Source organism: Nitratidesulfovibrio vulgaris str. Hildenborough, from assembly GCF_000195755.1.
In the GTDB taxonomy this organism is placed as follows: domain Bacteria; phylum Desulfobacterota; class Desulfovibrionia; order Desulfovibrionales; family Desulfovibrionaceae; genus Nitratidesulfovibrio; species Nitratidesulfovibrio vulgaris.
Map to the genome: position 1 here is coordinate 3,491,817 of NC_002937.3, position 57,289 is coordinate 3,549,105.

General features: G+C 64.4%; 51 protein-coding genes and 1 riboswitch (2 of these 52 only partly in view). Of the genes, 21 read left to right on the forward strand and 30 right to left on the reverse strand.

Annotated elements, in window-relative coordinates:
* A protein-coding gene (locus DVU_RS15580) for a peptidase U32 family protein (protein ID WP_010940570.1) crosses the window boundary here: on the reverse strand, positions 1-900 show its 5' portion. Its footprint begins 1,077 nt before the window's first position; only the first 900 of its 1,977 coding nucleotides appear in the window; it begins with the start codon at positions 898-900; its stop codon lies beyond the left edge, outside the window.
* A 380-nt stretch (positions 901-1,280) separates the two neighbouring features.
* On the opposite strand from DVU_RS15580, the gene DVU_RS15585 reads away from it, so the two are divergent.
* The 3 genes from DVU_RS15585 (at position 1,281) to pruA (ending at position 6,500) form a co-directional block, all read left to right on the forward strand.
* The gene (locus DVU_RS15585) at positions 1,281-2,099 is read left to right on the forward strand and encodes a dihydroorotate dehydrogenase electron transfer subunit (RefSeq protein ID WP_010940571.1); all 819 of its coding nucleotides are present in this window, start codon (positions 1,281-1,283) and stop codon (positions 2,097-2,099) included.
* A gap of 8 nt (positions 2,100-2,107) precedes the next feature.
* Positions 2,108-3,031, forward strand: a complete 924-nt coding sequence (locus DVU_RS15590; RefSeq protein WP_010940572.1) for a dihydroorotate dehydrogenase — start codon at positions 2,108-2,110, stop codon at positions 3,029-3,031.
* Between the two features lie 448 nt (positions 3,032-3,479).
* Complete coding sequence (gene pruA, locus DVU_RS15595) at positions 3,480-6,500, forward strand: L-glutamate gamma-semialdehyde dehydrogenase (RefSeq protein WP_010940575.1); 3,021 nt, start codon at positions 3,480-3,482, stop codon at positions 6,498-6,500.
* Between the two features lie 258 nt (positions 6,501-6,758).
* On the opposite strand, the gene DVU_RS15600 is transcribed toward pruA, so the two are convergent.
* On the reverse strand, positions 6,759-7,175 hold the full coding sequence (locus DVU_RS15600) for a hypothetical protein (RefSeq protein WP_014524645.1): 417 nt from the start codon (positions 7,173-7,175) through the stop codon (positions 6,759-6,761).
* Between the two features lie 233 nt (positions 7,176-7,408).
* Here DVU_RS15600 and DVU_RS15605 point away from each other — a divergent pair, with 233 nt between their 5' ends.
* The 3 genes from DVU_RS15605 to DVU_RS15615 all read left to right on the forward strand — a co-directional run bounded on the left by DVU_RS15605 (position 7,409) and on the right by DVU_RS15615 (position 10,215).
* Complete coding sequence (locus DVU_RS15605; RefSeq protein WP_010940578.1) at positions 7,409-7,867, forward strand: DUF2318 domain-containing protein; 459 nt, start codon at positions 7,409-7,411, stop codon at positions 7,865-7,867.
* Entirely contained in the window at positions 7,864-9,330 is a 1,467-nt protein-coding gene (locus tag DVU_RS15610; RefSeq protein ID WP_010940579.1) for an ABC transporter permease, read from the forward strand. The genes DVU_RS15605 and DVU_RS15610 overlap by 4 nt, the downstream gene beginning before the upstream one ends.
* Positions 9,331-9,504: 174 nt before the next feature.
* Positions 9,505-10,215: an ABC transporter ATP-binding protein gene (locus DVU_RS15615; protein ID WP_014524646.1), complete on the forward strand. Its 711-nt coding sequence runs from the start codon at positions 9,505-9,507 to the stop codon at positions 10,213-10,215.
* Positions 10,216-10,606: 391 nt separating this feature from the next.
* Here DVU_RS15615 and DVU_RS15620 read toward each other — a convergent pair whose 3' ends face one another.
* Both DVU_RS15620 and DVU_RS15625 read right to left on the reverse strand, forming a co-directional pair.
* On the reverse strand, positions 10,607-10,939 hold the full coding sequence (locus DVU_RS15620; RefSeq protein WP_014524647.1) for an SMR family transporter: 333 nt from the start codon (positions 10,937-10,939) through the stop codon (positions 10,607-10,609).
* Positions 10,936-11,319 carry a DMT family transporter gene (locus tag DVU_RS15625; RefSeq protein WP_010940583.1) on the reverse strand — a complete coding sequence of 128 codons (384 nt, stop codon included), beginning with the start codon at positions 11,317-11,319 and terminating at the stop codon, positions 10,936-10,938. The genes DVU_RS15620 and DVU_RS15625 overlap by 4 nt, the downstream gene beginning before the upstream one ends.
* Before the next feature lie 828 nt (positions 11,320-12,147).
* On the opposite strand from DVU_RS15625, the gene DVU_RS15635 reads away from it, so the two are divergent.
* The 3 genes from DVU_RS15635 to DVU_RS15645 are packed head-to-tail and all read left to right on the forward strand — an operon-like array spanning position 12,148 to position 15,148.
* On the forward strand, positions 12,148-12,423 hold the full coding sequence (locus DVU_RS15635) for a hypothetical protein (protein ID WP_010940586.1): 276 nt from the start codon (positions 12,148-12,150) through the stop codon (positions 12,421-12,423).
* Positions 12,424-12,434: 11 nt separating this feature from the next.
* Entirely contained in the window at positions 12,435-14,693 is a 2,259-nt protein-coding gene (locus DVU_RS15640) for a heavy metal translocating P-type ATPase (RefSeq protein ID WP_014524648.1), read from the forward strand.
* A complete protein-coding gene (locus DVU_RS15645; RefSeq protein ID WP_010940589.1) occupies positions 14,690-15,148 on the forward strand; it encodes an HMA2 domain-containing protein in 459 nt (152 codons plus the stop codon). The genes DVU_RS15640 and DVU_RS15645 overlap by 4 nt, the downstream gene beginning before the upstream one ends.
* Positions 15,149-15,440: 292 nt before the next feature.
* On the opposite strand, the gene DVU_RS15650 is transcribed toward DVU_RS15645, so the two are convergent.
* The 7 genes from DVU_RS15650 to DVU_RS15680 all read right to left on the reverse strand — a co-directional run bounded on the left by DVU_RS15650 (position 15,441) and on the right by DVU_RS15680 (position 24,213).
* Positions 15,441-16,790 (reverse strand): sigma-54-dependent transcriptional regulator, encoded by a 1,350-nt coding sequence (locus tag DVU_RS15650; RefSeq protein WP_010940590.1) that lies wholly within the window; start codon positions 16,788-16,790, stop codon positions 15,441-15,443.
* Entirely contained in the window at positions 16,787-18,568 is a 1,782-nt protein-coding gene (locus DVU_RS15655) for a sensor histidine kinase (RefSeq protein WP_010940591.1), read from the reverse strand. Before DVU_RS15655 ends, DVU_RS15650 begins: the two co-directional genes overlap by 4 nt.
* Positions 18,565-19,704 (reverse strand): universal stress protein, encoded by a 1,140-nt coding sequence (locus DVU_RS15660; RefSeq protein ID WP_010940592.1) that lies wholly within the window; start codon positions 19,702-19,704, stop codon positions 18,565-18,567. The genes DVU_RS15655 and DVU_RS15660 overlap by 4 nt, the downstream gene beginning before the upstream one ends.
* Positions 19,705-19,785: 81 nt before the next feature.
* A complete protein-coding gene (gene kdpC / locus DVU_RS15665) occupies positions 19,786-20,343 on the reverse strand; it encodes a potassium-transporting ATPase subunit KdpC (RefSeq protein WP_010940593.1) in 558 nt (185 codons plus the stop codon).
* Positions 20,344-20,352: 9 nt separating this feature from the next.
* A complete protein-coding gene (gene kdpB, locus DVU_RS15670) occupies positions 20,353-22,389 on the reverse strand; it encodes a potassium-transporting ATPase subunit KdpB (protein WP_010940594.1) in 2,037 nt (678 codons plus the stop codon).
* 16 nt (positions 22,390-22,405) lie between these two features.
* Entirely contained in the window at positions 22,406-24,115 is a 1,710-nt protein-coding gene (gene kdpA / locus DVU_RS15675) for a potassium-transporting ATPase subunit KdpA (RefSeq protein WP_010940595.1), read from the reverse strand.
* 8 nt (positions 24,116-24,123) lie between these two features.
* Complete coding sequence (locus tag DVU_RS15680) at positions 24,124-24,213, reverse strand: potassium-transporting ATPase subunit F (protein WP_010940596.1); 90 nt, start codon at positions 24,211-24,213, stop codon at positions 24,124-24,126.
* A gap of 542 nt (positions 24,214-24,755) precedes the next feature.
* Here DVU_RS15680 and DVU_RS15685 point away from each other — a divergent pair.
* The 3 genes from DVU_RS15685 to DVU_RS15695 are packed head-to-tail and all read left to right on the forward strand — an operon-like array spanning position 24,756 to position 26,769.
* Positions 24,756-25,172, forward strand: coding sequence for a TadE/TadG family type IV pilus assembly protein (locus DVU_RS15685; protein ID WP_010940599.1), 417 nt, complete (start codon positions 24,756-24,758; stop codon positions 25,170-25,172).
* Positions 25,169-25,588 carry a TadE/TadG family type IV pilus assembly protein gene (locus tag DVU_RS15690; RefSeq protein WP_010940600.1) on the forward strand — a complete coding sequence of 140 codons (420 nt, stop codon included), beginning with the start codon at positions 25,169-25,171 and terminating at the stop codon, positions 25,586-25,588. The genes DVU_RS15685 and DVU_RS15690 overlap by 4 nt, the downstream gene beginning before the upstream one ends.
* Before the next feature lie 11 nt (positions 25,589-25,599).
* Positions 25,600-26,769 (forward strand): TadG family pilus assembly protein, encoded by a 1,170-nt coding sequence (locus DVU_RS15695; RefSeq protein WP_010940601.1) that lies wholly within the window; start codon positions 25,600-25,602, stop codon positions 26,767-26,769.
* Between the two features lie 77 nt (positions 26,770-26,846).
* Here DVU_RS15695 and DVU_RS15700 read toward each other — a convergent pair whose 3' ends face one another.
* The 6 genes from DVU_RS15700 to queA form a co-directional block, all read right to left on the reverse strand.
* Positions 26,847-27,137 (reverse strand): sll1863 family stress response protein, encoded by a 291-nt coding sequence (locus DVU_RS15700; RefSeq protein ID WP_010940657.1) that lies wholly within the window; start codon positions 27,135-27,137, stop codon positions 26,847-26,849.
* Positions 27,138-27,449: 312 nt separating this feature from the next.
* Positions 27,450-27,998: a 2-oxoacid:acceptor oxidoreductase family protein gene (locus tag DVU_RS15705; protein ID WP_010940603.1), complete on the reverse strand. Its 549-nt coding sequence runs from the start codon at positions 27,996-27,998 to the stop codon at positions 27,450-27,452.
* Positions 27,998-28,780, reverse strand: a complete 783-nt coding sequence (locus DVU_RS15710) for a thiamine pyrophosphate-dependent enzyme (RefSeq protein WP_010940604.1) — start codon at positions 28,778-28,780, stop codon at positions 27,998-28,000. Before DVU_RS15710 ends, DVU_RS15705 begins: the two co-directional genes overlap by 1 nt.
* Positions 28,780-29,853, reverse strand: a complete 1,074-nt coding sequence (locus tag DVU_RS15715) for a 3-methyl-2-oxobutanoate dehydrogenase subunit VorB (RefSeq protein ID WP_010940605.1) — start codon at positions 29,851-29,853, stop codon at positions 28,780-28,782. The genes DVU_RS15710 and DVU_RS15715 overlap by 1 nt, the downstream gene beginning before the upstream one ends.
* Positions 29,854-29,856: 3 nt before the next feature.
* Entirely contained in the window at positions 29,857-30,090 is a 234-nt protein-coding gene (locus tag DVU_RS15720; protein WP_010940606.1) for a 4Fe-4S binding protein, read from the reverse strand.
* A 363-nt stretch (positions 30,091-30,453) separates the two neighbouring features.
* Entirely contained in the window at positions 30,454-31,569 is a 1,116-nt protein-coding gene (queA, locus tag DVU_RS15725) for a tRNA preQ1(34) S-adenosylmethionine ribosyltransferase-isomerase QueA (protein ID WP_010940607.1), read from the reverse strand.
* 112 nt (positions 31,570-31,681) lie between these two features.
* On the opposite strand from queA, the gene DVU_RS15730 reads away from it, so the two are divergent.
* The 6 genes from DVU_RS15730 to DVU_RS15755 all read left to right on the forward strand — a co-directional run bounded on the left by DVU_RS15730 (position 31,682) and on the right by DVU_RS15755 (position 38,169).
* Positions 31,682-32,251, forward strand: a complete 570-nt coding sequence (locus tag DVU_RS15730; RefSeq protein WP_010940608.1) for a lipoprotein — start codon at positions 31,682-31,684, stop codon at positions 32,249-32,251.
* Positions 32,251-33,465, forward strand: a complete 1,215-nt coding sequence (gene coaBC / locus DVU_RS15735; protein WP_010940609.1) for a bifunctional phosphopantothenoylcysteine decarboxylase/phosphopantothenate--cysteine ligase CoaBC — start codon at positions 32,251-32,253, stop codon at positions 33,463-33,465. The genes DVU_RS15730 and coaBC overlap by 1 nt, the downstream gene beginning before the upstream one ends.
* On the forward strand, positions 33,447-34,364 hold the full coding sequence (locus DVU_RS15740; RefSeq protein WP_010940671.1) for a hypothetical protein: 918 nt from the start codon (positions 33,447-33,449) through the stop codon (positions 34,362-34,364). The genes coaBC and DVU_RS15740 overlap by 19 nt, the downstream gene beginning before the upstream one ends.
* A gap of 468 nt (positions 34,365-34,832) precedes the next feature.
* Complete coding sequence (locus DVU_RS15745; protein ID WP_010940610.1) at positions 34,833-35,588, forward strand: slipin family protein; 756 nt, start codon at positions 34,833-34,835, stop codon at positions 35,586-35,588.
* Positions 35,589-35,635: 47 nt separating this feature from the next.
* The gene (locus tag DVU_RS15750; protein WP_010940611.1) at positions 35,636-36,643 is read left to right on the forward strand and encodes an NAD-dependent epimerase; all 1,008 of its coding nucleotides are present in this window, start codon (positions 35,636-35,638) and stop codon (positions 36,641-36,643) included.
* Between the two features lie 737 nt (positions 36,644-37,380).
* Positions 37,381-38,169 carry a ParA family protein gene (locus DVU_RS15755; RefSeq protein WP_011791341.1) on the forward strand — a complete coding sequence of 263 codons (789 nt, stop codon included), beginning with the start codon at positions 37,381-37,383 and terminating at the stop codon, positions 38,167-38,169.
* A 4-nt stretch (positions 38,170-38,173) separates the two neighbouring features.
* Here the strand turns inward: DVU_RS15755 and DVU_RS15760 are convergent, their stop codons facing one another.
* The gene (locus DVU_RS15760; RefSeq protein WP_010940614.1) at positions 38,174-38,593 is read right to left on the reverse strand and encodes a hypothetical protein; all 420 of its coding nucleotides are present in this window, start codon (positions 38,591-38,593) and stop codon (positions 38,174-38,176) included.
* Positions 38,594-38,669: 76 nt separating this feature from the next.
* Between DVU_RS15760 and DVU_RS15765 the strand changes: the two genes are divergently transcribed.
* From DVU_RS15765 to DVU_RS15775, 3 genes are all read left to right on the forward strand, one after another.
* On the forward strand, positions 38,670-39,584 hold the full coding sequence (locus DVU_RS15765; protein ID WP_010940615.1) for a ParB/RepB/Spo0J family partition protein: 915 nt from the start codon (positions 38,670-38,672) through the stop codon (positions 39,582-39,584).
* Positions 39,585-39,594: 10 nt separating this feature from the next.
* Entirely contained in the window at positions 39,595-40,620 is a 1,026-nt protein-coding gene (locus DVU_RS15770) for a bifunctional heptose 7-phosphate kinase/heptose 1-phosphate adenyltransferase (protein ID WP_010940616.1), read from the forward strand.
* A gap of 81 nt (positions 40,621-40,701) precedes the next feature.
* Positions 40,702-41,082: a DnaJ family domain-containing protein gene (locus tag DVU_RS15775; protein WP_010940617.1), complete on the forward strand. Its 381-nt coding sequence runs from the start codon at positions 40,702-40,704 to the stop codon at positions 41,080-41,082.
* Between the two features lie 96 nt (positions 41,083-41,178).
* On the opposite strand, the gene DVU_RS15780 is transcribed toward DVU_RS15775, so the two are convergent.
* The 12 genes from DVU_RS15780 to DVU_RS15835 form a co-directional block, all read right to left on the reverse strand.
* Positions 41,179-42,702, reverse strand: a complete 1,524-nt coding sequence (locus DVU_RS15780; RefSeq protein WP_010940618.1) for a transcription antitermination factor NusB — start codon at positions 42,700-42,702, stop codon at positions 41,179-41,181.
* Between the two features lie 231 nt (positions 42,703-42,933).
* Positions 42,934-43,857, reverse strand: a complete 924-nt coding sequence (locus DVU_RS15785; protein ID WP_010940619.1) for a DUF116 domain-containing protein — start codon at positions 43,855-43,857, stop codon at positions 42,934-42,936.
* Positions 43,858-43,977: 120 nt separating this feature from the next.
* Entirely contained in the window at positions 43,978-44,970 is a 993-nt protein-coding gene (gene fmt, locus DVU_RS15790; protein ID WP_010940620.1) for a methionyl-tRNA formyltransferase, read from the reverse strand.
* Positions 44,943-45,458, reverse strand: coding sequence for a peptide deformylase (def, locus tag DVU_RS15795; protein ID WP_010940621.1), 516 nt, complete (start codon positions 45,456-45,458; stop codon positions 44,943-44,945). The genes fmt and def overlap by 28 nt, the downstream gene beginning before the upstream one ends.
* A 302-nt stretch (positions 45,459-45,760) precedes the next feature.
* Positions 45,761-47,593: an aspartate--tRNA ligase gene (gene aspS, locus DVU_RS15800; protein WP_010940622.1), complete on the reverse strand. Its 1,833-nt coding sequence runs from the start codon at positions 47,591-47,593 to the stop codon at positions 45,761-45,763.
* 18 nt (positions 47,594-47,611) lie between these two features.
* Complete coding sequence (gene hisS, locus DVU_RS15805) at positions 47,612-48,865, reverse strand: histidine--tRNA ligase (protein ID WP_010940623.1); 1,254 nt, start codon at positions 48,863-48,865, stop codon at positions 47,612-47,614.
* Between the two features lie 120 nt (positions 48,866-48,985).
* A complete protein-coding gene (locus DVU_RS15810; protein WP_010940624.1) occupies positions 48,986-49,774 on the reverse strand; it encodes a class I SAM-dependent methyltransferase in 789 nt (262 codons plus the stop codon).
* A 506-nt stretch (positions 49,775-50,280) separates the two neighbouring features.
* The gene (gene metE, locus DVU_RS15815) at positions 50,281-52,638 is read right to left on the reverse strand and encodes a 5-methyltetrahydropteroyltriglutamate--homocysteine S-methyltransferase (RefSeq protein ID WP_010940626.1); all 2,358 of its coding nucleotides are present in this window, start codon (positions 52,636-52,638) and stop codon (positions 50,281-50,283) included.
* A 97-nt stretch (positions 52,639-52,735) separates the two neighbouring features.
* Positions 52,736-52,959: riboswitch (cobalamin riboswitch) on the reverse strand.
* A 215-nt stretch (positions 52,960-53,174) separates the two neighbouring features.
* On the reverse strand, positions 53,175-54,839 hold the full coding sequence (ilvD, locus tag DVU_RS15820) for a dihydroxy-acid dehydratase (RefSeq protein ID WP_010940628.1): 1,665 nt from the start codon (positions 54,837-54,839) through the stop codon (positions 53,175-53,177).
* A 31-nt stretch (positions 54,840-54,870) separates the two neighbouring features.
* Positions 54,871-55,746 carry a cell division protein FtsX gene (locus DVU_RS15825; RefSeq protein WP_014524174.1) on the reverse strand — a complete coding sequence of 292 codons (876 nt, stop codon included), beginning with the start codon at positions 55,744-55,746 and terminating at the stop codon, positions 54,871-54,873.
* Positions 55,746-56,462: a cell division ATP-binding protein FtsE gene (gene ftsE, locus DVU_RS15830; protein WP_010940630.1), complete on the reverse strand. Its 717-nt coding sequence runs from the start codon at positions 56,460-56,462 to the stop codon at positions 55,746-55,748. The genes DVU_RS15825 and ftsE overlap by 1 nt, the downstream gene beginning before the upstream one ends.
* Positions 56,463-56,661: 199 nt before the next feature.
* A protein-coding gene (locus DVU_RS15835) for a phosphoethanolamine transferase (protein ID WP_010940631.1) crosses the window boundary here: on the reverse strand, positions 56,662-57,289 show its 3' portion. It continues 947 nt past the right edge of the window; the window shows 628 of its 1,575 coding nt (coding positions 948-1,575); the start codon falls outside the window, past its right edge; it ends in the stop codon at positions 56,662-56,664.

Genomic DNA, 57,289 nt, shown 5'->3' on the forward strand with positions numbered 1-57,289 from the left:
GAAGGCGGTGGGGCCCTTCGAGCGTTGCGGCAGGAACCCGGCATGGGTTCCCGGACGGCCCAGCGCCATCTTCAGGATGCGTTCGGCATCCTTCCGCACCTGCGGGTCGTCGGGGTTGTCACGCAACATGCGGTAGGCGGTGACCACATGGAAGACGTAATGCGGCCCCTTCTTGCGGCCTTCTATCTTCCACGAAGAGAGATTGGGCACGTCGAGCAACGTCTTGGACAGCACGTCCAGCGACAGGTCGAGGCATGAGAAGTAGCGGCCCTCGCGCCCCTTCTGGCGGTAGACGCGGCGGCACGGCTGCACGCAGCGCCCGCGCAGGCCGCTCTTGCCGCCCATGTAGCTCGACCAGTAGCAGCGGCCCGAGACGCAGTAGCACAGCGCCCCGTGCACGAAGAGTTCGAGGTCGAGCCCTTCGGGGCAGGCTTCGCCCATGCTCCGCACCTCGTCGATGTTCAGTTCGCGCGGCAGGATGACGCGGTCGGCCCCGAAGGCCTTGGCGGCGCGCAGCCCGTCGGCGTGGGTGACGTTGGCGAGGGTGGAGAAGTGCAACTCACCCTTGAACCCCGCCTGACGCGCCACCTCGGCCACACCGAGGTCTTGCAGGATGAGGGCGTCGGGCATCACGTCGCGGGCGAGGCGGGCGATGAGGCGTCCGGCGGCGTCGGGGTCGCCGGGCTTGAGCATGGTGTTGAGCGCCACGTAGACACGGCGGTCGTGGGTATGGGCCAGTTCGACGAGGCGCGAGAGCTCGGTGAGGCCGAAGTTGTCGGCCTGCATACGGGCGGAGAAGTGCTTGAGACCGAGATATACGGCGTCGGCGCCTGCGGCGATGGCGGCGAGAAAGGCGGAGGTGTCGCCCGCGGGGGCGAGGATCTCTGGCTTGCGATGCATGGCGGAATGGTCCGGGGTGGCGGCAAGGGGCCGCGTTCGGGTGGCGTCGCGCCGGACGGCGCGCCGATGACATATAAATATAGCTCGCGCCGGGAGCAAGCGCAAACACCACGCCACAACGCTCCGGCGGACGATGCGGCACCACCGGGAACCGCCGGAACGGGGGAAATCGCCCCGTGCTACGGGATTGACCGCAAAGCGCCGTGGCACTACATACTTGGACAGGCGATATATGTTCGCGCCATGGCACTGACGGCTGCCCCCGACGTCACATCGCAAGAATGACTTCGGGGTGCATGTCCGTGCCCCTGCCGCACCGTATACGCAGTCCATCATCACAGAATGCGGCCCGCAGACACCTGCCCGCCAAGGAAAGCAACATGCACACCTCCGCCTGCACCGAACTCAAGGTGCTCGACCTCGTGCCCTTCGGCCTCACTTCGGGCGAGGCGCGCTTCTATGCCCTGCGCCTCGAACGGCCAGACTGGGGCACATGGGCCCCCGGCCAGTTTGTCATGCTGCGCCCCGCAGGATGGGCCCTCGACATGCTATGGGCACGTCCCTTCTCCATCTGCCGCGTCAGCCGCCGAGACCTCGTCATCTTCTTTCAGGTCGTCGGGCGGGGTACGCGCCGCCTCGCCGAATTGCATGCCGGAGACACCGTGCACGTGTGGGGACCGCTGGGCAACAGCTTCGCCGTCGAACCCGACACCCCCACGCTGCTGCTTGCCGGCGGCATCGGCATCGCCCCGTTCATCGGCTACGTCCACGAACACCCCAAGCCGTGGAACGTATGGATGGACTTCGGGCACCGCATGCCGCTGGGCTGCTACCCCTTCGACAGCATCAGCGACCGCATCATGGCCGATACGCACATGGAGGAATGCCCCGAAGACCTTCAGAAGTTCATCGACCTTCTGGGCTCCCGCATGGCCGAATTCGCCGAGAAACAGGGGCTGGTCCTCGCCTGCGGACCGACGCCCTTCCTGAAGACGGTGCGCGACCTCGCCCTGCATCACGGCGTACGGACGCAACTGTCGCTCGAGACGCGCATGGCCTGCGGCGTGGGCGCGTGCCTCGGCTGCGTGTGCCGTACCACCGAGAAGTGGCCCGACCCGGCCAAGGCCGAAGGGCGTGTGCAGACCTGCACCAGCGGCCCCATCTTCTGGGCCGACCAGATAACCTTCGACGAGGCGTAGGAGCGCGTATGGACCTCTCCGTCACCATCCCCGGCGGGTTGCACCCCCTCGCCCTGCGAAACCCCGTTCTCACGGCCTCCGGCACCTTCGGCTATGGTGTCGAGTTCGAACCCTACGGCGACCTCACCGCCCTCGGCGGCATCGTGGTCAAGGGCCTCTCGCTGAAGCCGCGCCTCGGCAACCCCATGCCCCGCGTGGCAGAGACCCCCTGTGGCATGCTCAACGCCGTGGGCCTGCAGAATGACGGGGTGGAGTGCTTCATCAACGAGAAGCTGCCCCGTCTGCCGTGGCGCGAACTGCCCGTCATCGCCAACATCTACGCCTGCGACCCCGGCAAATTCGGCGAACTGGCAGCCGTACTGGCAGCCGAAGAGGGCGTGGCCGCCCTCGAGGTCAACATCTCGTGCCCCAACGTGAAAGAGGGCGGCATCCTCTTCGGGCAGGACGCCCGTCAGGCCGCCCGCGTCACCGAGGCGGTGAAGATGCGCGCCGGGGCCAAGCCCGTCATCGTCAAGCTTTCGCCCAACGTCACCGACATCGTGACCATGGCGCGCGCCGTGGAGGATGCCGGGGCCGACATGCTGTCGTGCATCAACACGCTGTCGGGCATGGGCGTAGACATCCGCACCCGCAGGCCGCTGCTGGCCAACGTCATCGGGGGCCTCTCGGGGCCCGCCATCAAGCCCGTGGCGCTGCGCTGCGTCTGGCAGGTCTCGCGGGCCGTCTCCATTCCGGTCATCGGCATCGGGGGCATCGCCTCCGCCGAAGACGTGCTGGAGTTCATCCTCGTCGGCGCCCACGCCGTGCAGGTGGGTACGGCCAACTTCATGCGGCCCGACTTCGCCTTCCGGCTGGTGGATGAGCTGAACGAGTTGTGCGACCGCATGGGCATTACCGACTGGGACGCCTTCAGGGGTTCACTCAAAGCCTGATCAGTTGTCCACGGGATGGCGGCAGCCATCTTGTGGAATGTCTGCAACCCCAAGGGGTGGAAGCGGCATACACCGCTTTCGCCCCTTTTGCATTGATGATGCGACTCGGCGATGCACCGCCACGGCGACTGCGGACATGTGCGCACCCTGAAATAAAATGTGGCGCACCATCAAATGGCAGCGTCACACCCTCTCCATGCTCTCCACCACGACATCATCGACGTGCCCCTTGCGGACTGCATCCACACACCCGGCATACAGGGCCCTGACCATGCTTTTCTCACGCAGCACCGTCACATATCGAAGCTCCCTCTTGATTTGCCACGGCGTAGCGTCTACAACCTTTGCAATCATGTAAAATAGCGACCTTCCACCTCAGGCAGGTCACAGGAGCCACGCAGAGACCACGTCACACGCACACGACAGCAGCACCCCGCAGGAGGAACGCATGGATCAGCAACATCTCGACGGCAAGGTCGTCGAGCGCGGCAAAGAGTTCTTCAGAAGCATCAGCGGCGAGGCCCCCTCCATCTTCAACAAGGGATGGTGGACCGGTAAGGTCATGGACTGGGCCATGCAGAACGAGGACTTCAAGGTGCAGCTGTTCCGCTTCGTGGACGTGCTGCCCTACCTCAACACCTCCGAATCACTCCTGCGGCACATCCGCGAGTACTTCGCCACAGAAGACGCCGACATCCCCCCCGTACTCAAGTGGGGCGCGGGCAAGGCGGGCATCGGCGGGGCACTCACCGCCAAGCTCATGGGCATGACCATCCGCTCCAACATCGAGGGCATGGCGCGCCAGTTCATCATCGGCGACAACAGCAAGGAAGCCGTGAAGGGCCTTGCGAAGCTTCGCAAGGACGGCTTCACCTTCACTGTCGACCTTCTCGGTGAAGCCACCGTCAGCGAAGAGGAATCAGAAGCCTACGCGCAGGGCTACCACGAAGTGGTCGACGCCATCGCCCGTGAGCAGGAGAAATGGAAGGCGCTGCCCGGCAACGGCCCGGTGGAGGGCTTCGACTGGGGTGCCACACCCAAGGTCAACGTCTCCATCAAGCCTTCGGCCCTCTACTCGCAGGCCAAGCCCGTCGACGTGGAAGGCTCGGTGCGCGGCATCCTCTCGCGCCTTGTGCCCATCTACCGCAAGGTGGTGGCCATGGGCGGCTTCCTGTGCATCGACATGGAGCAGCTCAAATACAAGGAGATGACGCTGGAGCTTTTCAAGCGCCTGCGTTCCGACCCCGAATTCCGTCACTACCCGCATCTTTCCATCGTGTTGCAGGCCTACCTGCGCGATACCGAGAAGGACCTTGATGACCTGCTGCACTGGGCACGCAGCGAGAAGCTGCCCATCGGCATCCGCCTCGTGAAGGGCGCGTACTGGGACTACGAGACCGTCATCGCCAAGCAGAACGGCTGGGAGATTCCGGTCTGGACCGACAAGCCCGAGTCGGACATCGCCTACGAGAAGCTGGCGCACCGCATCCTCGAGAACAGCGACATCGTGTACTTCGCCTGCGCGTCGCACAACGTGCGCACCATCGCCGCCGTCATGGAGACGGCCCTCGCGCTGAACGTGCCCGAACACCGCTACGAGTTTCAGGTGCTCTACGGCATGGCAGAACCCGTGCGCAAGGGCCTCAAGAACGTGGCGGGGCGCGTGCGCCTGTACTGCCCCTACGGTGAACTCATCCCCGGCATGGCCTACCTCGTGCGCCGTCTGCTGGAGAACACCGCCAACGAGTCGTTCCTGCGGCAAAGCTTCGCCGAAGGGGCCGCCCTCGAGCGTCTTCTGGAGAACCCGCAGAAGACCCTGCACCGCCTGCTTGCCGCACGGCCCGAACCCCGCGCCGTCGAACCGGGGCCCGGCGGTCTGCCGCCCTTCACCAACGACGCCATGATCGACTTCACCGTGCCCGACAACCGCAAGGCCTTCGTCGAGGCATTGGCCGACGTGCGCTCGCGCTTCGGGCAGACGGTGCCGCTGTACATCGGCGGGCGCGACGTGACCACCGCAGACCTCATCCCCACCACCAACCCGGCGAAGCCCGCAGAGGTGGTCGCCTCCATATGTCAGGCCGGACGGCCGGAAATCGACGACGCCATCGCCGCCGCGAAGAAGGCGGCACTCACATGGCGCGACACGTCGCCCGCCGACAGGGCCGCCTACCTGCGTCGTGCCGCCGACATCTGCCGCAAGCGCATCTGGGAACTTTCGGCATGGCAGGTCGTCGAGGTGGGCAAGCAGTGGGACCAGGCCTACCATGACGTGACCGAAGGCATCGACTTCCTCGAATACTATGCGCGTGAGATGCTGCGCCTTGGCGCACCCCGGCGCATGGGGCGCGCGCCCGGCGAGCACAACCACCTGTTCTATCAGCCCAAGGGCATCGCGGCGGTCATCGCCCCGTGGAACTTCCCGTTCGCCATCGCCATCGGCATGGCTTCGGCAGCCATCGTCACGGGCAACCCCGTCATCTTCAAGCCCTCGTCCATCTCGTCGCGCATCGGTTACAACCTTGCCGAGGTCTTCCGCGAGGCGGGGCTTCCCGAGGGCGTGTTCAACTACTGCCCCGGCCGCAGTTCCATCATGGGCGACTACCTCGTCGAACACCCCGACATCAGCCTCATCTGCTTCACGGGCTCCATGGAAGTGGGCCTGCGCATTCAGGAGAAGGCCGCGAAGGTGCAGCCCGGGCAGCGGCAGTGCAAACGCGTCATCGCCGAGATGGGCGGCAAGAACGCCACCATCATCGACGACGACGCCGACCTCGACGAGGCCGTGTTGCAGGTGCTGTACTCCGCCTTCGGCTTTCAGGGGCAGAAGTGCTCGGCCTGCTCACGGGTCATCGTTCTCGACGCCATCTACGACCGCTTCATCGAACGGCTGGTGAAGGCCGCCTCGTCCATCCACATCGGCCCATCCGAAGACCCGTCCAACTACATGGGCCCTGTGGCTGACGCCACCTTGCAGAAGAACGTCAGCGACTACATCCGCATCGCCGAAGAAGAGGGCAGGGTGCTGCTCAAGCGCACCGACCTTCCCGCGGAAGGCTGCTACGTGCCACTTACCATCGTCGGCGACATCCGGCCCGAACATCGCATCGCGCAGGAGGAGATTTTCGGCCCTGTGCTTGCCGTCATGCGCGCCGCGACCTTCGATGAGGCCCTCTCCATCGCCAACGGTACGCGCTTCGCCCTGACGGGTGCCGTCTTCTCGCGCAGCCCCGAACACCTCGACAAGGCACGCCGCGAATTCCGCGTGGGCAACCTCTACCTCAACAAGGGCTCCACCGGGGCGCTTGTCGAGCGTCAGCCCTTCGGCGGCTTCGCCATGTCCGGCGTGGGCTCCAAGACGGGCGGGCCCGACTACCTGTTGCAGTTCATGGACCCGCGCGTGGTGACGGAGAACACCATGCGTCGCGGTTTCACCCCCATCGACGAGGACGACGACTGGATCGTCTAGAGGGCGGGTGACGAGGGCAGTGCACGGCCTCGACGAGGTTATACGCACGGCCCACGCCAGACAGACCACAATGAAGGGCGACCTTCCACTGGGGAGGTCGCCCTTTCATTGCGCAACGCAACGCGGCGCGATGCATCAGAAGGATGGTACCGGACGACCGGGTGCCGCCACCTGCTGCCAGACATGGGGTCTCCCGGCACGTTCCGCACAGGCTGACCGGCAGCGTGAGTCACTGCCAGACAACCGCGATGCCGGACATTACGCGCCGGAGGATTCTCCTCCAGCGGTAGGCACTGTGCCCCCGCCCGAAGCCACGTGGTCAGCCCCGGACGCTGCGTGACCCTCTTCACGTGTCGCCCCCCTTGCAGACAACCCTCGCGGCGAGACATCACTACCGCAGTACCGACACAGGACCGCTTCCGGGAGGATGGCTTCGGCGCAGTAGGGACAAGGGAAGCGAACACGTTCCGCCGCAAGGTTGGCCACCATCTCGCGCACCACAAGGTCGGGAAGTCCCAGCACGAACATCGCGCCGATGAAATTGACCAGCGGGCACCACGCGAGGAACCCCCACCAGAAACCCCGGTAGCCCTTGCGCCGTGCCAGCACGTGGATGACCACCCCGTTTATTGCGTACATGATCAGCAGATAGAAAAGCAAAGCCGCCAGTTCCATGTTCGATTCCTCCATAGTTCACGCTGAACTACCATACATCGCGCCAAGATATAAGACATGCGATTAATAATGGCATGTCAGCGATTGCTCTCACGCCGCACTGGACATATCTGGACTAGTGCAGTCCGGCATACATCCAGAAGAGTCGAGACCGACCCTTCCGGCTGGATGCGCATGTCCATTCGCACTCCTCCACCTCGACCGTCAGGGCATCATCCATACAAGGAGCCTCCATGGTACGTTTCATGGCACTCACCGCGGCGTTTCTGCTGACCTTCGTCACCACGGCCCATGCCTTTCTCGGCTTCGGGGGCAAATACGAACGTGTCCGCGCCGAAGACGGCATCGTCTCCGTCTCCGCGACCGACGCCTCTACGGGCAAGGCGACGTTCTACAGGTATGAGGCCAAGGGCGGGGAGGTCCGCTTCTTTCTGGTGAAAAGCCCCGACGGGCGGCTGCGTGCCGCACTCGACGCCTGTGACGTGTGCTTCCATGCGGGCAAGGGGTACGAACAGAAGGGCGACCGCATGCGATGCGTCAACTGCGGCATGGAATTCCACGCCAACCGTATCGGGGACGTGAAGGGCGGCTGCAACCCTCATCCGCTTCCCTTCGCGGTTGAAGGCGACACCGTACGCATCGCCGCGGCAGACCTCGAGGCGGGCACCCGCTACTTCCCGGCAGGCCGATGAACCTTCTCACCATTCCGGTACGCTGCCTGCGTACCCGCTGGTTGCGGACGCTGACGCTCTTTGCCGTGTTCACGCTGGGGGTGTCGTCCATCGTCGCCCTGCATGAAGTCTCCAAGGTGGTGGGAGACAGTTTCGAACGAAAACTCACCAGCTTCGGGGCGAACATCCTCGTGGCACCGCACCGCGAGACGCTCAACGTGAGTTACGGCGGCTTCTCCCTCGGTGACGTGCTTCTCGACACGGGCAGGATGCCCCTGACCGGGACACTCGAACGCATCGGTTCGATACCGCTGAAGGCCAACCTCGCCGCGGTAGCCCCCAAATTGCTCGCCACGGGTCGTGCCACCCCTCTCGTCGGCGGGTGGGCACCTCCCGCACCCGCCACCGACGCGCATGCGGCGATGGGTCACACCAACATGGCGCAGGCGGCAGATGGGCACGCATCCCCTGAAGAGCCCCGCCCCGCTTCGCCGCCCGATTCGCACCCCAATACGCCGCACCCCGCGCAGCCCGGTTCACAGCCTGAAGCGCAGCACGGGGCAGGGCACCCCCGAACCGGAATCCGCGACGCCGCCCCCATGGACGCAAGAACCCACGCTCAAGGGACGCAGCCACTGGCTTATGCGCCCGAAGAGTCACCACATGAGGCACCTGTGCCCATCGCAGTGGTGGGTGTGGACTGGGTGCAGGAACGCGCCCTCAAGGGATTCTGGAATGTCTTCGGGCGGTTCCCGCATGGCCCGGGAGAAGTGGTTCTGGGGCACGCGGCGGCAATGCGGCTTGGCATAGGCCCCGGGGGAACCATACGGCTTGGCGAGCGGGAACTGCCTGTGACAGGGGTGCTCGACGCCACGGGCAGCGACGATGACGGCGTGGCCTTCACCGACATCGCCACGGTGCAGCAGGCCACGGCACGACACGACCAGGCCAGCTTCATCGAAGTGGCGGCCCTGTGTTCCGGATGCCCCATCGACGACATCGTGGCCCAGCTGGCACAGGCGGCACCCGGCCTCGACATACGCGCCCTGCGCCATGTGGTGGAACAGCGCATGTATTCCGTGCGCTTCGCGCAAGACCTCGCCCTCACCGTCAGTGTGGTCATCCTGCTCACGGCATGCTCCATGGTGGTGATGTCCATGCTTTCGTCCGTCAACGAACGGAAGCGGGAGATAGGCATCCTGCGCTCGGTGGGGTTCTCTCGCGCGCACGTGTTCGCCGTGTTCGCCGTGGAGGCGCTCATGGTGGGTGTGGCATCGGGTGCTGTCGGCTATGCCAGCGGGCATGTACTTGCCGGACGCATCATCGACGCCCTGCATCTCGGCGACGGCGCAGCCCCCCCCTTCGACCCGGTGTGGCTGGTGCTCACCACGGCGGGCATCGCCCTGCTGTCCACGCTGGCAGCGGCCTTCCCTGCATGGAAGGCATCGCGTGTGGAACCCGCCGAGGCACTCGTGGCCCTGTAAGGCCTACGCGGGCCACGACGCCTCCGCGTGAGGCCGATATCCCGGCACAGCCCTGCAACGGGCCTCCGGCAACAGGGCAGGCATTGTGCTGCTGACACGCAACCGCAACACGGAACGGTTGTTGCCGATGTGAACGGCAACAGCCATTCCGCAACCTGCCGGCCACGCGCGACCATGCCGTCCGCCAACACCGCCGACCCGAATCTCAAAAACGGAGACATGATGCTCGAAGCCCGCCATATCACCAAAAGCCATCCCGGTGCGCACAGTCCGGTACTGTATGACACCAGCCTCTCCGTGGCGGAAGGGGAGTTCATCGCCGTCGTCGGCAGGTCGGGTTCGGGCAAGAGCACGCTCCTCAACGTGCTGGCGTCATTGAGCCTGCCCGACAGCGGGCATGTGCTCTACGAAGGCGAAGACATCACCACCGCCACGGAAGCCCGCCGCAACGCATTGCGTCACAGGGACTTCGCCGTCATCTTCCAGCAGCACCACCTCATGCCCTATCTCAGCGCCCTTGAGAACGTGCTGCTGCCCTTCATGGCGAGCCTCACGCCCATCCCGGCACCGTTGCGCGACAAGGGACGCGACGTGCTGACGCGCGTGGGATTGGCGGGCCGTGCTGACGCACTGCCGGGGCAACTTTCGGGGGGTGAACAGCAACGGGTGGCCATCGCCCGCGCCCTCGTCCGTGACGCCCGCATCCTGTTCGCCGACGAACCCACGGGCAGCCTCGACTCCGCAACCGGTGACGACGTGATGCAGCTTTTGCAGACACTGAACGGGGGAGGGCTGACCATCGTCATGGTCACACACAACGCCGAATATGCCAGCCTCGCGCACCGCACGCTGCATATGGCCGACGGCTGCCTTCGCCCTGCCTGACGGGCATGTCCGCGCCATTCTGCGGCGTGGCACGGCAACCTTTTCGGCATCCGGAACCCGGCATGCCCGACAGCGCCCGATGGCAATCGGCAGCCCCCGTCAGTACCTGTTGCGCGGCGACACGCCGCACACATGACGATGCTGGCACATGCAACCGCAAGCCGCATCCGACCTCCGCGCTCGGCCCGGCATCCTCCGGCCCCCCGCGGATGATGGCCGCGCCACGAACACGAACGTCCGCAAGCCCCTGTCAGAGGCGCTTGCGGACGCGTTGTCATAGGCAGATTCGGGCGCAGCCCATGCTGCGCAGGGGGGCATGCATCATGCAGGCGTCATGCAGGCATCATGCAGGCTTCATGCAGGCTTCAAGCTGCCGTGGCGACACCCCCGGCTAGGCCAGATGCAGGAGTGCCATGCCGCCGATGAGCAGTGCCATGCCCGCCCACGCGGCAGGCTTCAGACGCTGCCCGTGCAGCCACCAGCCGCCCAGCGAGGTGCCCAGAATGCCGAAGCCGCCCCACAGCGCATACGCCACCGCGAGGTCCATGCCACGCACCGCGTAGGCAAGGCAGGTGAAAGCCAGTCCCACCAGCACCAGCGCGCTGGACGCGAGACCCAGACGCCGGAATCCGTCAGACCGCGACAGCAGCAGGTTGGCCGCCACTTCCAGTGCAGCGGCGAGCATGACCGCCAGTACGAAACTCCACGCCATGAACATGCTCATATCCGTCCCTCGCCGCCGGAGGCAGCCTCTGCCTCTTCATCGTCCCTGCCGTGTGCGGTGCCATGGTGCACCAGCAGCGTACCCGCCAGCACCATGCCAAGGGCGGCAAGGCGCATGGCATCAAGCCGTTCGTCGAGCAACGTCACGCTGACGATGGTGATGAGCGTGAGGCCGAGGCCTTCCCAGAAGGCATAGGCAACGCCCACGGGCAGCTTCACCACCGCACGGGCGAGAAAGAAGTACGAAAGCCCCAGCAGCAGGTACATGCAGCCCATGCCGAGCAAAGGCCACGTCTCCTGCGAGAGTTTCATCACGCTTGTGCCCGCCACCTCGAAGACGATGGAAGCGAGCAGGCACAGCCAGTAGTAGGTCGTTGACATGGGAACCTCATCATGCGTCTGCATACGCATGTCATGCGGAACTCCCCGCCCGCACCCGTGACGACACGCACGGCGAACCACGATGCAAGGGGTGCCGCGCCATCCGTCAAGGATGGGCAAGCAGGAGATCACAACACCCGTCCAGCCGAAAGGATGCCTGACCTTGGCCCTGTGAGGCCGGGGAGTGCGGTTGGTCTGAATGCCCCCGCCCCATGCAAGGGGCTTCACCACGCCCTGACGGGGCGAAGGCTAGAGGGGCGATAGCCGGAACACACAACGCGCGAACGACGGAAACGCCGTTCCTGCGTAGGCGCAATCGGCCTACAGCGCAGAGCGCCAGTAGCGTTCTTCGGCGGAGATGACGCGCAGGGATGAGCGCGTCGGTATGGGGCGGGCATGGAACATGCTTTTTCGATACCATGAATCTATTGTGCACGCAAACAGCGCAGGGGCGCTGCCGAGGCACACGCCAAGCCATCTTCGCGCCGTGGCCCTTCGGGGCATACGACCACGACTGGCCCTCCGGTGCTTGCCATTGCCAAGGGCGATGCGGGCATCGGGCCGCCTCAAGCCTCTGCGGGCCTGTATCTGCACATGGATGTTGCCCATCGTTGCACTGTGCCATCTCCCGCAGACCGTTGATGCGTCCATCCATACGCTACCATGCTGCGTCATCCCGCCTTCTTGCCCCGACCCGTCTTTCCGGCTGGGCAACAGCAAGGCGTTGTGAACCACTTTGGTATTGATTTAGATTTTCAATTTCAGTATCAAGCGCGGTATCCAATCATCGCGCACACCATCCGCGTGCGCCCAAGCAAGGAGCCTTCGATGAACGAGAACATGAAGTACGGCCTCTTACTACTCGGCGGCGTAGCCATCGGCGCACTGGGCGCGGTCGCCCTCGGCAAGGGCAAGATAGACCTCAAGCCCGTGGTGACCGACCTGCTTGGCAAGGGCATCGACCTCAAGGAAAAGGTGATGACCACCATGGAGACCGCCCGCGAGAACATGGAAGACCTCATGGCGGAAGCCACCCATGCAGCTGAGACCCGCAAAGCAGCGCAGGAGACCACCCCCGAGGAGCCCGCCAAGGCCGGGGCGTGACGGTAGCGGGCATGGACTTCCGCATCGTTCACGAGATTCCGGGGCGTGTGCGTCTGCGCGCGCCCCGAGGCTTCGATGAAGGCTTCGGGGCGCATCTGGCGTCCGTCGTCGAAGCTGTCGAAGGCGTCACCGGCTGCCGCTGCACCCCGCGCACCGGAAGCCTGCTCTTCAACCATGCCGGGGCTTCCTCTCGCGCCGCAGCCCTGCGCGCAGTGGCAGAAGCCTCTGCTGGCAGCGCCCCTTGCACTGGCGATGCCGAAATCCACCACAGGCGGCATCACCCCTCATGCCAACGGGATGCAGCCCAACGTACGCGCCGCCAGCAGGCCCGCAGGGCGGGGCGCGCACAGGGTGCCCCCCGGCAGGCCTGCGATGCCCGACACGTGTGCGTGCCTTCCGGTCAGGGGGCTTTCGCAGTCGCTGGGCAGGGCATGGGGCACGGGCCGGGGATGGGTCTAGGCCGTCTGCTGCGCTATCTGCTGCTGCGCCCACTGCTGCCCGCCCCCGTGCGCATGGCGACCGCCCTTCTCAGGGCGACGCCGTTCATCACGCAGGGCCTGCGTTCACTGGCCCGCGGCAGACTCAGCGTCGACGTCCTCGACGCTGCGGCCATCGGCGTCTCGCTGCTGCGCCGCGACTTCAGGTCAGTGGGCACCATCACCTTCCTGCTTGCCGTGGGGGAGGCACTGGAGGCGTGGACGCGCAAGGCCTCACGCGAGGGGCTTGCCGCCAGTCTCGCGCTGGATGTGGACACCATATGGGTGCGCCGCGGCGAGGCGGAGGTACAGGTGCCCCTCGCCTCGCTGGCTGACGGCGATGTGGTCGTCGTGCGCGCAGGCGGTGCCATCCCCGTCGACGGCGTGGTCGTCGACGGGGAGGCACTGGTCAATCAGGCCTCGATGACGGGCGAACCCCTTGGCGTCATGCGAGTGGCGGGCGCGGCCGTCTTTGCCGGGACGGTGGTCGAGGAGGGCACCCTTGGCATACGCGCCACGGGGGTGGGGCACGAGACGCGCCTCAGCCGCATCGTCGACTTCATCGAACGCTCGGAAGCGCTCAAGGCGGGTATTCAGGGCAAGGCCGAACGTCTGGCCGATGCCGTGGTGCCGTTCAGCTTCGCCCTTGCGGCGTCCGTCTGGCTGCTGACCCGCGACCCGGCGCGTGCCGCATCGGTACTGCTTGTGGACTATTCCTGCGCCATACGGCTTGCCACCCCACTGGCCATCCTGTCCGCCATGCGCGAAGGGGCCTCTCGCGGGGTGCTGGTGAAGGGCGGCCGCTTCCTCGAAGGGCTGGCGGCGGCGGACGCCGTCGTCTTCGACAAGACGGGGACTCTCACCGAGGCGCGTCCGCGCGTCACCGCCGTCATCCCCGCCGAGGGATTCGAACGCGATGACGTGCTGCGTATCGCCGCCTGCCTCGAAGAGCACTTCCCGCACCCGGTGGCGCGGGCGGTGGTGCACAAGGCCGAAGAGCAACACCTGCAACACCACGAGGAACATGCCGAGGTCGAGTACGTGGTGGCCCACGGCATCGCCTCGCGCCTGCACGGGGAACGTGTGCTGGTGGGCAGCCACCACTTCGTCCACGAGGATGAGGGCGTTCCCGTATCGACCATGGACGAGGCTGTCGCCACGCTGTCCGCACAGGGGCACTCGGTGCTCTATCTTGCCATCGGAGGACGTCTCGCCGGAGTGCTTGGCATTGAAGACCCCCTGCGCCCCGAAGCCCCCGCCGTGGTCACGGCACTGCGTCAGTCGGGCGTGCGGCGCATCCTCATGCTCACCGGCGACGGTGAACGCACCGCCGCCGCAGTGGCAGCACGGCTGGGCATCGATGAATACCGGGCGCAGGTGTTGCCTGCCGACAAGGCGTTCGTCGTGCAGGAACTCAAGGCACAGGGGCACACGGTCATCATGGTCGGTGACGGCATCAACGACGCCCCGGCACTGTCGTCCGCCGACGTGGGGGTGACCCTGCGCGACGGCACCGACCTTGCCCGCGAAGTGGCAGACGTGGTGCTGCTGCACTGCGACCTCACCGACCTTGCCGTGGCACGTGAGCTTGGCAGACGCACGCTTGCGCGCATCCGCCACGGCTTCATCTCCACCATGACCCTCAACACGCTCTTTCTCGCGGCGGGGCTGGCGGGGCTGGCACGCCCCGGCGTCGCCGCCGTCCTGCACAACCTCACCACCGTGGGCGTGGCACTCAACGCCATGCGCCCCCTACTGCCCGCCATGGAAAGGGCCGGAGGCGACACCGCATGATCACCAGTTGCATACCGGGCAGGGTGCGGTTGCGTCACCCGCGCCTGCACGACGCAGACGAATCCGGCAAGTTGTGCGCACTCCTACGCGTGACGGACGGCATCATCGACGTCACGGCCAATCCTCGTACAGGTTCATTGCTGGTTCGCTACGACACCGCGGTCGTGAGCGAAGACGACCTCGCACGGGCGGCGGCCCGCTGCACGGACTATCTCACCGTTTCAGGGTATGGGCAGACATCGGGAAAGCAGGAGGGACACGGTGTACGAAAGCGACGCGGCCTCGACAGGCGGGAGACGGCGCGCCTCGCCAAGCGTGGCATGATGGTCACCCTTGGCGCGACGCTGCTGCTTGGCCTCGCCGGACGCGAGAAGGCTCATGTGGCGGCAGGGACTCTGTTCACGCTGTGCAACGCCTACCACATCTATGCCTACCGCAGGCAACTGCTGCGGTAGCCGTCGCCGTCATTGCCCACCCCGCCTTACCCGCATCGTTAAACCCCGTCACTGACGACACCGACGCCCCGGAGCCTGCGCACCGGGGCGTCTTGCCTGTGGTCTTCGATAACACCTACGCCTTCCTCTCTGCAGGCCTGCCTGCAGGGAGCAGCCTGCTTCCTGTCCCGCCCGCGGTACAAGACATGCTGGCGCACCATTTCTCCGGCCCAGTCAAGAGAGCTCTCTCCAGCACCTGAAGGGCGATATGGCAACGTGTTGCCCAATCCTCGGCATCTGCCGGGATGACGCATCAGGTCGTTCCCATCTCCTTGCGCTTGCGCCAGAGGGTGACCGTGGTGATGCCCAGAACGTCTGCGGCACGCTCCATGCTGAAGCCCATGCCGAGCACCTTGCGGATGTGTGCCTCCTCCACCTCCCTGAGCGAGGGGATGCCGTCCTTCACCGTAGCTACGGCACCCTCTCCGGCGACAAGGGCGGGGGGAAGATGGGACGGCGTGATGGGCCCTCCGGCACAGAGCAGTGTGGCGCGTTCCATGACGTTGCGCAGTTCACGCACATTGCCGGGCCAGTCGTGTGACATGAGCAGGTGCAAGACCTCTTCGGTGATCACCGGAGGGTGTTCGGACGGGTAGCGGACGAGGGCCCGGTGCAGCAGGCGTGTCGCCAGCGGGGGGATGTCCTCGCGCCGTTCACGTAAGGGCGGGATGTGGCATTCGAACGTGTTGAGCCGATAGTACAGGTCTTCCCTGAACGTTCCCTCCGCCACCATCTGCGTCAGGTCACGGTTGGTGGCGGCTATCACCCGGACATCGAGTTCGATGCCCGCGCTGCCGCCCACGCGCTCGATGACCCTGTCGTCGAGAAAACGGAGCAGTTTCGACTGCATCGCAGGGGCGAGGTCGCCGACCTCGTCCAGAAAGAGCGTTCCCCCGTTCGCCTGTTCGAACTTGCCCGCGTGGTCCTTCACCGCCCCGGTGAAAGCGCCCCGCGCATGACCGAACACCTCGGACTCGAAGAGGGTTTCGGCGATGGTGGTGCAGGTCACCTCCACGAAGGGCCTGGCAGCCCGGTGCGACCTGCGGTGAAGCGTCCGTGCCAGTTCGGTCTTTCCGGTGCCCGTCTCGCCGGTGAAGAGCATCGTGGCGTCCGTGGGTGCGATGCGGTCTATGAGCCCTTCAAGGGCGCGACTCGCCGGGGAGGTGAGCCCGGAGAACCAGTCGGGCGCCGCCTCGTCCCGCAGGCGGGCGTTCTCGCGCCGGAGTCCGATGAGCGTCGAGACCTTCCGGACAAGGTGCTGCAACTGGTCCATGCCGAAGGGTTTGGGCATATAGTCGAAGGCTCCCGCCTTGATGGCGGCGACGGCGTTCTCGTAGCTTGCGAACGCGGTCATGATGACACAGACCGTATGCGGGTACAGCATGGAGACCTCGCGGATGAGGTCGACCCCCGTCCTCTCTTCCATGCGCATGTCCGTGAGGACGAGGTCGGCAGGATGTCTGCGAAGGGTCTCGAGTGCGGCGGAAGGGGAGTGTGCCCCCCGTGTCCTGCACCCCATGCCCTTCAGCCCGATGAGCAAGGTGCGGACGATGGCTTCGTCATCATCGACGATGAGCACGTCGAGGTCGGCGTGAGGCGTCATGCGCCCTCCTGTTGCAGGCTGGTCGCAAGCGTCGCCCCATGGGGTGTCCCTTGCGGGATATGGACGGTGAAGAGACTGCGCCCGTCGCGTCGTTCATAGGCCAGACGTCCGCCATGCGCCTCGACGATGGTGCGCGAGATGGCAAGCCCCAGCCCCACGAGGCCCAGCTTCGTTCCTGCGGCCCTCCCATGCGAGTAGGGTTCGAACATGCGTTCTTCGAGTTCGCGCGGCACTCCGGGCCCTTCGTCTTCGACGGTCAGGGTGAGGTCTCCGGAGGCTTCGGTCAGCCGTACCGTGAGCGTCGTGTTCCTGGGTGACGCCTGCAGGGAATTCGCAACGAGGTTGGAGACGACCCACGAGAAACGGTCTTCATCGACCGAGACGACGGCAGGCGCCTGCCGCACGTCGACCTCCATGCCCACGCCCTTCTCTCGGGCGAGCAGTCTGAAAGGTGTGAGCCATGCGCCGAGGCGCTGTGCCATGTCGACATCGCGTCTTTCAAGGCGCAGCATGTCGACGCGCATGCGGGCGATGTCCATGAACTGCCTCGACACCGTCCGCAGACGCACAGCGTCTTCCCGTATGGTGTCCACCAGCAGGCGCATGTCATCGTCCTGCGTGTCCTGCCTGCCCAGGAGTTCAGCGGCAAGCCCCAGCGACTGCACCGGGGTCTTCAGTTCGTGCGATATCCAGTCCATCATCTCCGACCGCAGGCTCTCGCGTCTTTTCTTCTCCGTCACGTCACCCAGAAGGAACACCTGACCGCCGTCGGTTCGCACGCCGTCATGCAGCGAACGGCGGCGGACGATGAACACGCGCGGTTCGCCGTTGCAGGTCAGTTCGACCTCGCCCTTGCCCACGAGGTCATCCCGCAGGATGCCCCGCAGGGCGAGATAGTTCTCGTCCATGGTCGAAAGGTCATGCCACGGCTGCCCCAGCAGTTCGTGCTCCGGCATGCCGAGGAGAGTGGTCATGCTGCGGCTGACATGCGCCACACAACCGGTGTTGTCCATGACGATGATGGCGTCGTCGGCAGATTCGAGGATGACCTCCAGCTTGCGCTTCTCGCGCAGCAGGCGGTTCAGGTTGACGGTGTCGAGTTCGCCAAGCCGCGTCCATTGGCGCTCGAACTCGTCGAAGAGGATGCGCACCTCGAGCGTCTGCGGGGCAGGCAGATGAAGGCGGGTGCCGAGGGGGGGCCTGTCCTTGAGCAGTTCGGCCATGCGCCGTAACGGGTGCGACAGCCGCATCGAGACGGCGTCCGCAAGGAACATCGCCCACAGGGTCCCGGCAAGAAAGACGACCACAGCGCCAGCCAGTGTCAGGTTCCGGTACAGGTTGCTCCGGTCGAGCCTTCGGAACATGCCGCGCTCGTTGACATCGACGAGATGCACCAGTGCCGTATGCAGGTGGGCGTAACTCTCGTCATCGCGGGATTCCCTGAACTGGTCCCACGCGTTGCGCACGGCCTCGATGGCCTGCGGTTCATCAGGTTCCGTCACATTGGCCGAAGCACGCGCCAATGCCTCGTCGAAGGCGGCCTCACGCCCCTGATGACCATGCGGTACGTGCTGTTCCGGCAGCCGCAGTGCAAAAACGGCCTCCTCCATCTGACGCACATAGGCGATGGAGTCGTAGTTCATGCGCACGAGCAGGGTAGGCAGTCGTCCGGCGATGAAGAACGCCAGGACGAGCAGCGCCCCGAGGCAACCGAACAGGAGCATCAGCCGTCCGAAGGCCCTCCGTATGTTCTTCTGGAGAGTGGGGAGGACGGTCATGCGCGCTCCTGCCCCGGCTGGCGTGGCGTGGTATTGACGATGTGGACATCCACCCCGACCGCGTCATGCAGGAATTCGAGGATGAACGACCCCCGTACCCTTTCCAGCAACGGCGACAGCCTCGATTTGCCGAACACCGCGTGGCGGACATTGCGTTCGCTGGCGAAGTTGGCGAGGGTCTCGGCGATGTCGCCGCCAGCCAGCTGGACGACCTCGGCCCCGAGTTGGGTCGCCAGCCGCAGGTTGCCCTGCAGGACACGCTGCAAACCCGAGTCGATGCGGGTCGGGTTCTCACTGGGCCTTTGCACATAGACGACGTAGCAGGGAGAGCCCATCTGGTGCGCGATGCGCACGCCGCGGCGGATGAGCGTCTCGGCATCGGTCGGGCTCGAGCTGAGTGCCACCATCACCCCTTCGATGACATCCCCGGCCGAATGCCGCGGAAAATGCTCCTGTTCCTCGATCTTGCGGACCTGATCGCCCGAAGCCTCGCGCAGGCACAACTCACGCAGGAACGAGAGGTTCCGGTACGAGAAGAACCCGCCAAGCGCACGTTCGGCCTGCTCCGGGGAGTAGATGCGCCCTTGCCGCAGGCGTTCACGCAGGTCTTCCTTCGTGAGGTCGACGTTCACCACCTGATCGGCCCGACGCAGGATGGCGTCCGGGAGGCGCTCCTGCACACGCACCCCGGCGACCGACTCCACGCGTTCCGCCACCGATTCGAGGTGCTGCACATTGAGGGTGGTGATGACGTTGATGCCAGCCTCGAGCACCTTCAGCACGTCCTGATAGCGTTTGCCGTTCTCGGACCCCGCAGCATTGGTATGGGCGAGTTCGTCCACCAGCACGACCTGTGGACGGCGGGCGATGATGCCGGGCACGTCCATTTCCGTGAAATCGCTTCCTGCGATGGCGACCTTGCGGGGTGCCACCTGTTCGAGCCCCTCCACAAGGGCCAGCGTGTCTGCCCTGTCGTGAGGTTCGACGTAGCCTATGACCACGTCCAGCCCTTCTCTGGCGAGGCGGTGCGCCTCCTGCAGCATGGCATAGGTCTTGCCCACACCAGCCGCATAGCCGAGGTAGACCTTGAGAGACCCCTGTCTCTTGCGTGCGAGAATCTCGGAGAAGTCGTCCATAGGGCATCATCCTGCAATGAGGGTGGGCGCGCACCCCTGCAGGGCGCGCGCCGAATGTCTCCAGCTACGGGGTTACCCGCGCTAGACGCCGTCGTCCAGTACCAAGTTGAGCATCAGGACATTGACCCGCGGCTGCCCCAGAATGCCCATCTCACGCCCTTCGGTCATGGCATCTATCAGGGCGTTGACCCTGACCGTCGAGACATCACGCGCCTGCGCGACACGACGCGCCTGGAACCGCGCCGCCTCGACGGTAATGTGCGGGTCAAGCCCGCTGGCCGAGGCGGTGAAGAGGTCGACGGGGAGCGCCGTCGAAGGCTGCCCCGCGCGCAAGCGCGTTGCGGTCTCGTGCAGGCGGTCGGAGAGAGCACGACTTGTCGGCCCCTGATTGAAGCCCCCGGAGGCCCTGCCGTCGTAGCCATGCTCTCCTGCCGCCGACGGGCGCGGATGGAAGTAGCGGTCAGAGTCGAAGCGCTGTGCCACCAGACGCGAACCCACGGCCCTGCCGTCACACAGCACGAGGGAACCGTTGGCCTGTACGGGATAGAGCGACTGGCCCACCATGGTCACCACCGCCGGATAGGCTACCCCGAGGAGCAGTACGAGCATCAGGGTCGATGCGAATGCCTGTCGTAACATCTTCGTCTCCTATGCGAGGCCGAGGGCGGTAAGAAGGATGTCGATGGCCTTGATGCCCACGAACGGGGCGACAAGCCCGCCCAGCCCGTACACGAGCAGATTGCGCCGCAGGGTGGCGCCCGTGGAACGCGGGCGGTAGTGCGCGCCACGCAAGGCGAGGGGGATGAGCGCGACGATGATCAGCGCATTGAAGATGACCGCAGAGAGGACGGCACTCCGGGGGCTGGAGAGTCCCATGACATTCAGGGCCGCAAGCTGTGGCAGCGAAGCCACGAAGATGGCCGGGATGATGGCGAAGTACTTCGCGATGTCGTTGGCGACGCTGAAGGTCGTGAGCGCCCCCCGCGTGATGAGCAGCTGCTTGCCGATTTCGACGATCTCGATGAGCTTGGTGGGGTCGGAATCGAGGTCGATCATGTTCCCGGCCTCACGCGCAGCCTGAGTGCCGGTGTTCATGACCAACCCCACGTCCGACTGTGCCAGTGCCGGGGCGTCGTTCGTTCCGTCACCCGACATGGCGACCAGTCTTCCTTCCTTTTGCAGGCGCACGATGAGGTCGAGCTTGTCCTCCGGTTTCGCCTCCGCGAGAAAGTCGTCCACACCGGCTTCAGCCGCGATGGAGCGGGCGGTGAGCCTGTTGTCGCCGGTGACCATGACGGTGCGGATGCCCATGGCGCGGATGCGTTCGAACCTGTCGCTTATGCCCGGCTTGACCATGTCCTTCAGGTGGATGACCCCCAGCACCCCCTCGGTGTCGGATGCGACGACGAGCGGCGTCCCGCCTTGTGCCGCGATATCCAGCACCACGGTGTCGAGTGTCGTCTCGTCCATGTGCCTCCCCAGTCCCCGCAACCACGCTTTCACGGCATCGGCTGCGCCCTTGCGGATGGACGTCCCGGTGTAGTCGCTGCCGCTCATGCGGGTCTCCGCCCGGAAGGGGATGAACGTGGCGTTGTCGGGCATCGCGGGGAGACCCGTGCCGAGTTCAGTCCGGGCAAGGGTGACGATGGAACGACCTTCAGGAGTCTCGTCACCGTGGGATGCAAGCAGGGCGGCCTTGCACAGGTGTTCGGGAGAGATGCCCGGCATGGGGATGAATGCGGTGGCCATGCGGTTGCCGAGGGTTATCGTCCCCGTCTTGTCCAGCAACAGCACGTCCACGTCTCCTGCGGCCTCGACGGCACGACCGGACATCGCCAGCACGTTGCGACGCAGCAGCCTGTCCATGCCGGCGATGCCGATCGCCGCCAGCAGCCCTCCGATGGTGGTGGGGATGAGACACACCAGCAAGGCGGCGAGAACCACCACGTCCACCCGCGCACCGTGGAACAGGGCCATGGGCTTGAGGGTCACCGTGGCGAGGATGAAGATGAGCGTGAGACCCGCAAGAAGGATGTTCAGGGCTATCTCGTTGGGCGTCTTCTTACGCTCGGCCCCTTCGACAAGGGCTATCATCCGGTCGAGGAACGACTTTCCCGGTTCCTGTGTGACCTTGATGCGCAGGGTGTCGGAGATGACCGTCGTACCGCCGGTGACGGCGCTTCTGTCGCCGCCCGACTCACGGATGACAGGTGCCGACTCTCCGGTGACGGCCGACTCGTCCACGGCGGCAGCCCCGGCGATCACGGTGCCGTCGGCGGGAATGACCATGCCCGCTGCGACGACGACCTCATCGCCGCGTTGCAGGGTCGAGGCAGATACCACCTGCACCGTGCCGTCGGGTTGCACCTGATGCGCCGGGGTGTCACGGCGGGCATGGCGCAGGCTGTCTGCCTGTGCCTTGCCTCGCCCTTCTGCCAGTGCCTCGGCGAAGTTGGCGAACAGGACGGTAGCCCATAGCCATAACGTAATCTGCGCGCTGAACAGGACGCCGGAACCGGCCATCATGTCGCGGACGAAGGCGACAGTGGTTAGCAGGGCGCCGACGGCAACGGTGAACATGACCGGATTACGTACCATATGATTCGGGCGTAGCTTGCCGATGGCGTCGATGCATGCGCGCCGGTAGAGGGCAGAAGGTGTCGAAGTGTTGTTTGCGGTGTGCATTGGTGCCTCCTGAAGGCTAATGAAGCAGCCCGTCGAGCATCTGGAAGTGTTCGACGACGGGGCCGAGAGCAAGTGCGGGAAGGTACGTGAGCGCTCCGACGATGACGATGACCAGAGTCAGCAGCAGGCCGAAGGTGAAACCGGATACGGGGAATGAGAACTCGCCGATGGGCCTGGCCTTTCTGGACGCCATGGAGCCTGCCACGCCCAGCATGGGCAGCATGATGCCGAACCTGCCGATGAGCATGGCGAGGGCGATGGTGACGTTCCACGCCGGGCTGTTGGCGTTCAGCCCCGCGAAGGCGCTGCCGTTGTTCTGCACGCCCGACGTGTAGGCATAGAGTATCTCGCTGAAGCCATGCGCCCCGGCGTTGTTGAGCGCGGCCTGTCCCCAGCCGGAGACGGCCGCCACCGCTGAGAAGAGAAGCGGCGGAGTGGCGGCGATGATGAGGGCGAGCATGGCAAGCGTCACCTCTCGCCCCTCGATGCGTTTGCCGAGGTAGTCCGGCGTCCTGCCGACCATGAGCCCCGCAAGGAAGACCGTGAGCAGGATGAAGAGGACCATGCCGTACAGCCCCGACCCCACGCCGCCGAAGATGACCTCGCCCATCTGCATGTTGACGAGGGTGACGAGTCCCCCCAGGGGCGTCAGGCTGTCATGCATGGCATTGACGGCACCGCACGAGGCGTCGGTGGTCACGGTGGCGAACATGGCAGACCCGAAGATGCCGAAACGGACCTCCTTGCCCTCCATGTTCGTTACAGGCGCTTGCGCCACTTCGGTCAGGAGGGGCGTTCCGAGGGTTTCGGCCCTGTAGAGGGAGCACGCCCCGACCATGAAAAGGCAGGCCATGACGAACCAGACCGTCCACGCGTGCCTGCGGTTCGAGACCGCCCCACCAAGCGTGAACACCAGCGAACTCGGGATGATGAAGATGGCCAGCATCTGAAGCAGGTTGGACAGGGCGGTCGGGTTCTCCAGCGGGTGCGCCGCATTGGCGTTGAAAAAACCCCCGCCGTTGGTACCGAGCATCTTTATCGCGACCTGCGAGGCTGTCGGCCCCATGGCGATGAACTGGCGTCCACCCTCGAGCGTCGCCACTTCCGTCCCGGCACTCATGGTCTGCACCACACCCTGCCCGACGAGTACGACGGCAAGCACGAGGCTGATGGGCAACAGGACATAGAGCACGGAACGTACGAGGTCGGCCCAGAAGTTGCCTATGGTCTTCGATTCCTGTGAGGCAAGACCGCGCATGACCGCCACCGCCACGGCAAGCCCCGCGGCAGCCGAGACGAAATTATGGTACGCAAGCCCGACCATCTGCGAGAAATGGCTCACGGTGCTTTCGCCCGCGTAGGACTGCCAGTTGGTGTTGGTGAGAAAGCTCACGGCAGTGTTGAACGCAAGATGCCACGACAGTCCCGGAAACCCTTGCGGGTTGAGGGGAAGCTTGTCCTGAAGCATCAGCACGCCGAAGGTCATGAGAAAACCTGCTGCCGAGAAGGCGCACAGACTGGCGGCATATTGCCGCCACGACTGCCGCGCTTCGGGCCGGATGCCGGACGCCCGGTAGATGAGCCTCTCCACCGGACCGAGAACGGAGTGCATCCACGTCTGTTCGCCTCGCAGTACGGCGCGTCCGATGAACCGGCCCAGTACCGGGCTCATCAGGGCGAGCAGCCCCAGAAAGAGTGCAAGTTGCGTATATTCCATGAGTTGCATGTCGACTCCTAGAAGCGTTCAGGGAAGAGCAATGCGTACCCGACATACAGGTAGAGGGCCGCAGCGCATATGAGACCGATGATATCGAGCAGATCCATGGGGCATCTCCTTGCATGTTGTGCTGAGGGTCACCAGTCGAAGAGCATTTGACGTGCCACTTAGTAACACCATGATTTTAAAGAATTTGCCTTCCTGCTATGCGTGCGCGGCGTATCAAAATGAAAGGCTCCCGTTACAAAATGTAACGGGAGCCTTTCGTTTCCTCATATTGCTGGACCAGAGGGGGGCACCCGGCAGGGCATCCGTGTACAGCCCGCCCCATGATGCCACTCTTATATTTTTAGTCCTGTTTTCATCTTTCAGGACAGCATGATACGGAATATGATAGAGTATCTATCCCACATCTTTCTAAAAATCGTAGAGTAATCATCACGCAAGCCCCGTCACAACATGGCCCCTTCCGGAAACAAGATTCGATTCATCTTTGAATCTGGCATGATAGACACGCACGGCTTCACATTATGTTTAATGGAGCATTAATTGCTATCGTAGATGCGACACGTTCCGTTGAGCGCGGCCCGGCATTCCCGGCATCGAAGTACGGGCGACGCCGCGCAGGTATACGCAAAGGCAGGTGACCATGAAAGGCGAACGTTCTTTCCTGCATGACACAGAAGGCATGACCACCCTCGAATTCGCACTGGTGCTGCCTCTCGTGTTGCTGCTCCTTTTCGGCACCATGGACATGCTGCGCTATGTCTGGGCACGTAACACCACAGTCGCCGCCGCCGTTGAAGCCGCGGAGACGGGGGCGCTCAGGACCACGACCGACGAAGAGATTCGGCTTGCCGCCGAGAGGATTCTGGCACCGTCCGGGCTCAGGGCCTCCTCGCTGGTCATCACCCGTGAGACAGCGGTTGTGCCTCCTGTCATCACCGTACGCATCACCGTCGACTTTTCGTACATCGTGTTGCCGGGCTTTCTCACAAGCATGGTCGGGGCAAGGGTTATAGACATCACCAAACGTTCCGTCATGGGGCCGGAGGAATCGTCATGAACGCCAGAACCCCGCAGTTCTTATGCCGGAATGAGGGTGAGCGGGGCATGGTCACCGTGGAGGCGGCCCTGCTCATCGTCCTGTTTCTGGTGCCCATGCTCCTGCTCGTCATGGATGCTGGCCGCTTCATCACGGCACGCCATTCCCTCACGCAGGCAGTGCGGCAAGGGGCCATCGTCCTGATTCATGCCCAGGCCTCATCACAAGCCGACACCCAGGCCTCGGCGGCGGTCAAGGATGCGCTTGAGGTCTCCGGCTACCGCCCCGGAGAAGTGACGGTCGTCATCAACAGACCCGACCAGACGAGGGCGACCATCACCGTGACGCTGGATACGACACGCTTCGCCGTGTTCGGCGTCGCCTTCACGGTACTGCCCGTCATCATTCGTGAAAGTGCCACTGTCTCGACAGGATAGGAGGAAATAGCATGTCCCTCTTGAAACGTCTGCTCAACGAAGAACGAGGCAACGTCGCCCTCATCGTCGCCCTTTCAAGCTTCGCCCTGCTGGGTCTTGGCACCATGGCGGTGGACCTTGGCGTGGTCTACACCAAGCGCAGCCAGATGCAGAAGGCAGCCGACATCGCCGCACTCGCAGGGGCACAGGCACTGATCAACAGTTCAGGCAACACCGACATGGCCCGCACGCAAGCCATCACCACGGCGCGTGCCAACCTCGCACAGGGTGACGTTCCCGATAGGGCCGTCCGCGATGGCGATGTGACCTTCTCGAACAACGCCGCCATCAACACCTCGTTCCCCATGAACCGCATAGACGTGCATATCCGGCGCAACGCCGAGGCGGGCAACTCTGTAGGGCTCATCTTCGCCAATCTGTTCGGCGACTCCTACAGCGACCTCACGGTCATGGCCCGGGCAGAGGCCGTTCCGGCCTGCCGCAGTTGCGTGGCACCGCTCAGCGTACCGGACAAGTTCACATGGAACGACAAGTGCGACCCCGACAGGAAGCTCAACAACGGGGCTCTCGACCCCACAAGCAGCTGCGAGATGGCCTCGGTCCAGCTCATCGGATATTCCCCTGCCGACTTCGGAACGCCCGTCGTCCTCAAGTTCGGCGACCCCACGGACACCGTCGTCCCCGGCTGGTTCAGCCCGATCAACCTGCCGCCTGTGGGGCAGGGCGCCCCGGAGACCGGAGCCTCGGTCTATCGCGAACGCCTCGGGGATGCAGGCTTCTGCATGAACGACTTCGGAACATACTCGGTGCAGCCGGGCTCACAGGTACAGGTTGAACCGGGCAACATGGTCGGCCCCACCCGGCAGGGCATAGCCGACCTCCTGGCTGGCGACCCTGCCGCCACATGGGACACCGGCAAGGGTGTCGTGACGGCCTCTGGCGAACCCAACCCCCACAGCCCGCGCATCATCCGCATCCCCCTGTACGACCCCCGGCTTCCCATCGTGAGCGGTCGCAACTATCTGACCGTCGTCAAGGTCGCCTCGTTCTTCGTCGAATCCATGGACAACCAGAACAACGTCCGCGGACGCTACATCGCCAGTTCTCCCCTCGCGCCGTGGGGCACGGTCTCTCCCGGTGCCTCCTGCCTGACCTACACGGCGAGACTCGCCAGACCGTAGGGCAACAAGAAGCCCCGCAGGGCGTGCAAAGGCACATCCTGCGGGGCGTATCCCTATCTGCCAAGCCTGTTGCGGCATCAATCCCTGAAGCGCTTGCGGGCCGACTCGAAGGCGTCTTCGACGACGTTCCACGCCAGTTCGAAGCCCGACTTCACATCCTCCCACGCACCTTCACCGGCACGCTGGAGTTCGGCAAGCCTGCCCAGAAGTTCGTCGCGCTTCTCGCGCAGGGCCGTAATCTCCTCGTGGTACTCCACGCGGGCCTCGGCCTTGGCAAGCGCAGCCTGCACCACCAGCTTGTCTATCTGCGCATTCCACTTGTCCAGTTGATTCTGCAACTTGCGGATGTACTCGTCCCTGCTGCTCATGGTGTGCTCCGTGGGGCTGAGGGTTGATGCTTTGCAACGTAGCCGCGTCATCCCGGCTCATTGCACGGCTGTCGCGGCATTCTCCGTTGCCATCCTCATACATATGTCCGCAAGGCCGTAGCGTCCAGAGGGGCATGTTGCTTCATGGAGAACATCATGCGCCGCGCCCGTCCCGGCATTGCGGTCTGACCGCAACATGGCGGCAATGCGACACTCGCCCCCTCGCGCAATGTGAAGCCGCCCGCAGACAATGTCTGCGGGCGGCCGGGAACCTTCGCTACCCCTCCGTCGGAGAGGCCTGTGCAGCGTACGCTAACCCTTGGCGGCGTGGTCGAAACCGGCCTGCAGGGCGTCCGCGTTCTTGGGAATGAGGTGGCTGTAGTGCGCCGAGATGACGCTCTTCAGGCTTTCCTTCACGGCTTCGAGGGGCACGATGCCGGTGGCCTGCACATAGGCGCCGAGGGCCACCATGTTGGCCATCTTGGTGTTGCCGATGCCGTCGGCGATCTCGTTGGCGGGCACGCAGACCGTGCGCACACGCGCCTCGGCCTTGCTTGCGTCCACCAGCGAGGTGTTCAGCACCTGCACGCCACCGTCTTCGAGGCGCGCCTCGAACTTGTCCAGCGAGGGCTGGTTCATGATGATGAGGCTCTTGGGCCGCTGGATGATGGGCGAACCGATGTCTTCATCGGAGACGACCACGGTGCAGTTGGCGGTGCCGCCGCGCATCTCCGGCCCGTAGACCGGGATGTAGGTGACGTTGAGGCCCGCGTGCATTCCGGCATAGGCGAGAAGGTTGCCGATGAGCATCACGCCCTGGCCCCCGAAACCCGCCATGATCACGTCCTGATAGATGGCCATCAGCACACCCCCTCGGCTTCGGTCACGTCCTTGTACACACCCAGCGGGAAGTAGGGGATCATCTCCTCGGCGATGCGCTTGTTGGCCTTCACGGCATCCATGCGCCAGTTGGTGGGGCAGGCCGAGAGCATCTCGACGAAGCCGAACCCGAGGTCGTTCTGCTGCACGTCGAAGGCCTTGCGGAGCGCCTTCTTGGCGGCGCGGATGTGCTTGACCGAGTCGAGCGACACGCGGGCGCTGTAGGCCACCCCGCCGAGACCGGCGATGATCTCGGCCATCTTCATGGGCAGGCCCTCGGTGTCGCGGCAGCGACCGGAGGGGCAGGTGGTGGTCTTCTGGCCCACCAGCGTGGTGGGGGCCATCTGGCCGCCCGTCATGCCGTAGACGGTGTTGTTGACGAAGACGATGGTCATGCGCTCGCCGCGGTTGGCGGCATGCATGATCTCGGCGAGACCGATGGAGGCGAGGTCGCCATCGCCCTGATAGGCGAAGACGATCTTGTCCTTGCGGGCACGCTTGACGCCGGTTGCCACGGCGGGAGCGCGCCCGTGGGGGGCCTCCACCGTGTCGACGGCGAGATAGTTGTAGATGAACACCGAGCAGCCGATGGAGCTTACGCAGATGGTGTCTTCAGCCACGCCCATCTCGGTGAGCACTTCCGCCACGAGGCGGTGTGCCACACCGTGGTGGCAGCCGGGGCAATAGTGGGTGGCGCGGTCGACGAGCAACTCGGGCACGTCGAAGGCGACGGTTTCGTCTTCACGAAGTTCGTGGGCCTGCATCACTTCCTCCCCAGGGCGTCGAGTATCGGCTTCAGGAAATCGTCCGAACCCGGCAGTTCGCCCGGCATGTGTCCATAGAAGTCACTGTCGCAGTAGGCGCGCACCGCAAGGCGCACGTCGTCCACCATCTGCCCGCAGTTGTGCTCGATGGTCAGGAAGCGCTTGCCCTTGGCGGCGAGGTCCTGAAGCACCTTCTCGGGGAAGGGGAACAGCGTGACGGGACGCACGAGGCCCACCTTGTGGCCCTGCGCACGCAGCTTGCGGATGGCGGACTTGGCGATGCGTCCGATGGAACCGAAGGCCACCACCACGAGGTCGGCGTCTTCGGTCTCGAAGCACTCGGCCCGGGCCAGTTCCTTCATGGCCTCGTACTTGGCCTGAAGGTTGCGGTTCTGCCCTGCCAGTGCCCCGTCTTCGAGGAACAGCGACTTGAGCAGGCGCGCCGGACGGCCCTTGGCGCCCTGAAGACGCCAGTCTGCGCCTTCGGTGGCGGGGTCGAGGTCGTCACGCTTCCACGGGGTGACGGGTTCCTTCATCTGGCCGACGATGGCGTCGCCAAGGACGAGCACCGGAGTGCGGAAGCGGTAGGCCACGTCGAACGCCTCGAACATCATGTCGTAGCATTCCTGACAGGTGGCAGGGGCCAGCACGTAGGTGCGGTAGTCGCCATGACCGCCGCCCTTCACCGACTGGAAGTAGTCGCCCTGCGAGGGGCCGATGTCGCCAAGGCCCGGGCCGCCACGGTTCATGTTGACGATGACGCCCGGAAGCTCGCTGCCCGCCATGTACGAGATGGCCTCCTGCATGAGCGACACGCCGGGGCTGGACGACGAGGTGAAGGCACGCACGCCGCATGCGGCGGCACCCAGCAGCATGTTGGCTGCCGCGACCTCGCTTTCGGCCTGCACGAACTCCCCGCCTGCGGCGGGAATGGCTGACGACATCATCTCGGGGATGTCGTTCTGGGGCGTGATGGGGTAGCCGAAATAGCAGCGGCACCCTGCGGCCAGAGCGCCGTGGGCGATGGCCTCATTGCCCTTGATGAAGATCCTTTCGGTCTTTTCGCTGGACATGAGCTACTCCCCGGCCTTGGTCTTCTTGGTTTTGTACACCCTTATAGCCGCATCGGGACAGATGAGCGCGCACGAGGTGCAGGCTGTGCACTCGTGCATGTCCTCTGCGGGCACCTCGGCAACCTTGTAGCCCTGCCGGTTGAACCGGGAGGACTGACGGATGATGCTCTTGGGGCACACCGTGGTACAGAGCAGGCACCCCTTGCAGCGATCCTCCAGGAAAACTACCCGTGACATCGTGCGATCCTTGTGGGTTGACGTTGGTGCCCCCCGGCGCGTGCCGGGGGCTGACTTGTTTGTTCGTACAGCAACGAAAAGCTATAGGACAAGTCGCAAGGGTTTTCCAACCCCCCGCGCCCCACTTTCCCGGCCGGGTCTTCGCCCTGCGTCGTGACTGGTGCCGCAACATGCCGCCATGGATGGACATGCGGATTACAGCGAACCGCTCCACATTGCGCCTGCGCGCACCGCCGGCCGCCCCCATAGCCGCAGGTGAGAAACCTCACGCCGCGTGCCCTCCCGTTCACCAGAAGGAGGCGTAGAAGCCCTGTGCGCGCCTACCATACGCCGCACGCATCCCCGGCCCGCCGCAAGCAGCCCCTATCGAAGCAGCATGGCGTCGCCGTACGAGAAGAAGCGGTAGCCCTCCTCGATGGCCTCGCGGTAGGTGGCAAGCACCCGTTCACGTCCCGCGAAGGCCGAGACCAGCATCAGCAGGGATGATTCGGGCAGGTGGAAGTTGGTGATGAGATGGTCGACCACCTTGAACGTATAGCCGGGGTACATGAAGATGTCCGTCCACCCCGCGTAGGGTTCGAGAGTGCCCTTCGCCGTGGCGACCCCCTCCAGCACGCGGCACGAGGTGGTCCCCACGGCCACGACCGGACGGCCATCAGCTTTGGCCCGTCGTATGACCTCCACCGTCTCCGCCGTCACCTCCACGTATTCGCGGTGCATGGCATGGTCGCGGATGTCGGCGCAACGCACCGGACTGAACGTACCATAGCCCACGTACAGGGTCACCTCGGCCCACTGGTGGCCGCGCGCCGTCAGCGTCTCGCGCAGTGACGGCGTGAAATGCAGTCCCGCCGTGGGCGCGGCGACCGACCCTAGACGGTCTTCGCGGGCGAAGACGGTCTGGTAGCGGTCGCGGTCTTCATCGCCGTCGGCGCGGCGGATGTACGGCGGCAACGGCAGGTGCCCCTCACGGGCGAAGAGGGTGGCCAATTCGCCACGCCAGAAGAGCAGCACCATGCTGCGCCCGAATTCCCCCTTGTGCACGACCTCCACCCGAAGGTCGTCACCGAAGGAGAGCGTATCACCGGGGCGCAACGGCTTCGAGGCGCGCAGCAGTCCTTCCACCTCCGCCACGCACCAGCCCGGTTCCACCGTGCCCGACGCGGGCCCGGCGGCAAGGGGCGTCACCAGCGGCAGCGGTGTCAGCAACAGGAACTCCACCTTGCCCCCTGTGGGCCTGTGCCCCAGAAGGCGGGCGGGCAGCACCTTGGAGTTGTTGGCGACCAGCAGGGCGCCTTCCGGCAGGTGTTCCGCGAGGTCGGCGAACCGCGCATGGATGCGCTCGCCCGTCGTGCGGTCGAGCACCAGAAGACGCGACAGTCCGCGCTCGACAGGCGGGTGCTGGGCGATGCGGTCTTCAGGCAGTTCGTAGTCGTAGCCGGACAGCAGAAAATCCGCTCCGGTGGCGTCATCCTTCATGTTTCGTGTATCCTTCCGCCCCGCGCCGTTTGCAGTTCGGGGCGACATTGGCTAGTGTCGTCACAACCGTCCCATGCGCCGCATGACGGCGACATACCGACAGGAGTGAACAATGCGCAGATTTCTCGCCTCGGCCATCCTCGCCTGCAGCCTTGTGGCCATGCAGGGATGCTCCGGCTCTTCGCTCTCCATTCCCAACCCCTTCGAACCCGACCCGCCGTCCAATGTCAATGAGGTCTATTACGGCGAGTTCCCCAGCGTGCCCATTCCCAAGGACATGACCGAGGTGGCCAAGTACACCGCCGTCATGCAGTCCCCCGACGGGGCCAAGACCGGCTTGCAGGTCTTCGAAGGCAGGCTCGACAGGCAGTCGCTCGTGACCGCCATGGTGCACAACATGAACCGTCAGGGGTGGCAGTTGCGCTCCATCTTCCGCGCACAGCGCAGCATCCTGCTCTTCGAGAAGGGCGACCGCAACTGCATCGTGGCCGTTACCGACAGCTCGAACCTCGCCACCATGGAAGTGTGGGTCGCCTCGCGCCTGCCTGACGGTTCCGTAGGCAGCGAGTCCATGTACTCCACCGGGTCTGCCGGCGGTTCCACGCAGCCCACGTTCTCCGTGGCCCCCGGCGCGTCTTCCGGCGGCGGTTCCGGCGTGCAGGAACAGGGACTCTCGCAGTAGTGGACGCACATCTCGCCTTCACGTTCGCCAAGGGCCGCAGACTCCATCTCGGGGTCTGCGGTTCCGTAGCGGCCTACCGCGCGCCCGACCTCGTGCGCCAGTGGCAGGACGCCGGTCTCTCTGTGGGCGTTACGCTCACCGAGGCGGCTAAGCGCTTCATCACGCCCCTCACCTTCGAGGCCCTTGGCGCGGCCCCCGTCTATGGCGACATCTTCGACGGCGGCGACGGGCCCTTCGGGCACCTCGAACCGGGGCAATGCTGCCATACCTTCGTCATCGCCCCTGCCAGTGCAGCCACATTGGCACGTCTTGCCACGGGCATGGCCGACGACATGCTGGCCTGTCAGGCCCTCGCCTTCGACGGCCCCCTCGTGGTCGCCCCCGCCATGAACCCGCGCATGTGGGCACATCCTGCCACCCGCGCCAACATCGAGACACTGCGTCAGCGCGGTGTCACGGTGGTCGAACCGGGGTGCGGGCGCACCGCCTGCATGGAGGAAGGGCAGGGCAGGCTGGCCGACCTTCGCGCCATACACCTTGCCGCATTGCGTGCCCTCGCCCCGCAGGACATGAGCGGCACCCGCGTCATGGTCACCCTTGGCCCCACCCGCGAGAAATGGGACGGCGTCCGCTACTGGACGAACCCGTCATCCGGGGTGATGGGCGCTTCGCTGGCTATGGCCGCATGGCTGCGCGGTGCACGTGTGGATGCCGTGTGCGGCCCCGGCGCGCCATGGCTGCCTTCAGACATCGTGCGGCATGACGTGGGTTCGGCTGACGAGATGTTCGAAGTGGCGCACGACCTCTGGCCTGACGTGGACACGGGTATCTTCACGGCTGCCGTGGCCGACTTCAAGCCAGTGCCCTACGGGGCCGAAAAATTCAAGAAGGCCGATGCGGCCGACGGCTTCGACATCCGCTTCGCCCCCAACCGTGACATCATCGCCACCCTCGGGGCACTGCGTAAGCCCGGCCAGAGGGTCGTGGGCTTTGCCGCCGAGACGTCCAACCTCATCGAAGCCATGCGCGGCAAGCTCAAGCGCAAGAATGCCGACATGATCGTCGGCAATCTCGTGGGCAGCAGCGATGCCGGTTTCGGTGCCGCCACCAACCGTGTACGCATCCTCGACGCCACAGGGCGCGACGAGGAACTCCCTCTCTTGTCCAAGCCCGATGTCGCATGGAGCATCCTTGAATGGCTGCGCTCCCTCTAGGCATCCACCCGGCGTTCGCCCCGTGGCACCTTGCGGGGGTACGCCACCTCTATCTCGATGATGCCGCGCTCGCGGCCCTGCGCGAGGCACAAACCGACGACGGACAGGAGCGTGCGGTGCAACAGGCCAGCCAAGGCACCGCACAGCCCGCAGGTCGCACAGACTCCGTCGGCATGGCTTCGGCCGCGTCCCGGTCACAGCGCGCCGAGAACGGCATCGACTCGGGGCGTCGTGTCGATGAGGCATCCGTCCGTCTCCAAACGTCCGGTGCGGATGACACACCTCCCAGCCGCACCCGCCCGACTCGCCCGGAACGCCAACCCGCTCATGCCAACCGCTCGACCAAGGGCCTGCCGGAAGGGCAGGATGGAGTTGCTGCGGCACGCCCCGCGCCCGTGACGCTGGGCGTCGAAGCCACTTCGCTTCCGCCCGAACAATGGCCCGCCATCTGGCGCGACCTCTTTACCCGCACCCCTGCGGGTTCGCCGCTTCTCTGGACGTACTGGGCTCTTGGCGACGACCTTTGCGGCAAGCCTGACGATACCCGCAGGCAACTCCTGCGGCGCATCCTCGGTGCACTCGCCATGCCTCGCGGTACGCACAGTTTCTGGCCCGTTGCCCTTCCCGACGAAGCCTCAGGCGGCGACCTCGTAGCCGATGCGCCCGTCTTTCATGCCGCTGTGCAGCGACTTGCGCCCCGTTGCGTCCTGCTCATGGGGTCACGCGCCCTCAAGGCCGTCGCGCCGGGACTGCAACTTCGCCCCTTCCAGCAGGTCAATCATCAGGGCAGGCTGTTCATCGTCCTGCCCGACATGGACATGCTGCTGCAAGACCCTTCGCGTGCCGACGCCGTGGTCGCCTACCTGCGGCCCACGCTCATGCCGTTCGCCCGGCGCTAGCCTCGCCCCCGCCCAAATATCGGCCTGCGGTCGACAGCCTTGAGGGCCTCTCGGCGATGGCGGCCGCCAGTCAACACATGCCTTTGTTCCGGGCATGGCATTCAAACGGCTGACGCGTGCCCTGAATCGGTCGGAGATGTCCATGTTCGCCGTTGCCCGTGGCAGGCCTCCCGTTGCATGACGTAAAGTAGGGCATGACAGACAGGCCCAGGCGTGGCCCTTCGCACATGCCATTCTTTCTTGGCACGGTCTGACCAGCATCTCCGGATTTCGCCTGTTCTACAGCCCAATCGTACCGGTCACGGGTATCTCGATTCGACTTGCGCCTTCAGCCGCCGCACTTCGACTTTCCATTTGCCTCTTCTTTCTCCCATGCTACGCTACAGCGTATTCTCCGAGAGGAGCCTGTGCCCTCTCCTGCACCGTTTCCCCGGCATCGCACCGGGATACCGCATTGCGGAGGCCACCATGTTCGAAGCCCTTCCGGTCATTGCCGCCATTGTGCTCTTTCTGGCGACGTCACTACGCGTCCTCAACGAATACGAACGCGGCGTCATCTTCCGTCTCGGACGCGTCATCCCCACCAAGGGGCCGGGGCTCATCATCGTCATCCCCGTCATCGACCGTCTTGTACGTGTCTCCATGCGCGTGCTCACGCTCGACGTTCCCAATCAGGACGTGATCACACGCGACAACGTCTCCATTCAGGTGAACGCAGTCGTCTATTTCCGCGTTGCGGAACCCGTGCGCGCCATCAACGAGGTGGAAGACTATCTCTACGCAACATCGCAACTTGCGCAGACGACGTTGCGCAGCGTGTGCGGCGGGGTCGAACTCGACGACCTTCTGGCTCACCGCGACAAGATCAATGCGGACGTCAAGACGCTGCTGGACGGGCAGACCGAACAGTGGGGTGTGCAGGTGAGTTCCGTCGAACTCAAACACATCGACTTGCCGCAGGAGATGCAGCGCGCCATGGCGAAACAGGCAGAGGCCGAGCGTGAACGACGGGCAAAGGTCATCAGCGCCGAAGGTGAGTTCCAGGCAGCCGACAAGCTTTCCGAGGCAGCCGCCATCATCGCCCGCCACCCCGAGGCACTGCAGTTGCGCTACCTCCAGACCATTCGCGAGATGTCTTCCGAGAGCAACGCCACCATACTGCCCATTCCCCTCGACCTGCTCTCGACCTTGACACCTAAGAGTAAAAGCGGTTCACCTGCATGACCCGGCCCACACCACATCCACACACCGTCAACTGCAGGAACAGACCTATGCATGTTCTCGTAACGGGAGCCGCCGGTTTCATCGGCTTTCATCTCTCCCGCCGCCTTCTAGCCGAAGGGCATACTGTCGTCGGTCTCGACAATCTCAACGACTACTACAGCATTCAGCTCAAACGCGACCGCCTCGCCCTTCTTGAAGACCATCGCGGCTTCAGTTTCGCTGAAATCGACATGGCCCATGACGACGACATGGACCAGCTTTTCGAACGCGAGGGCTTCACCCACGTGGTGAACCTCGCTGCACAGGCTGGCGTGCGTTACAGCATCAAGAACCCGCGCTCCTATGTGCAGTCGAACCTTGTCGGCTTCGGCAACATCCTCGAGGGATGCCGACACAATCAGGTGAAGCACCTCGTGTACGCATCGTCCAGTTCAGTCTACGGCCTGAACACCACCATGCCGTTTTCGGTGCACGACAACGTAGACCACCCCATCAGCCTCTACGCCGCGTCGAAGAAGGCCAATGAACTGATGGCCCACACCTACAGCCACCTCTACAGGCTGCCGACCACGGGCTTGCGCTTCTTCACCGTCTACGGGCCATGGGGTCGCCCCGACATGGCGCTTTTCCTGTTCACCAAGGCCATTCTCGAGGGGCGGCCCATCGATGTGTTCAACCACGGGCAGATGCGCCGCGACTTCACCTACATCGATGACATCGTCGAAGGCGTTCTCAGGGTCATGAAGCTGAATCCGACTCCCAATCCGGCATGGACAGGCAGTGCCCCCGACCCTTCCACGAGTACCGCGCCCTACCGCATCTACAACATCGGGAACAACAACACCGTCGAACTCGGCAGGTTCATCGAAGTACTCGAAGAGTGCCTCGGCAAGAAGGCGGTCAAGAACATGCTGCCCATGCAGCCCGGTGACGTGGCAGCGACCTACGCCGACGTCGACGACCTCATCGCTGACACGGGCTTCCGCCCCGCGACCACGGTCGAAGAGGGCGTAGCCGCCTTCGTCGCATGGTACCGCGAGTACTACGGCGCATAGCCTTACGCCTCTGTGACCACCTGAAAGGGCCCTCACTGCACGTGACGGCCCTTTTTTCATGGCTACGGCAAGACGGCGCGGAATGCTTTTCCGCAAGGGGTGGGGCAACCTGTCACAGCAGCAATGCAGAACACGTTCTTGGTCACAGGCGGGGACTCCTGACGCTGGCGCAGTCTAACAGGATACCACCAGCACAAGAGTCTGGTCCGGCTTGGCACCACTCACACGCGGGAAACGGGCAACAGTCCCGACCACGCTAACAGGCCGAGGGCGGAGGGCGGAGGGCGGAGGGCGGAGGGCGGAGGGCGGAGGGCGGAGGGCGGAAAAGACACCTCGCGCAGGCATCCGTCAATATCCTTGTCTAGAGTTTGGCCAAACACCCTCAGCATTCCTCGGGCAGTCACCACAGGCTCACACCACCGTAACGCCTCGCGACCCTCCATACCTATTTCCATCAACAGCACCTGCCTAGTAGCGTCTCTCCTTCGACGATGCCATTCCACAGAGACGAGATGCGGGCCACGCAAGGTTTCATGTGAAACATGAACTTTTTTATTGCCCCGCGCACCCGCACCATGTCTCGCTTCGTGGATAGTGCACGCAGTAAATGCAGACAACCCGTATTGACGCGATGCGCATCCTCAACTAGCAAGAGTCGAGGCCGCACGTGGCGAGCCTCTCTGCCGATGTTTCATGTGAAACTTGAAGTACCCCACAACGCAACAGGAACGGTAGTCGTGGCCAGAATCATTGCGATAGCCAACCAGAAGGGTGGCGTGGGCAAGACCACCAGCTCGGTCAACCTCGCCGCATCGCTGGCAATCATGGAAAAGAAGGTCCTTCTTGTCGACTGCGACCCGCAGGCCAATTCGACAAGCGGACTCGGCTTTGATCAGGAAGACATCGAACGCAGCCTGTACACATCCTTCTTCCAGCCGGAAGAGGTAGTGGATGCCATACTGACCACAAGCTCACCGTTCCTGTCTCTGCTGCCGGCCACGACAGACCTTGTTGCCATCGAACTTGAGCTGGTCGACAAGATGGCTCGCGAATACTATCTCGCCGACCTGCTCAAGCCGCTGGATAGCAGGTACGACTACATCCTTCTCGACTGCCCGCCCTCTCTGGGGCTCATCACACTCAATGCGCTGTGCGCTGCGCGCGAACTGCTCATTCCCTTGCAGTGCGAATTCTTCGCGCTGGAGGGCATCGTCAAGCTGCTGCAAACCTATGAGCAGGTCAAGCGCAGACTCAATCAGAACCTGTCGCTGCTGGGCGTCGTGCTCACCATGTACGACGTGCGCAACAAGCTTTCGCGTCAGGTGAAGAACGAAGTGAGAAAGTGCTTCCCCGACCACCTCTTCGAAACGGTCATTCCTCGCAACGTGCGCCTTTCAGAAGCACCGAGTCACGGCAAGTCGATCATCCATTACGACATCAAATCAAAAGGCGCTGAAGCCTACCTCGCACTCGCCAAAGAGGTCGTGCTACGTAAGCCCCAGCGCCGTGACGCGCAGGCGGGGTAGAGGGTCAGCTACCGCAACCGCAACCGGGCGGCGTGAATTCGAAACAGATATGGTCCTTGAAATGCTTCTTGCGGATGGCTGCCCCGCACTGGCGACACGTGAACACGAGCATACCCGAAAGGGTGGCGTTACGAAGCCTGAACGGATGCACGGGATCGTTCTCCCAGTCCTCCGTGGCAGCACCGCAATGGTCGCAATGGACGTCAGGAACATAAGGATACCTGAAATCCCAATAGTCCTTGAACATCTTCAGGTCTTCGACAGGTTCGGGCCTCTCGGTGGGGTACATCACCTCCAGCGCCTGTTCGAGAACGGGCATGACCTTGCGTTCGACAGCACGCCACAGGTCGGGGCTGAGCATCACGCCGTACAGGTCGCCATGCCTGTCGAACAACCGGACAACGTGGGCATCTCTCTCGTTCATGGTTTCTCCGGACGGGATGGTTTGAAAGTCGCCCACCACAGTTAGAGCAACACGTTTGAAAGTCAAGGAGATGGATATGGCAGGAAACCAACGCGGCCTCGGTCGTGGCCTGGACGCCCTCTTCAAGAATACCGTCGAACCTTCGGCAGCGTCGGACATCACCAGTCTTCCGGTACGCTCACTGGCCCCCAACCCGGCACAGCCACGCAAGCACTTCGATGAGAGTGCACTTCAGGAACTCGCCGACTCCATCAGGGCAAAGGGCGTGCTGCAACCTTTGCTGGTGAGGCCCGTGCGCGGCACCGAACCGCAACAATATGAGATCATCGCCGGTGAAAGACGCTGGCGGGCCAGCAGACTGGCAGGGTTGCGCGAAGTGCCGGTCCTTGTGCGCGACCTCTCCGACCAGGAGACGCTCGCGGTCGCCCTCATCGAGAACCTGCAACGCGAGGACCTGAACCCGGTCGAAGAAGCCCTCGCCATGCACGACCTGCGCGAACAATTCAGTCTCAGTCAGGAAGAGCTCGCTCGCCAGCTTGGCAAGAGCAGACCTGCTGTGGCCAATACACTGCGCCTTCTGCAACTGCCACAAGAATCACTGGATGATGTGAGGTCCGGGCGTCTCACACCGGGTCATGCACGCGCACTGCTGGGTGTGACCGACCAGACGGCCCAAGAGACACTGCGTTCCGCAATCATCGAGCAAAGTCTCACCGTACGTGATGCGGAAGCCGCGGCTACCTACTGGAAGGAACACGGCACGCTTCCCGACACCCTCGCGCACGTCCCCCATCGGGCACAGACGCCACGCAACAAGGCGATGCGCACGAAGACGCCAGAAGTGAAACTACTGCAAAAGCGCATTGCGGACACGCTGTCACTCAAGGCCTCGGTCAGCGGGACAGAACAGAAGGGCAGGGTGACCATCGCCTTCGACAGCCCGGACGACCTTGCACGGCTTCTCGCCCGCCTTGGGCTTTCCAACCACTAATCCACGCAGCATGAACGGATACACCATAGATAAAGAGCGACTCCTTGCCAGTGTCGCCGGACTTGCAGGCAACGAAGTGCTCATCGTCGGCGACGTCATGGTCGACGAGTACCTGATGGGCGACGCCGAGCGCATCTCTCCCGAAGCCCCGGTGCCCGTGGTGCATGTCACCGAAGACAGGCACCTCGTGGGCGGTGCGGGCAACGTTGCGCGCAACGTGCGCACCCTTGGCGGGGTACCACGCCTCATCTCCGTCTGCGGTACAGGCACAAGGGCGGCGCTTCTCCGGCGCGTCCTCGACAATGAAGGCATCGAACCACAACTTGTGGAGATTCCGGGACGCCCTACGACCATCAAGACGCGAGTCATCGCCCGCCAGCAACAGATGCTGCGCATCGACCGCGAAGATGCCTCTCCGGTCGGCGGAGTGCATCTCGACAGATTGCTGGCACTGGTACAGGACGCACTGGCTGACACGCGCGTGGTCGTGGTCTCCGACTACGGAAAGGGCATTGTGACAGCCTCGTTCATGGAAAGACTTTCCGCCATGTGCGCTGCGTCCTCCACAAGACCGCTGATTCTCGTCGACCCCAAGACGCCTAATTTTCACCTGTACAAGGGGGTGCACATGCTTACCCCCAACACCAAGGAAACGAGTGAGGGGGCAGGCTTGCCAGCAGGCAACAGGGAACAGATTCGGGCTGCTGCCGCGGCAATCTTCCGCAAGCTTGATTGCGAACACCTGCTCACGACGCTGGGACCACAGGGGATGGCGCTCTTCATGACACCGGACGATGCGTGGCATGTGCCGACTGTCGCCCAGAAGGTCTACGACGTGACGGGGGCGGGTGATACCGTCATCGCGACGGTGGGACTGTGCCTGGCATCAGGGTTGCCCTTGCTGGAAAGCTGCATTCTCGCCAACTATGCCGCGGGCATCGTGGTAGGTCAGGTGGGGGCGGCAACGGCGTCGCCCGACGAATTGCGCCACGCCATCGCCACGCTGGACGTACCACAGGTCAACCGCTGGCAATAGCGGCATCTGTACAGGGTGATGGACCGGACGAAGACACAGACATGTTCCACGGTTTCCCGTGAAACATGACAAGAGGCGAACATGGACGCCATCACGCTCATTGCGGAAAAGCGCATAACCGAAGCGCAAGAAGAGGGTGCCTTCGAGAATCTGCCCGGCACGGGAAAACCGCTCTCAATCGAAGATGATTCGCTCATCCCTGAAGACTTGCGCATGGCATACAAGATTCTGCGAAACGCAGGCTATCTGCCCTCCGAGATCCAGGACAGGAAAGAAGTGCAGACCATGCTTGAATTACTGGAGAATTGCGCAGATGAACGGGACAAGGTACGGCAGATGCGCAAACTCGAGGTCATCCTGCGCCGGATACTCGACAGACGCGGGAAGCCGGTGCCCCTATCCGATGATGATGCCTATTATGCGAGCATCCTTGAGCGAATCACACTCCAGCCAAAGCCTTGAATACGACAAGACCGGTGTGATGCAAGCAGCCATACGGCAAGCCGCAAGGTACACGCCACGCCCGTTGCGATACGGTGGTAGCCGGATAAACAGCCCCTAAGCCTTCCTCAACCGGGCTGCATAGAAGAATTCGCGCGAGACATCCTCAAGGGGTGTCTCGTACGCGATTTCAAGTCTCGCATCCAGATGACGTTCAAGAAATGCCGCAATCCGCAACTCGTTTTCTTGCGGATTGCGGGTACACGTTATGTAGGCGAGTACGCCATCTGAACGCAGACAGGGCCAGACGGCATCGAGAATGGCCTCTTGAAGGGCAACAAGTTCCGCAATCTGTGCCGTGGTTCGCTTACGCTTGATGTCGGGCCTGCGGCTTAACGTGCCAAGCCCACTGCACGGGGCATCCACAAGGATGGTACCGAAAAGACCACCGCTGCCCAGCCCAGAGGCGTTGACAAGCCCTGTCGCGGATTGCCCACGGGACACCTCCACTTCAATGCCATCAATGGCAAGCGGGCTGCCGCCATCGCCACAACTCCCGGCCCGGGCCATGCTGGCGGCGCAACTGAAAGGCGGGCGCACAGCAGAGGCACGCACCGCAAGCGGCACCGGAAGACCGAGTCTTGCGAAATCGCGGCGCAACCCCCGCAGACGGCTCATACTGGGGTCTGATGCAGCAACGACCGCAACACCGGTTTCCACAAGCGCCGCAGTCTTCCCACCCCGTCCGCAACAGCAGTCCCATACGGGACCCGGCCATACCTCGGGTTCAAGTGCCGCAAGGGCCGACTGCGAAGCACCACTCTGCCGGGAAGCCCGCCCCTCGGATACGAGTGAAGTCACCTCGGAAGGTGTGCCTCCGGAGGTGAACACGACACCGGCCTTTCCAGCAGCCTGCCGACCTGTCCCGGCGTTGCCGGAAAGGAGTTGTTGCAGACAATCCGCACCGTCAGCACGGGCGAGGTTGATGCGTACGCCCGGTGCGGGATGCAGCAGCGAGGCCTCCAGCAGGGCTGTCGTCTTCTCCTCGCCGTACCCGTCGCACCACAGGTCGACAAGCCAGCGCGGGGCGGAGTGCCTTACACACAGCCTGTCGCGGTTATCGCCGACACACGCATAGAAGTCGGCTACGCGCCACGCATCGCCCAGCCGGTCCACATTGCGCAGCACTGCATTGGCAAGGCGTGAGACACCCGTGCCATAGAGTGCCCTGACAGCGGATACGGCCCAGTCGAGGGTGGCATACGCAGGCACCCTGTCACACTGGGTGAGTTCGTAGGCGGCAAGGCAGAGCAATGCCAGAACGCCGGGGGGCAGCTTCGAAGGGGCCTTCAGAAAACGCCGTACAAGCCACGAAAGACGAATTTCCGACCTGAGATAGCCATAGACAAGCTCCGTGCAGAGCGCGGCATCCTGACGCGAAAGAGAGGCATGCGACAGAGAGTCGTCTAGGGCGGCCTGCACATCGACACCGGCGCGCACGACGGCATCCAGTGCGACGAGTGCACCGGCACGTGCAGGGGGGACGCACGACAGGCGTTTGCGGTCTCGCAACACCGGGGCGAAGTCCGGGAAGAGGACGCCCGGTTGCGGGCAGGGAAGGTCGGAGGTCAGACTTGTCATGAATTAGGTCTCTTGAGACAGCAGGTAGGAAGAGAGGAAAACAGCAACGGTAGCCGAGTCACGCCAGACGGTGGAGACGCATCAAGCCCCAAGGCGGAAACAATCCCACTCGGTCAGGGTCCAGCCGTCGTCATTGCGGTACGGACAGCCCGGACGAGAACCAGAGGCCGAAGACGCGCCCCGGACACTGTGCGACAAGGAAAATGCACATAAGCCCGGCCCGGAAGAGAATCAGCCATCAGACCCCCTACGCTGCGAAGAACCTTGCGTAACACGACATTCCGGCCCCTGTGCCTTACCGAACGCCGCAGCGGCATCCCTGCCGCGGCGCGACTCGTCAGGAGCCCCCCCGGCAGAGACAGGGACATCTCGCAAGAAATGCCGCAATGCGGCTTCGAGACGTTGCATGGGCACGAGCGTGTCGAGACATGGACCGTTGGGCCGTTCATTGAGGACACCGTAGACAGGGATGGGGTGCGTGTCCTGAATGCCGGAGGCGAGGTCGCGTTCGCAGGCGACGGCGATGATGAGTTTGGGGCGCGTCTGCACCACGATGCGGCGCGCGATGGTACCACCTGTGGCAATGGCGAGAGAAACGCCGTATCTGTCCCGCAGGGCCAGAAGGTCGCGGATGGGACATTTGCCACACCGTTTACAGTGGTTCATGTCATAGGTGAGCCGAATCTCGCACCGACTCGATTGCAGGCAGTGCGGCACGAGAATGAGCAGTTCATCAGGCGTGTACCGACCGCCACGGCTGCGCACAAGTTCATTGTTGACCTTGATGAACGAATGCCGCACCTCTTCGCGCCCGACACCCATGACACGACCAAGAAGCTCCATGAGAGGCAGGAAAATCTTGATGGTGAGCCCGCGGATGCGCTCGGTACCGAGCATGGGGCGTCCGGTGTAGATATGGAGCACGAGCCCCAGGGAAGCCCATGCGATGCAAAGGATGCACAGCACGAGCAGGGCACCTGTCACATGCGGAACCCACGGGTGGATGTTGCCGAGACCGATGTACGGCACAACCCATCCCACAAGCAGCAACAGGCACAACCCTACTGAAGTGCCTGTGATGAGGCCTATGAAGAGACGCTTGCGAGCGCCGTGGTAGTCTTCACGCGGCAGCGAGTGGGGATTCTTGGAAAGCACACAGCCCCCGTTGCATTGCGGTTGACGTTGCGGACGCGAGACCTTCACATCACACGCAGCCTAGCACCGGAATGCGACGCAAGGCAACGACATGTGGAAGTGAAGGCATGGGCAACGTCTCTAGGCACCTTCGCAGACGGCAAAGCCGGGGCATTCGCCCTCGCAGCGACTGAGATAGCCGCACCAGAACGCCTCGCCTGTCATGGGCTTCTTGTCGGCAGGACGGATAGTGCGCACGAGGTAGGTGCGGTCGGCACAGGCGAAGGCGATGGCACCGTCCACAAGCCCGACGATGGTGCCGGGTACGGCAGGCTGCTCAAGCAGCGGCCCGATGGTGCCGGGTTCGATGGTGACGCGCACGTCCTTCTGCCCTTCGCGCCGAAGCGTGAAGTACGCGGCAGGCCACGGTGTCACGCCACGCACCTGTGCATGGACCTCGACCGCAGTGCGGTTCCAGTCCACGAGGCCGTCGGCCTTGGTGAGTTTGGCGGCATAGGTGGCGAGGGCGTCGTCCTGCGGGATGGGCATGATGGTCCCCGCCCTGAGGCGCGCCAGCGTCTCCACAAGCAATCGCCCACCCAACTCGGCAAGCTGGTCGTGCAACTGTCCTGACGTCTCGTCGCAGCCGATGCCGAGGGCCTTCTGCAGCAGCATAGGGCCTGCGTCGAGTTGTTTGACCACCTGCATGATGGTGATGCCCGTGACCGCGTCGCCGTTCATGACGGCCCTCTGGATGGGCGCGGCGCCACGGTAGCGGGGCAGCAGCGAACCGTGTACGTTGACGGCCCCCATGGGCGCGGCATCGAGCACCGATTGCGGCAGGATGAGGCCGTAGGCGGCGACCACGAGGATGTCGGCCCCGAAGTCACGAAGGGCCTGCACATCCGCCTCGTCACGGAAGCTCACGGGCTGCCGCACGTCGAGACCGTGCTCGAGGGCGAGCATCTTCACGGCGGAGGGCCGGCACTGCTGCCCACGCCCGCAAGGGCGGTCGGGCTGCGTGTACACGCCGACGACGTCACATCCGTCCCACGCGAGAAGATGCCGGAGACTCGCCGCAGCGAAGTCCGGCGTGCCCATGAAGACTATCTTGAGCGGCGCGCTTTCAGCCATTTCTTCACCTTTGCGTCATAGAGTGAGCGCTTGAGGCGGCTTATGCGGTCGATGAAGAGCGTACCGCCAAGGTGGTCGATCTCATGTTGCAGGCAGATGGCCAGCAGGCCGTCCGCATCCATGCAAACTTCATTGCCGTCAAGGTCGCGTGCCGTGAGTCGCACACGCTCATGCCGCTCGACCTTGGCGCGCAGGGCGGGGACGGAAAGGCACCCTTCCTCGGATTCGACCTTCTCGTCACCGAGAGGTTCGAGACGCGGGTTGATGAACGTCATGAGGCTTTCGCGCTTCTCGGGGCCGCTGACGTCGACCACGATGAGGCGGCAATTGGCACCCACCTGCGGTGCGGCGAGGCCGATGCCGTCCTCGCGGTACATGGTCTCGACCATGTCAGCCGCAAGTTGGCGGATATCGTCGGTTATCTCGTCGATGTCGTCGCACTCGATGGCGAGGCGCTCATCGGGGTATTTGAGGACTTCCCTGATCATGCGTGCTTCCGTGTAAAGGTTTGAGGTGGGACAATAAGGCAGGGTAGGGCAAACGGCAAGGCGGGGCCGGCAGGGCAAGCCGGCGATGCCGTCGGGCGGATGCGGCCGTGCAGGGGTGAAACGGCAGGGAATGCGCCCACCGCACCACGCTCGACAAGCGTAGGCACTGCGGAAAATGCAAAGGACAGGGCCCGGCGGTCATGCACCCGGATGCGCCCATACCAGTCAGAAAGCCCCCTCCACTGGAGCCCCCCCCGATGCGAAAGGGGCGGCACATGGCCGCCCCCTGCGAACTTGCTAGGCTATTCGGGCTTCTGTTCCTGCGGCGTCTCGCGCAGGCGGATGCCGAGGTCGCGCAACTGGCGCGCACTCACGGCGTCGGGTGCCTGCGTCATGAGGCAGGTCGCCTTCTGCGTCTTCGGGAAGGCGATGACGTCGCGGATGGAGGGCGAACCGGTGAGGAGCATCACCAGACGATCCATGCCGAAGGCGATGCCGCCGTGGGGCGGTGCGCCATGCTCGAGGGCCTGAATGAGGAAGCCGAACTTCTCTTCCGCCTCTTGCGGGTCGAGGCCCAGCGCGGCAAACATGCGGCGCTGCACTTCGGCGGAGTGGATGCGGATGGAACCGCCGCCCAACTCGTAACCGTTGAGCACCATGTCATACGCACGGGCGCGGGCTGCCGCCGGGTCGCTGGTCATGAGGTCGAAATGGCCGTCCTTGGGCGAGGTGAAGGGGTGGTGGCATGCCACGTACCGCTTCTCCTCCTCGTCGTATTCGAACAGCGGGAAGTCGGTAACCCACAGGAAGTTGTAGGTGTCTTCGGGGATGAGACCGAGGTGCTGGCCGAGCTTCACGCGCAGGTTGCCGAGCGCGGCGTTGACCATGCCCGGTTCGCCAGCCTGGAAGAAGACGATGTCGCCCACTTCGAGGCCGAGGGCGGCCACGAGCGCGGCACGTTCAGCCTCGGAAAGGAACTTGGCGATGGGCGACTGCCATTCGCCTTCGCGGATCTTGATCCATGCAAGGCCCTGTGCGCCATAGATCTTCACGAATTCGGTGAACTCGTCGATCTCCTTGCGGGTCATGGTCTCGCCACCGGGAACCCGCATGGCCTTGACCAACGGTGCCTTGGCGAAGAGCTTGAACTCGGACCCGCGCACGGCGTCGGTGACGTCCTTGAGGCGCAGGTCGAAACGGGTGTCGGGCTTGTCGACGCCGTACTCGCCCATGGCCTGATCATAGGTCATGCGCGGGAAGGGCACCGTGACATCCACGCCGAGCGTGTCTTTCATGACGCGGGACATGAGACCCTCGGCCATGGACATGACGCGCTCCTCGTCGACGAAGCTCATCTCGATGTCTATCTGGGTGAACTCGAGCTGGCGGTCGGCGCGCATGTCCTCGTCACGGAAGCAGCGCACGATCTGGTAGTACCTGTCCATGCCGGAGACCATGAGCAGCTGCTTGAAAATCTGGGGCGACTGCGGCAGGGCGTAGAACATGCCGTGGTTCAGGCGGCTGGGCACGAGGAAGTCGCGCGCACCTTCGGGCGTGGCCTTGGTGAGGTACGGCGTCTCGATTTCGAGGAAATCGAGTTCGTCGAGGTAGCGGCGTGCCGACTGGGCAGCGCGGTGACGCAGCATGAAATTGCGGGCCATGCGCGGACGGCGCAGGTCGAGGTACCGCCACGCAAGACGCAGGTTCTCGCTGGCCTCGGTACGGTCTTCGATGAGGAAGGGCGGGGTCTTGGAGGTGTTGAGCAGCTTCCATTCGCTGACAACCACTTCAATCTCGCCGGTCTTCATGCCCGGGTTGGTCATGCCCTCGGGACGGGGACGAACGCGCCCGCGGATGGCGAGAACGTATTCGCTGCGTACGATGTGGGCGTCCTTGTGGGCCTCGGGCGCGAAGTCGGGGCTGAAGACGACCTGCGTCAGGCCCTTGCGGTCGCGCAGGTCGACGAAGATGAGCCCGCCGTGGTCGCGGCGGTACTGCACCCATCCCATGATGCACACGTCGTTGCCCACGTCTGCGGCGGTGAGTTCACAGCACGAGTGGGTGCGCTGCCAGTCGCCCAGCGGGGCGACGTACTGCTGATGTTCCAGCTGGATGTCGGCAATCTGGTCGCTCATGACGTATCCTTCGAGGGCTTACGCGCCCGCTGCGAGAAGACGGGCCGCGACGGCATCGCGCCCGATGGTTTCCTGTTCGCCGGAGTCCATGTCCTTGACCACGACGGTACCTGCGGCGAGTTCATCGCCACCGAGGATGAGACACGCGCGCGCGCCGGACTTTCCGGCGAGGCGCATACGGCTTTTGATGCTGCCCGCGCCGAAGCCGACGCTTCCGGTGAGGCCCTGCGCACGCAGGTCTTCAGCCAGAAGAAGGGCGGCGTCCTGCGCTGCGGGGTCGAGCACCGCCACATGGAAGTGGGGCCGGGGGGCATCTGCACCGGGCATCATGAGCGCAAGACGCTCCATGCCGCAGGCGAAGCCGACACCGGGCACGTCAGGCCCGCCAAGCTGGGAGATGAGACCGTCATACCGACCGCCCCCCGCCACGGAACCCTGCGAACCGATGGAGTCGGAGACCACCTCGAAGGTGGTGCGGTTGTAGTAGTCCAGCCCGCGCACGAGGCGGTCGTTCAGCACGTAGGGCACGTTGCGGCTGTCGAGGATGCGCAGCACCGCGTCGAAGTGGGTGCGGCATTCGGGACAGTTGTGTTCGAGGATGGTGGGGGCGTTGGCCGTCAGTTCGCGACAACCGGGCACCTTGCAGTCGAGCACACGCAACGGGTTGGTCTCCATACGACGGCGGCAGTCCTCGCAGAGGGCCGCATTGTCGATGGAGGCGAGAAAGTCGGAGAGCGCCTTGCGGTAGAGCGGGCGGCATTCCTTGCAGCCGAGGGAATTGATCTGGAGCGAGAGTCCCGTCAGACCCAGTTCCGTCAGAAAGCGCATGAGCATCAGCACCAGTTCGGCATCGGCATGGGGTTCGACAGGGCCGAGCACTTCGCAGTTGATCTGGTGGAACTGGCGCATACGCCCCTTCTGGGGACGTTCGTAGCGGAACATGGGGCCGGAGGTGAACAGCTTGGAGACGGGCTCCTGCGTGTGCCTGCCGCTTTCGATGTAGGCACGCATGACCCCCGCAGTGGCTTCCGGACGCATGGTCAGCGAACGATCCTTGCGGTCGGGGAAGGTGTACATCTCCTTCTGCACCACATCGGTCTCGGTGCCGATGGAACGGCAGAAGAGGTCGGTGCGTTCGAGGATGGGGGTACGCAACTCGACAAAGCCGTACCTGCCGAAGACCTGCCGCGCGACAGACTCCATACGCGTGAAGACGTCGCTCTCGGGCGGAAAGAGATCCGCGAAACCCTTAATCTTGGTGATCTTGCTCATGATACGCCGCCAGTCTTCGGAGTGTCGTCCGCACGCGCGAAGGCGCGCACGTCACGAGGCGCGCAAGGTGCGCGAAAACGGTAATCTGTAGTCCAAGGCGGACGTGTTGTCAAAAGGCTGTCAAGAGGAAAGGTCGCGCCCGTGGCCCGTGCGTCCCACGACCGTGGGGGGGCATACACGCATGGGTGCGGTCTTGCGTGTGGTGAGCAGCAGCGGGGTCACGGGCAACCCGCGCCCGGTGTCGACGCGCAGGGCGAGATACGCCCCGAAGGGGTTGAGCGCGATGCCACGGTTGCACAGGTTGAACAGGGTGCCTTCGCGCCATGTGCACGAAGGGGCGTGCAGCACGGTGCGCCACGTCACCGCGCAGCCTCCGCAGCCTTGCCGCACGAGGCGCAGCATCTCGGGCAGCGAACGCCAGCGGGCCTGCCGCAGCCTGCTTGAACTGCCGGGCATCGGCACACCATGCGAAAGATAGTAGGGCGACCAGCGGTTGAGCACGGCGACAAGCACCCCACGCGCGGCGACGCGGAATGCCTCGGCCAGCACGGCTGCGGCATCATCGACGAATTCGAGCACGTTGAGCAGCGTCACATAGTCGAACGCATTGTCCTCGAAGGGAAGATGGTCGCCCACGCCAAGGTGGAAGTCGGCGCGCGGCCCGAGGCGCGACCGTGCCGCGGCCAGCATGTCGGGGCTGGCGTCGAGGCCCGTCACGTCGAAGCCGCTTTCCCAGAAGTACTCGAGAAAGATGCCGGGGCCGCAGCCCACATCGAGCAGCGAATGCCCGCGGCGCGGCCATCCCGAGACGAGATGCTGCAAGAGACGGCGCTCATGCCGTAGCGCGAAGGCACCGGCAGGGGTGTCGGCCCAGTCGAGGAAGCTTTTCACGTCTTCGGCGTTCCACATGGCGGAGTGTCACCTTGTTGGCGTGCAGAAAGGGCGGGAATGCGATTGCAGCATGGGTCTGACAGGACACCAGCACGGTTTCAGCCCGAAGGGCCGCCAGAGATGACCGTCAGCCGCTGGCCCCGGGGCAGGGCCAGCCAGTTACGGGATGAACATACCCCAAAGCCACGACGTCGCAAAGGGGAGGCGGCATGCCACGCCACAGGGGGTGCAGGGCCACCCCGCCCCGGTATCATGGCCCAGCCTTGCACGGAGTCCTGCCCCACGGCGGGCATGACCAGAGGGACGCGTCGACCGGGAAGGAGGGTCACACGACGCGAAGACCGGGCATGTGCTGCCATGGACCGGCACGACCTCGTACTGGGGCTGCCTGTCGGCGTCACAATGGGGACGTCGACCGATGCAGAGGCACTGCAAGGCTACCCGGCCGCGACCTGTGGCCTCAGGGCCCGCCCCGCGGATGGGGGACGGGCCCTGAGGCGCAAGATGAGGGAGAGAGGGACTGGCTAGGCGTCCAGCCTAGCCCTGACCCTGCGTGCGGCCTCGACCATGTTGGCGAGGGCGGCCCGCGTCTCGGGCCATTCGCGGGTCTTGAGGCCGCAGTCGGGGTTGACCCACAGGCGGTCTACGGGCAGCACCGCCGCCGCACGCAGCAACAGGGCTTCCATCTCGTCCACGGAGGGCACGCGCGGGCTATGGATGTCATAGACCCCCGGCCCCACTTCGTTGGGGTAGCCATGCGTGGCGAAGACATCCAGCAACTCCATGCGGCTGCGGCTGGCTTCAAGGCTGATCACATCGGCATCCATGCCGGCGATGCGGTCGATGATGTCATGGAAGTCGCAGTAGCACATGTGGGTGTGCAGTTGCGTCGCATCCGCCACGCCCGAGGTCGCAAGCCGGAAGGCACGCACCGCCGCATCGAGATACGCCTCCTGCGCGGCACGGCGCAGGGGCAGCCCCTCGCGCAAGGCGGGTTCGTCGACCTGCACCACGGCAAGCCCCGCCGATTCGAGGTCGGCCACCTCGTCGCGCAGGGCAAGCGCAAGCTGGCGCAAGACCGTCTCTCGCGAAATATCGTCCCGCACGAAACTCCAGCAGGCGATGGTCACGGGCCCGGTCAGCATGGCCTTCATGGGACGGGCGGTGAGTGAACGGGCGTAGGCACTCCACGCAACGGTCATGGGTTCGGGACGCGACACGTCGCCATAGAGCAGGGGCGGCTTCACGCAACGCGTGCCATAGCTTTGCACCCAGCCGTCGGAGGTGATGCAGAAGCCTTGCAGCAAGCCGCCGAAGTACTCGACCATGTCGTTACGTTCAGGCTCGCCGTGGACGAGCACGTCGAGGCCCAGAGCCTCCTGCTCACGCACCATCATGGCGAGGGCGTCGCGCATGGCGGCTTCATAGGCGTCCTGCGTGAGGCTGCCATCACGCAGGGCGCGACGTGCGGCGCGGATGTCCGGTGTCTGGGGGAATGAACCGATGGTGGTGGTGGGCAGGGTGGGCAGATGCAATGCCGCCCGCTGGGCCACGATGCGTTCCGCATAGGGCGAGGTACGGTGCTCCATGTCGGACGTCACTGCGGCAAGCCGCGAGGCCACCGCCGGGTCGTGGATGCGCGGACTGACGGCCCGCTGACGGCGCACCTCGCGGTTGGCTTCCAGCGAGGCCGCGGTCGAAGGGCCGTAGACGCCTCGTACAACTTCGGCGACAAGGCGCACTTCGGCGCACTTCTGACGTGCGAAGGCCAGCCATCGCGCCACTTCGGGGTCGAGTTCGCGCTCCGAACCGAGGTCGACAGGGCAATGCAACAGCGAACACGAGGGGGCCACCCACACCCGGTCTTCACCCAGACTGTCGGCAGCGCGACGGACAAGGTTCACGGCCGCATCGATGTCGGCGCACCAGACATTGCGCCCGTCGACCACCCCCAGAGAGAGGGCCAACCCCGGCGTGCCCTCACCGGCGCCCAGCACCTGAAGGGCGGCGTCGAGGTCGTCACGTCCACGGACAAGGTCGAGATGCAGCACATCCACAGGCAGGTTCAGTGCCACCGGGAGGTTGTCGGCGCAGGGCGCGAAGTAGCTGGCCACCATCAGCGTCGCATCGGGTACGGCGGCCCGAAGCCGCGTGTACACCGCCGGAAAGAGGTCGCGCACGGTCTGCGGCAGGTCGAGTGCCAGCACAGGTTCATCAAGCTGCACCATCAAGCCTCCAGACGAGTAGCCACGCGGGCACGCGGGGGGGCATGCGGAAGTGAGCTCACGAAGGAGCGTCGCGTAGGCGTCGCACAGGGCGGGCAAGAGGGCGAAACGGTCTGAACCGTCGACACTGCGCGCCAGCCACAGCCATGTCAGCGGGCCGGGAAGGACGGCCTTGGGGGTGAACCCGGCATCCTGCGCCTCGCGCAGCTGCGCCACGAGAGGGGAGGCATCCGGGGCGAAGGCGGTGTCGGCGTCAAGTTCAGGGACAAGGTAGTGGTAGTTGGTGTCGAACCACTTGGTCATCTCAAGGGGCGCGACGGGCGACAGACCAGCTTCGCCACGCGCCATGCGGAACATGAGGTCGATGTCCTGCCCTGTACCTGCTGGCGACGCAGCAGCACCGGACGGACTGAACCGTGGCGGTATGGCGCCCAGCATCAGGGTCAGGTCGAGCATGTGGTCGTACAGGGCGAAATCGCCCACGGGCACCACGTCGATACCCGCATCACGCTGCATGGCCCAGTGGCAGGCCCTGAGGCGGGCCGCCTCTCCTTCGAGTGCGTGCCGCGAGACGCGGCCTTTCCAGTAGCCTTCGACAGCCTTCTTGAGTTCTCTGCCCGCGCCGATGCGCGGGAAACCGAGGTTGTGGGTTCGCATTGCCACCTCCGGGAATGCGTAAGGGGGTGCCCGCATGACGGGCGTCGCACCGTTGCGCCATGCGCATGGGTGCTGCGTGCCGGGGTCCGGTTCGCGCGGCCTCAACAAGGGTGGGGGACGTCTTCCGACTGACGGGCGAAGAGATGATGCCGAGCGGTCGCACCATGCGAAATTGAAGCCCACTCGACAGGGCGGCCCTTCCCGGTGCCTTGGCACCAGTGGACGCAGCCCTTGCAGCCCGATCACGGCAGCGCGCCTGTACCGGATTCGCACCGGTTTCCGTTTCCTGCCCACCGGAGCGCCGAAGCACTCCATATTGATACATCAGGAAATACTGATATCAATATATCCTGTCAACCAGATATAACAAGTGTGCTGCGGCGTCCTGCCCCCCGCCTTGACCAGCCGTCGTGCACCTCTTGGACCTACCGCGCCGCAACCCGCGGTCACGTCCATGCCGTTGCCACATGACGCAAAAGGCCCGCCCCGCGTAGGCGGGACGGGCCTTGAAGACCGATGAAGGCAGGAATGCGCGACTAGCGCTGACGCGCACCCGTGGCGGCAGACGACACCATGCGGGCATAACGGCGCAGCAGCGGCGAGGTGATTTCCTTTTCGACGGGCACGAAGGCGGCCCTGCGGCGGGCAAGTTCATCCTCGTCCACCAGCAGGTCGAGGGCGCGCGCGGGGATGTCGATGCGGATGCGGTCGCCCTCCTGCACAAGGCCGATGGGCCCGCCTTCGGCGGCTTCAGGCGAGACATGGCCGATGGCTGCGCCACGGGTGCCGCCGCTGAAGCGCCCGTCGGTGATGAGCGCCACATCCGCCCCGAGGCCCATGCCTGCGATGGCCGAGGTGGGAGTGAGCATCTCGCGCATGCCGGGGCCGCCCTTGGGGCCTTCGTAGCGGATGACTATGGCGTCTCCGGCCTTGATACGCCCTCCCATGATAGCCTCACAGGCGGCCTCTTCGCTATCAAAGACGCGCGCCACGGCCTCGCGCACCATCATCTCGGGTGCCACGGCAGACTGCTTGACCACCGCACCACCGGGCGCAAGCGACCCCTTGAGAATGGCGATGCCGCCCTGCGGCGAATACGGGGCGTCGACAGGACGGATGACATCGGCGTCACGCACCTTGGCCCCCAGTGCATCGAGATTCTCGCCCACGGTGCGCCCGGTCACGGTCATGGCACTGCGGTCGATGAGCCCTATCCTGTCGAGTTCGGCCATGACCGCGGGAATGCCCCCTGCGGCATGGAGGTCCTGAATATGATGATGCCCGGCGGGCGAGAGTTTGCAGAGGTTGGGCGTCTTGCGGCTGACCTTGTCGAAGATGTCGAGGGTGAGGTCGAGTCCCGCCTCTGCGAAGACGGCGGGCAGGTGCAACACGGTATTGGTGGAACAGCCAAGGGCCATGTCCACGGCCACCGCGTTGGCCACGGCCTTCTCGGTGACGATGTCGCGCGGGCGGATATTGCGTTCCAGCATCTCCATCACCTTCATGCCCGCATGCTTGGCAAGGCGGATGCGCGCGGCGGTGACGGCGGGGGTCGTGCCGTTGCCCGGCAGGGCAAGGCCGATGGTCTCGGCAAGACAGTTCATGGAGTTGGCGGTGAACATGCCCGCGCACGAACCGCAGCCGGGGCATGCGCCCTCGACCAGTTCATCGAGTTCGGCCTCGGTCATGTCGCCGCGCTGGACGCGTCCCACGCCTTCGAAGACGGTGATGAGGTCGGCACGACCGGCAAGGGTGGCACCGGCAAGCATGGGGCCGCCGCTGACCATGACCGAAGGTACGTCAAGGCGCAGCATGGCCATGAGCATGCCGGGTACGGACTTGTCACAGTTGGGGATGAACACCAGCGCGTCGAAGGGGTGCGCGGTGGCCATGATTTCGATGGAGTCGGCGATGAGTTCGCGCGAGGGCAGCGAAAAGCGCATCCCCTCGTGGTTCATGGCAAGGCCGTCGCACACCGCGATGGCGGGAAACTCGAGCGGGGTGCCCCCGGCGGCGCGGACTCCGGCCTTGACCGCCTCGGCGATGTCGTCGAGGTGGATATGCCCCGGTACGACCTCGTTGGCGGCGTTGACCACGCCGACCAGCGGGCGGGCCAGTTCTTCGCGGGTCAGCCCGAGGGCGTGGAGGAGAGAGCGGTGAGGGGCCTTTTCCAGCCCGTGGGTCATCTTCTTGCTGCGCATATAGCCTCGCACGGGAATGACGCCGAAGGCGTCAGTTGCGGTCGCGGACGGCCATCCAGCCGCCCGTCAAACCCATGAGAACCGGAACGGCCACTAACAGAACCGCCTGTTCTGGCGGCGGGAAATGCAACTCCATGAGGAGCGGGGGAACGGCGAAGAACGGCCCTACGAAACGGTAGACGAGATGCAGCAGCGCAAGGGCCGCGCCGCCGCCCACAAGGCCCAGCATCGCGCCGCCCACAAGCAGGGGCAGCCGTATGTACCAGTTGCGTGCGCCCACCAGCTTGAGAATCTCTATCTCGTCGCGCCGGTGCTCCAGCGTGAGGCGCACCGAACTCGCCGAGACGAGGGCCAGCACCAGCGTGAGAAAGGCGACGCTAGGCCACACCACGAAGGCGCTCACACCGCGCCACATGCGACCGAACTCGTCCTTGAGCGGCGTGGAGGTCACGCGCTCGACACCGGGGAGGTTCTTGAGGAAGGACTGCGTCTCGCGCGCCCAGCGGCCCGCGTCGACCTCACGCGGCGAGAACACCAGCAACGCCGTGGGTGGCAGGGGGTTCACGCCGCCGGAGGGCAGGGCGTCCGCCCCGCCGAGGCGTTTCGCAAGAGCGGCGAGCGCGTCATCGGGCGTCCATGTCTCCGCACGGGTCAGCCACGGCATGCGCCGCACCTCGTCCCATTGCGGGCGCACCTGTTCCAGCGGCGTACCGGGACGCCAGTACACCTGCCACACGGTCTCGCCACGGGAGACGCGGAATTCGGCGTCCACGGTGGTCAGGGCCATGAGAAAGACACCGCCGAGGAACACCGCCAGCGTCACGGCGGCAAGGCCCAGCGTGTGCGCCAGCGGGTGCAGGGCCATATCGCCCACCCCCCGCGCGATGAGCCGCAGTACCGTGCGCATCACGGGCCCTCCAGCAGGTCGCAGGCGTCAGCCCGACATGACAGACGCGCCCCCGGCCAGTTGGCATGGGTGATCATGCCGTCATCAAGGTGTATGAGGCGCGCCGCGGGATTGCGCCTGATGAGTTCGGGGTTGTGCGTGGCCAGCACCACAGTCGTCCCGTAGGCGTTGAACTGCATGAACACGTCCATGAGGCGCAGCGAGAGGTCGGGGTCGAGGTTGCCCGTGGGTTCGTCGGCAAGCAGCACCTGCGGATTCACGACGATGGCGCGGGCCACGGCCACGCGCTGCTGTTCACCCCCCGAAAGCTCACCGGCGGGAGTGTCGAGGCGGTGCTCAAGCCCCAGGGCGCGGGCCACGGCGCGTACGCGCCGCCCGGAAGCACGGGCGTCGAGCCCGCGCACCTCCAGCGGCAGGGCGATGTTGGCGAAGGCCGTTCGCGCAGGCAGGATGCGAAAATCCTGAAAGACCACCGAAACATGGCGTCGCAGGGCGGGAAGGTCGTGTGAACGCAGACGGGCGAGGTCGAACCCCGCCACCTGCGCCTGCCCGCGTTGCAAGGGCAGCGCGCCGTGCAGAAGACGCAACAGGGTGGTCTTGCCTGCCCCGGAAGGGCCGGAAAGAAAGAGGAAACCGCCCTTCTCGAGCGTGAAGGAGCAGTCCTTCAGCGCCCAGTGCGAGCCGTAGTTATGCGAAAGGTGCCTGATGTCGAGCATGACGGCACATCAAACCAGAGCACGGCGGGCATGGCAAGAGGCGTGTGCAGGGAGAATGCAATCACCCCGTCCGGGATGGCATGGAAGCGTGCCACACGGCCGGTCAGGCGACGGAACGTTCATCATGTCCGGGACTCCGTACGTGCGGGCATCTGGCACACCGTCCCGTGACCGCGTCCATGGCATCGACGTCGGCGTATCACTCTGTCAACGCGACAGCCTCATCACCCGACGCCCGTAGCGGCGGTGCCGTGACTCCCGAAAGGTCGTGGCTTGCCGAGGCAATGGTGGAACGGATGCCACCAAGTCCGAGAAGTGTATGATAGATGAAGTCATGCGTGACCGGTGTCCCGCGCACACGACGCAATCTGGCGACCACATCGGGGCGGCTCTTTTCGTATACGTCACTGTACCACAGGAAAAGAGGGACCTCGTACTGTTCATCGGCCACCTTCTTCGTCCCGTGGAAGAAGACACCGTTCTCACCCAATGACTCGCCATGATCTGACGTATACAGAACGACGGCATTGCGGTCGCGCAGCACATCGATCGTCTCTGCGATCATCGCATCGGTCTTCACGATGCTGTTGTCATAGGCATTAATGACATTCGCGATGTCGCGCGGCATCGCCTCATTACTATACGTATCGGGCATGAAGCGACGATGTTCCGCCGCGTACTGCTGGTTGTATGAAAAGTGCGACCCCTGCGTATGGAGCACGACAAGTTTGCCCCCTGCATTTGCCACGAACGCCTGCAGGCGGGTCACAAGATCCCGGTCGACGCCCTTGAGGTACTCCACAGTGCCCGCACCTGAGACAAGGGCG

Bases quoted from the DNA above. Each gene is read 5' to 3' on its own strand.
- DVU_RS15810 (WP_010940624.1), bottom strand. From the start codon at position 49,774: ATGTGGAACGCCGAAGACGTGAAAAGCTTCCTCGACTGGGCCGACACC.
- DVU_RS15760 (WP_010940614.1), bottom strand. From the start codon at position 38,593: ATGAACGAGAGAGATGCCCACGTTGTCCGGTTGTTCGACAGGCATGGC.
- DVU_RS15600 (WP_014524645.1), bottom strand. From the start codon at position 7,175: ATGGAACTGGCGGCTTTGCTTTTCTATCTGCTGATCATGTACGCAATA.
- DVU_RS15710 (WP_010940604.1), bottom strand. From the start codon at position 28,780: ATGCAGGCCCACGAACTTCGTGAAGACGAAACCGTCGCCTTCGACGTG.
- ftsE (WP_010940630.1), bottom strand. From the start codon at position 56,462: ATGCTCGACATCAGGCACCTTTCGCATAACTACGGCTCGCACTGGGCG.
- DVU_RS15765 (WP_010940615.1), top strand. From the start codon at position 38,670: ATGGCAGGAAACCAACGCGGCCTCGGTCGTGGCCTGGACGCCCTCTTC.
- kdpC (WP_010940593.1), bottom strand. From the start codon at position 20,343: ATGTTACGACAGGCATTCGCATCGACCCTGATGCTCGTACTGCTCCTC.
- DVU_RS15770 (WP_010940616.1), top strand. From the start codon at position 39,595: ATGAACGGATACACCATAGATAAAGAGCGACTCCTTGCCAGTGTCGCC.
- DVU_RS15610 (WP_010940579.1), top strand. From the start codon at position 7,864: ATGAACCTTCTCACCATTCCGGTACGCTGCCTGCGTACCCGCTGGTTG.
- DVU_RS15780 (WP_010940618.1), bottom strand. From the start codon at position 42,702: ATGACAAGTCTGACCTCCGACCTTCCCTGCCCGCAACCGGGCGTCCTC.
- kdpB (WP_010940594.1), bottom strand. From the start codon at position 22,389: ATGCACACCGCAAACAACACTTCGACACCTTCTGCCCTCTACCGGCGC.
- DVU_RS15740 (WP_010940671.1), top strand. From the start codon at position 33,447: ATGGCTGCGCTCCCTCTAGGCATCCACCCGGCGTTCGCCCCGTGGCAC.
- DVU_RS15655 (WP_010940591.1), bottom strand. From the start codon at position 18,568: ATGACCGTCCTCCCCACTCTCCAGAAGAACATACGGAGGGCCTTCGGA.
- DVU_RS15640 (WP_014524648.1), top strand. From the start codon at position 12,435: ATGGACTTCCGCATCGTTCACGAGATTCCGGGGCGTGTGCGTCTGCGC.
- DVU_RS15585 (WP_010940571.1), top strand. From the start codon at position 1,281: ATGCACACCTCCGCCTGCACCGAACTCAAGGTGCTCGACCTCGTGCCC.
- def (WP_010940621.1), bottom strand. From the start codon at position 45,458: ATGATCAGGGAAGTCCTCAAATACCCCGATGAGCGCCTCGCCATCGAG.
- DVU_RS15720 (WP_010940606.1), bottom strand. From the start codon at position 30,090: ATGTCACGGGTAGTTTTCCTGGAGGATCGCTGCAAGGGGTGCCTGCTC.
- DVU_RS15625 (WP_010940583.1), bottom strand. From the start codon at position 11,319: ATGTCAACGACCTACTACTGGCTGTGCCTGCTCGCTTCCATCGTCTTC.
- DVU_RS15750 (WP_010940611.1), top strand. From the start codon at position 35,636: ATGCATGTTCTCGTAACGGGAGCCGCCGGTTTCATCGGCTTTCATCTC.
- DVU_RS15605 (WP_010940578.1), top strand. From the start codon at position 7,409: ATGGTACGTTTCATGGCACTCACCGCGGCGTTTCTGCTGACCTTCGTC.
- fmt (WP_010940620.1), bottom strand. From the start codon at position 44,970: ATGGCTGAAAGCGCGCCGCTCAAGATAGTCTTCATGGGCACGCCGGAC.
- kdpA (WP_010940595.1), bottom strand. From the start codon at position 24,115: ATGCAACTCATGGAATATACGCAACTTGCACTCTTTCTGGGGCTGCTC.
- DVU_RS15635 (WP_010940586.1), top strand. From the start codon at position 12,148: ATGAACGAGAACATGAAGTACGGCCTCTTACTACTCGGCGGCGTAGCC.
- DVU_RS15705 (WP_010940603.1), bottom strand. From the start codon at position 27,998: ATGGCCATCTATCAGGACGTGATCATGGCGGGTTTCGGGGGCCAGGGC.
- DVU_RS15650 (WP_010940590.1), bottom strand. From the start codon at position 16,790: ATGACGCCTCACGCCGACCTCGACGTGCTCATCGTCGATGATGACGAA.
- aspS (WP_010940622.1), bottom strand. From the start codon at position 47,593: ATGAGCGACCAGATTGCCGACATCCAGCTGGAACATCAGCAGTACGTC.
- DVU_RS15715 (WP_010940605.1), bottom strand. From the start codon at position 29,853: ATGTCCAGCGAAAAGACCGAAAGGATCTTCATCAAGGGCAATGAGGCC.
- DVU_RS15695 (WP_010940601.1), top strand. From the start codon at position 25,600: ATGTCCCTCTTGAAACGTCTGCTCAACGAAGAACGAGGCAACGTCGCC.
- DVU_RS15590 (WP_010940572.1), top strand. From the start codon at position 2,108: ATGGACCTCTCCGTCACCATCCCCGGCGGGTTGCACCCCCTCGCCCTG.
- queA (WP_010940607.1), bottom strand. From the start codon at position 31,569: ATGAAGGATGACGCCACCGGAGCGGATTTTCTGCTGTCCGGCTACGAC.
- metE (WP_010940626.1), bottom strand. From the start codon at position 52,638: ATGCGAACCCACAACCTCGGTTTCCCGCGCATCGGCGCGGGCAGAGAA.
- ilvD (WP_010940628.1), bottom strand. From the start codon at position 54,839: ATGCGCAGCAAGAAGATGACCCACGGGCTGGAAAAGGCCCCTCACCGC.
- DVU_RS15700 (WP_010940657.1), bottom strand. From the start codon at position 27,137: ATGAGCAGCAGGGACGAGTACATCCGCAAGTTGCAGAATCAACTGGAC.
- DVU_RS15745 (WP_010940610.1), top strand. From the start codon at position 34,833: ATGTTCGAAGCCCTTCCGGTCATTGCCGCCATTGTGCTCTTTCTGGCG.
- DVU_RS15730 (WP_010940608.1), top strand. From the start codon at position 31,682: ATGCGCAGATTTCTCGCCTCGGCCATCCTCGCCTGCAGCCTTGTGGCC.
- DVU_RS15690 (WP_010940600.1), top strand. From the start codon at position 25,169: ATGAACGCCAGAACCCCGCAGTTCTTATGCCGGAATGAGGGTGAGCGG.
- DVU_RS15645 (WP_010940589.1), top strand. From the start codon at position 14,690: ATGATCACCAGTTGCATACCGGGCAGGGTGCGGTTGCGTCACCCGCGC.
- DVU_RS15685 (WP_010940599.1), top strand. From the start codon at position 24,756: ATGAAAGGCGAACGTTCTTTCCTGCATGACACAGAAGGCATGACCACC.
- DVU_RS15615 (WP_014524646.1), top strand. From the start codon at position 9,505: ATGCCGTCCGCCAACACCGCCGACCCGAATCTCAAAAACGGAGACATG.
- DVU_RS15825 (WP_014524174.1), bottom strand. From the start codon at position 55,746: ATGCGCACGGTACTGCGGCTCATCGCGCGGGGGGTGGGCGATATGGCC.
- DVU_RS15660 (WP_010940592.1), bottom strand. From the start codon at position 19,704: ATGGACGACTTCTCCGAGATTCTCGCACGCAAGAGACAGGGGTCTCTC.
- DVU_RS15620 (WP_014524647.1), bottom strand. From the start codon at position 10,939: ATGAGCATGTTCATGGCGTGGAGTTTCGTACTGGCGGTCATGCTCGCC.
- DVU_RS15680 (WP_010940596.1), bottom strand. From the start codon at position 24,213: ATGGATCTGCTCGATATCATCGGTCTCATATGCGCTGCGGCCCTCTAC.
- DVU_RS15775 (WP_010940617.1), top strand. From the start codon at position 40,702: ATGGACGCCATCACGCTCATTGCGGAAAAGCGCATAACCGAAGCGCAA.
- hisS (WP_010940623.1), bottom strand. From the start codon at position 48,865: ATGAGCAAGATCACCAAGATTAAGGGTTTCGCGGATCTCTTTCCGCCC.
- pruA (WP_010940575.1), top strand. From the start codon at position 3,480: ATGGATCAGCAACATCTCGACGGCAAGGTCGTCGAGCGCGGCAAAGAG.